Source organism: Lacticaseibacillus mingshuiensis (assembly GCF_016861785.1).
Lineage (GTDB): Bacteria > Bacillota > Bacilli > Lactobacillales > Lactobacillaceae > Lacticaseibacillus > Lacticaseibacillus mingshuiensis.
Genome location: NZ_BOLS01000018.1, coordinates 1 through 53,900, shown reverse-complemented (window position 1 = coordinate 53,900; position 53,900 = coordinate 1). Strand labels below are relative to the sequence as shown.

The following is a 53,900-nucleotide window of genomic DNA, read 5'->3' as shown; positions in this document are numbered from 1 at the left end:
TGCCGCCCTTGGTGTTTCCAATAGCTTCGTTGAAGTTCGGGACACTCAACGAACATTTGACGAGCCGAAATACCCTTTAACCACCGAACGATGTTAGTCACCGACAATTTCGGCGGTGCACTCACTAACAAGTGAACGTGGTCATCCTTACCAATCTCCATATGGTCGATACTGAACCCATATTGTGCGGCGACCTCATAGAGGATTCGCTTAAGCACGGCTTCGACGTTTCCTTTCAGAACGCGGTTTCGGTATTTAGTGCCCCAAATGATGTGGTAATTGAGATTATAGACAGAGGTTCTACCATATGTCACACGTTTAGAATCCTTCATACTAGTAATTATAACATGTCATCTTGCACCATGTGAAGCGGGCCTGGGACACAGAAAAAGGGCAATTCATCACGTCCTTGAAAGAACGTGTTTCCTTGCCCTAATTCAAAAACGCCAGCGGGACTCGCTGACGTTCGCGTTTTACTGACGTTTGGTGCTGTTTTGATTGACTTCCATGATCACCGGCAAGATCACTGGCCGGCGCTTGGTCTGGTCAAACAGGAAATGGCTGAGGTCCTCGCGCACGGATTGTTTGAGCGTGCTCCAGTCGAATTCCTTGTTGTCGAGCTGCTTTTGAACGGTCTTGGTGACGAGCTCGCCCGCTTCGGCCAACAGATCCTTTGAGGTCTTGATGTAAACGAAGCCGCGACTTGAGATCTTCGGGGTGGACACGATGCGTTTTTTCTTGCGATCGATGGTGACCACTGCGATGAAGATCCCGTCTTCAGCCAACATCTTGCGGTCGCGCAAGACGATGTTGCCGATGTCACCGACCCCGATGCCGTCGATCATGGTGTTGCCGGCATCGACATGGCCCGCGTTGTGCATCTTCCCTTTTTCATAAGAAACAATGTCGCCAGGGTTCAGGATAAAAATATTCTGCTCTGGAATGCCAACTTCTTCCGCGATCTCCTGATGCGCAGCAAGCAAGCGGTATTCGCCTTGCACCGGAATGAGGTACTCCGGCTTGAGCAAGTTGAGCATCAGCTGAAGGTCCGCCTTGTTGGCATGGCCAGATGCGTGAATGTCATCCGAGATCGCCTTGACCTCGCCGCCTGCGCGGTAGATCATGTCGCGGGTCTTCGCCGCCATGGTCTCCATCGCATGGGAGATCGAGGTGGTGATGAAAACCAGGTCGCCTTCGTGAATGTGGACCAGGCGATGGCGCGAGGTCGCCATTCGCTGCAGGGACTTGAGTGGCTCGCCCATCCGGCCTGTTTCGAGAATGACAACTTCTTCATCCTTGAGCGTCTTGAGCTCCTTCGTCGACGCCAGAATGTCCGGCTTTGGCAAGCGGATGTCCTTCAACCGAATGGCGGTGCGGACAATTTTTTCCACTTCCCGGCCGGTCAAAACAACGCGGCGGTTAGTGGCAGCGGCGGCGTCCAACACCTGCTGGATGCGCTCGATGTTGCTCGCAACGCTGGCCACGATCACGCGACCTGACTGATACTTGATGGTCTCCTCGATCTTGGTTGCGATCTCGTGCTCACTCGCATTTTGATATGGCGACTCGGCATTGGCTGAATCGGACAATAGCGCGAGCACCTTGCCATCCCCGATCTTCGCAAGGCGCGACAGGTCGGTTTGGTACATCGGGCTGGCGCTTTGATCGAACTTGAAATCACCGGTGTAAACGATCTGGCCACTCGGCGTTTCAATGTCGATGCCCAGGGACCCGGGAATGCTGTGGGTCGTGCGGAAAAACGAGACTTTGTTCTTGCCAAAATCGATCACGGAATGCTCATCAATGACATGATAGTCGTTGAATTTTTTCGCCTGCGGATTGCCGGCCGCGGCCAGCTTTGCCAGCGCGATGGTCAACTCGGAGCCAAAGACTGGAACCGGATGCTCGCCGACAAAATACGGCAAGGCCCCCACGGCATCGGCATGGCCGTGCGTGAGGAAAATACCGGCGATCTTGTCTGCATTTTCTTCCAAATAGGTGAGATCCGGAATCACGATGTCGATGCCCAGCAGTTCGTTGTCTGGGTACTTCAGGCCGAAGTCCCCGACAAAAATTTGACCGTCCACGTCGATGGCGTACATGTTTTTTCCGTTTTCGCGGACGCCACCGAGTGCGATCACTTTGATTTTGCTCATGTGAAATACACCTCAGAAAATTTTATTGAATTTTTCTCGAGACTCGCGACCGGCTTCAACGTGGGGCTTCGCCTGCCACCGCCACGGACGCGGACTCAACGATAAACTTCTGTTACCAGTGTACCACACTCCGAAATGCGTTGCGAAAAGTGGGATATTGTGTAAAAAAACGAGTAAACGCCCGGGTGGGCTCCGGCCGAAAATCGGCTGGCGACCGGAGTAGAGCGGACAAGCAACTTTGAGCCCGCGGAAAGCGCGGTCTCAAAGCTTGCTTTCGGCGTAAGCGGCATAGCCGCCAACGCCGACGAGGGGGCTTGCTCTTGGCGTTAGGCATTTATGCCTTACGCCAAGACATACGAAGTGAGCCGTTTTCGGCCGGAGCCCACCCTACATCAAGCATTATAGAAATGGCACTTTTGGCCGTCATTTCGCTGGATCGGTACGCTGTCTTTTCGCGGGTCGGAGCCGGGACGTTGTGTGTGTCGAATTGTGTTGTGCTTGCTAGATACGTCCACCTCTCCTATCGATCTCGGCGAATTGAGAAGTCCAATCATTACCAACCCTATTTTTCCTCAGAATCAAAACAGGCACCGACTATTTTGTCAGTGCCCGTTTATGTAGGTTAGTGCTTAACTGGAATTGGGATGAGGCGCCGGCTCTTTTGGTGCCAGACCACGGCGGCGGTGGTGGCTAGGACGGCGGCAGCGGCTGGGACAGTGATCAATAAGACTTTCATATAGGTCAGCTCCTTTGTTTTGATGAGTTCATCTTAACTGGGAGTTGTGCGCGGATTTTGCGCAGAAGATGAAGGTCTTGTGGTGTTTTGCTTGCGTTTTGGTTAAGCAACCGCGGGCATCCTGATCAGAGTTTGGTGACGCATTCCTAGTCAAGTTGGGCTCCGCCGAGCAGGGGTGGGACATGTAGTCGTCCCGGTCGCCTGATGGCCAAGTGCGCCATCAACCGCCCAGGCCGAGCTACCTGCCACCCCTAAGCGATCGGCTTCGCACCCTGAAGTTGGGGCTCCGGTGCGCATGGCCGAGACAGCTAGGTACGCCAAGCACTCGATGGCTGAGTGCGCCATCAAGCGCTTGGCTACCCTACCTGCACGACCATAAGCGCGCACCTTCGCACCCTGAGCCAAAAAAAGAAGCACCCGCTGCCGGATGCTTCCCATGTTTTTTCAAAATTAACGACGCAGGCCGAGGCTCTTGATCAGGTCGCGGTAGCGCTGAACGTCTGTCTTACGCAGATAGGCGAGCAGGTTACGACGATGGCCGATCTTCTTCATCTGGCCAACATAGCTATGGTGGTCCTTCTTGTTAGCCGCCATGTGATCCTGAAGGTTCAGGATGTCCGCAGTCAAAACCGCGATCTGGACCTCTGGTGAACCAGTGTCCCCTTCGTGACGTGCATACTTCTGGATGATCTCGTTCTTTTGTTCTTGTGAAATTGCCATGGTAATTTCCACCCTTCTTATAAATTGCCTGAGACTGAGCGAGGCGCGGTGAACCGCCAGACCAAGCGACAGGTTCGTAGTACTTGACTACTTTACCGGAAGGCCCGAGCAAAAGCAAGCTTTTCCCGCCTATCAAGCCATTTCCCTTTACAAGTTTTTATTGCATTGATAGAGGCGCTCCGGTATAATCGTTCCTGTTGAAACGAAATCAGTTCATCGAAAAATCCACTTTGCGGAGGTGAAATGCACATGCCACAAATCAAATCTGCGATCAAGCGCGTAAAGACCGCGACGGCTGCCCGCGAGGCAAACGTTGCCCAGACCAGCGCGATGCGTACCGCGGTCAAGAAGTTCAAGGCTGCGCAAGAATCTGGCGCGGACAACGCCCAGGACTTATTCAAGGCTGCGACCCGTTCGATCGATATGGCTGAAACCAAGGGCCTGATCACGAAGAACAAGGCTGGCCGCGACAAGAGCCGCCTGTCCGCTTTGATCAACAAATAATCAGTAACCTTAAAAATAAGCGACCTGCTTTTGCGGGTCGCTATTTTTTTGTGGAAAATTCAGCGTGGCCGACCACCATCCTCAGACTCCCGAGCTATTTTGCGGCCTAGTTCAACACAAACGCAAATACCGCATCCCCCGGCCACCAATACTGGTCATCGCAAACATACCCGCGCAGATGCAGCTGGCCCGCGACGTTGCGCAGGTAAAAGCCCCGCGGTGCGTCGAGGTCACCAGGCGTGGCAGTGGCAACGGTGACTGCAAGATCAGGCACCGCTTGGCGATGCATCTCTAGGTCTTGGCTGGCCGGCTGATCACGCCACTGAAGGCGAAGAAAAACAGCCAGCGCAAGCGGCGCCAGTTTGAGTCCCGCCCCGATCGCCGCCCGATAGATCTGAGGCAAAGTCGCTCCGCCGGTCAGCCCCAACGCGGCGATCGGCACCAGGCCGACGCGCACCTGATACGGCGGCTCTTGTGGATACAGCGGCATCATCTCCAGCAACTGGGCCGCATGCTTGTTGAGCTGAATATGGGCGGCCGCTAACTGCGCACGCAACTCGTTGCGCGTGGCGCCGCCCATTTTGATCGTGATCACCGTCATCTCTACCATCGCGCACCTCCTGCCTGCGAGCCGCCCATCTCGGTGTCAGCCGAACGCCGCCGATTTTTCACGCCTGGTCCGACTTATGACCGATGCTGCCCGCAATATTTCAAAACAAATAATTCAAAAGCCAGTTCCTTGTCGATGCGGCCGGTCTTCATGGCCGCCTCGGTGTCGACGAGCCCCAGATACGCGGCCCGCAGCGCAGCGTCTTCCACGCCGCGACTTTCGCGCATCGCCATTTCGATGCGGAACGGGGCGGCTTTCAGCGCCGCTGCGATGCCACCTTGGTCGTAGCCCTTGCGCATCAGGATCTGTACCTGTAACAAGAGCCGAAACTGGCTGAGAAGCAGGCTGTTGAGTTTGATCGGTTCCTCTTTTTGCAAAAGGAGGTCGCGATAAATGGCCAGCGCCACATCGGCCCGCCGCCGGACCACCGCGTTGACCATGTCAAAGACTCGATCCGTCAGCTGCCTCGGTACCAGTGCGCTCACCGCTTGTTCATCCAGTGCGCCGCCATTTTGAGCGTACAGTTCCAATTTTGGCAGCTCGTGCATCATCACGGAATAATTGGCGTTGGTGCGCTGGGTGAAGGCCGCCATGCCGTCACGCGTGAGCGCCAGCCCCTGTTTTTTCAGCTCACGGTTGATGGCCGCGGTGGCCTCCCCGCTTTTCATCAATTGCGCATCGACCGTCACACTATTTTTTACCAGCGCGGTCGTGAGCTTCTTGCGCCGATCGAGCTTCGGGTAAGGCGCGACAATAACCATCACCGTTGACGGGGCCGGGTCCTTGAAGTAGCGCTCGAGGCCGGCGAGGTCATGGTCGATCTTACCCGCGCCTGTTTCGCCGGTCAAAAAATAGGGCTGGGTGATCACGACTTCGCGCAGGTCCCCAAAAAACGGCTGCGAGGTGGCATCATCCAGCGCCACGCCGACCGGGGTCTGGCGCATGTCATACCTGGCCATGTTCATCGTCTGCTGGTCTTCCGGAATAAGCGCAGCCAGCGCGGCCAGGGCCTCTTGTTGAAGAGCCGTTTCTTCGCCCAGCAATAGGACGAGCGGTGGCACCTTGCCCGTTTTCAATTGTTTGGTCAGGTCCGCAACACGCATGATGGCCGCCTCCTTCTTGTGATCAGTGGCCGGCTTCTGCGCCAGTCAACTGGGTGAAAACTTGCTGGCCGCTGACCCAGATCATCCCGCGGTCGGCGGTATTCAAAACCGGCACCCCCTGCGCCGCAAACGTCTCAAGCGTCTCTTCATGAGGGTGGCCATAACGATTGTTGACGCCGGCCGAGATCAGCGCCAATTTAGGGTCGATCTGGGCGATAAACGCGGGATCACTTGAGGTGCGTGAGCCGTGATGGCCGACTTTGAGCATGTCGACCTGGCCGATCAATGGCGCGATCTTGCTCCCCACCGCCCGGTCCGCGTCCCCCGCAACAGCCAAAAATACTTATCTATCTTACCATAGAGCACCAGCGAGTCGGCGTTTTTCTCCTTGGCGTCTGCGGACTCTGGGGCGACGACTTTGAGCTTGAGCGGGCCGACGGTGAGGGTAGCCGGTGCAAGCAGTGGCGTGTGGCTGACGACCTGACCGGCTTTGGCCGCCAAAATATACCGGTGGTTCGCAGCCAGCGTGGTGGTGACCAGCCGGCGCACTGGCATCAGTTGGGTCAACAGGCCTGCATCCCCCACGTGATCCGCATCCGCATGCGTCAACACCAAAATATCAAGGTGGTTCAGCCCGCGGGCATGCAAATAATTGACGATCGCGCGCTTGGCTGGCGGCTCGCGCACCGTCCCGAACCCCCGGCCACCGGTATCCACCAGCACCGCCGCCTGTTTGAAGGGTGCCTCGATCAAAATGGCATCCCCTTGCCCCACATCAAACAGCGTGACGCGCCATTGCGGATGGACATTGGCCACAAGCCACGCCGCGACCAGCCAGCCGATGAGCCAACGTTTCTGCCGACGCGCCAAGCTCAGCAGCACGACCCCGACGCCGAGCACCGCAAGTCCCGTTGGCACCGCGCCGAAGATCACATCCCCCGGGAGTGTGGTCAACGCGTGCAGGCTCTGTTCGCCGAGCTGCAAGCCCCGTTCGAGCGGACCTGTCCATGGGCCATCGGGAAAAATCAGCGTCACCAGCACCAGCGGCATGACGGCCAATTCAAACACCGGAACCAGGAGCCAATTGAACAAGACCTGGAGCAAATGAAATCGAAATGTGTGCGCCAAGATCACGGGCAGGCCGATCAACCCGAGCTGCAAATTAAGCTTCAAGCGTGGGCCAGGCGGCAGAAGGTACAAGGCCCCGGCAAGCAAATAGGTCAATTGGCCGCCGAACGTGTGCAAGATATACGGCTGAAGCGCGAGGTTCCCCATCAGGACCAGCGAAAAGCCATCCAAGCGCGACAGGGGCAACCGCATGCGCGCCGTCACCAATCTGATCTCACTGAGCCACACCGCTCGCACAATACCGGCCCCGCCGCCCAGCAAAAGCGGCAACAGCGGTAACAGCGCGATCAACGCCCATTCCGCCGCCTCCTTGGGAATCCGCAGACGATCCGTCAGCCAGATCAGCCCCGCGAGCAGCGCAAATAAATGCAGCCCGGACACGGAAAAGAGATGGAAAATGCCCAACTGCACGAGGTCATCCCGCATGTCATCCAGTTACGCATCGACCTGCCCTAACAGCAACCCCTTCGCATACCGTCGGATCGTTTCCGGCAACTGCTGGACCCGCGCCAACAATTTTGCCCGAAGACCCGTGAGATGCTCGGTCAAGGTGCGCGGCGCAAATGGCGTGACTACCAATGGCTGACGCGGGCTCTCATAGGCCAGCCCGTCGTGGTCCCAAACATACCGGGCATAATCGAATTCATATTGATTACGCGCCGGCTGTAATCGTGTTAGGTCGCCATGCCACTGCACGACTTGCGGCAAGGTCGTGGTGCGCAGGCGGTCGGCCTCCTCTTTGGCGACCACGGCACTGCCGCTGACCGGGACGCCATTGGCAGCGATGCCGGTATAGCGCAGAAGCGTGTCCGTACCGCTCCAGTTTGTGGGCAACACGATCACCGGCCCGCTGGGTTTGGGCGGATCACGGGTGGCCGCCGCCCCGCGCCAGCCGAAGCCCATGCCCAGCACAAATAGTCCCAGCATCAATGGCCACGTCGCCCAGCGATTTTTCACCACCGCCCAGCCGACCAGCACGCCCCCGACCCACCACGGCCCCAGCCACAGATACAGCCCACCGGCGAAAAAGGCGGCGGCAAACACCCAGCGGCGCGTCATGGGGACACCGTGATGCTGCCGGCGAGCTTTTCGTAGGTCTTATCGCCGATGCCCGAGACCTTCTTCAGGTCCTCAGTCGTCTGAAAGCCGCCGTTTTGTTCGCGATACGCGATAATGTCGGCGGCTTTTTTGGCCCCGATGCCACTCAGCGTCTGAAGTTCCTCCGCCGTCGCATGATTGAGATCCACCAAGGTACCGGTAGCCGGCCCAGCGCCGGGCGCGGCGTTCGCGGTTGGATTCCCCGTACCCGCGGTTGGCCCAGCAGGCGGTGTTTCGCCGATCTTCGGGATATAAAGGCTTTCCTCGTCACTCGCGACTTTCGCCAGATTGACGGCGCTCGCATCCGCATTTTTCAACAGGCCGCCCGCGGCTTCGACCACAGCCGCCCAGCGCGTGGTGCCATCGATCGGGTACAGTCCCGGATGCGCCACCGCGCCCTTCACTTCCACAAAACCAGGCGTAGCGGTGCTTGCGGTTGAACTGGCCGCCGAATTTTCACTAGTCGAAGAGCTACCGCTTTCAGCATTGCTTGAGAATTCGGCGATCGGCACCGGTGGCGGACCACTGTTTTGCTGTTGCCACCAGAAATAGCCGGCCAGCGCGACAACCGCCAGCGGCACGAACCAAAACTGCCGAATCCATTCCTTCACCGTCTCCATCTCGCCACTCCCTTACCCTGATGTCTGGATAAAAGAGATTACGCAAAAAGGGTGCGGAGGCCGCGGAATGGTGGGTCAGCTAATTTGGCTTGGGCGGATAACGCGCTTGCCATCAGCTCCGGGCCAGTTAGATGTCCCCGCCATACGAGCCGGAGCCCCACGGTGAAAGGGTGCACGACGAAAAAAAGTGACCCGCGACTTCTCATCACGGATCACCTTCATTTTACTTTGCATGTGCCTTCAAATAATCCAGTGCATCCTGCAGCGTCTTGACCGGGACGACCTTCATCTTGGACTTGAGCTGCTTGGCTGTTTTGACGGCCACGTCGTAATTATTTTCATAAGTCGGATCGAGCTTCAGCAGGGCCTTTGTCGCAGGTTCATCCGGTGCGAAAAAGACTTTGGCGCCGCTTTTTGAACAGATGTAGACCTTTTTATCGATGCCACCGATCTGGCCGACATTCCCCTTCGCATCAATGGTGCCGGTGCCGGCGATCTTCTGGCCATTGCGCCAGTCCTGATGCGTGATCATCGTGTAGGTCTGGACCGCAAACATCAGGCCGGCGCTTGGCCCGCCGATGTCACCGGCGTCGATCGTCACCTTTGGCGTGCTGGTGACGGTAGTGTTTTCCGTCAGGCTGATGCCGATGCCGGGATGTTTTTCACCTGGCAACTTGGTCAGCTTGCCGGTCTCGGTCAGCTTCTTGCCGTTACGCAAAATGCTGAGCGTGACCGTGTCGCCGACCTTGTGCGCACCGATCGCCTTGATATACGCATCCGAGCTTGTGTAAGACTTGCCGTTGACCGCGGTGATGGTATCGCCGAGCTTCAGCTTGTCCTTGAAGGCAGAGGTGTCCATGATCGACATCACATAAATGCCCTTGAGCTTCAGGGTCACCGGCTGCTTGGCCGCCTTGAACGCCGCGACCACCGCATTGTTGGCGGCGCTGGTGATGTACCATTCCTGCAACAAGTTGTATTCGTCGCTGTCATCATCGCCCATCAGCTCTTCTTGCGTGTACGTCTCGGAGTAAGGCTGAAACTTGCCCCACAGCAGTTCCGCTGGGCTGGCTGGGCCGATGATGCCAACCGTCGTCAGCATGTACGTTCCTTTTTTGTCGTCCTTGATACCGTCGACTTTGACAAATGGTTTCAGCGAATTGGCCCCGCCAGGCACTTCAATGTAACGATTCGTGCGCATGAAAAACAGCAGGCCGATCACGACCAGTCCCACCAGCAGGGCGATCAGCCAGCGAAAAGGCCAGAGTGCGTTGTGTTTTTTCAACGGCTTAGGTTGGATCATGGCGGTCACCTCCAAAATGGGCCTTCAACGCGTCGTTCACGTTAGCCGGGACCAGCGTTGCCACATCCCCGCCAAAGCTCGCGACTTCGCGAATGAGACTCGACGACAAAAAGCGCCACTTAGGATCCGCCGGCAGGAGCACGGTCTGAATATCGCCGGCCAGCGTTTGATTCATGGCGGCGATATCATTTTCGTAATTGAGGTCGGCGGTGTTGCGTACCCCGCGGACCATATACTGCGCCCCGCTTTGCTTGGCAAACGCCACCGTCAGCATGTGCGGCTGTTCATAGACCTCGACGTTGGCAAGTTGCGCCGTGGCCGCCTCGATCATGGCCACTTTTTCCGCCCCGCTGAACACGGCATTTTTATTGGTGTTGGTCATAACGGCCACCACCACTTTGTCGAACAGCTGACTGGCTTTGGTCACCGTGTCCAAATGACCATTGGTGAACGGATCAAAGCTGCCGGGAAAAATCGCGATCTTTGTCATGCCTCGTCACCTCTTTGCAAAATCAAGACTTGCGCGACCCCATACGTCTGGTGGCGCAGCTTGGTGTAGCCGGGAATCGTCTCAGGATAATCGACATCAAGGCCAGTCTCAAGGAGCACCCGGCCGTCTGGTGCCAACAGGTCTTCAGCTAAAAATGCGGCCAGTTGGTCCATCACTTCCTGCTTCGCATAAGGTGGATCGGCCAGGATCAAGTCGAACTGTTGCCCCGCCTCGGCCAGCGTCTTGATGGCCTTATCCACCGGCATTTTTAAAACAGTGAAGCGGTCCTCGGCCTTCGTCGCCGCAACATTTTGCTTGATCGCCTGAATCGCCGGGTACGCCTTGTCGACCAGCGTCGCGTGGGCCATCCCGCGGGACACCGCCTCGATGCCCAGCGCCCCGGTACCGGCGTATAGGTCAAGCGCCGAGCCCCCAGCGAAAAATTGACCCAGCATGTTGAACATCGAGCCTTTGACCTTATCGGCTGTGGGACGCGTGTTGTTGCCAGAAACAGCGACCAATTTGCGCCCACCGAAATCACCACTAATGATGCGCATGGGACTTGCCCTCCTGCCGACTTGGCCGGCGATTGCGACTCGGTTTGGCGGCGCGGCGCGGAGAGGAGGCGCCAGACGCAGTCGGTGAGGCTGGTGCGCCAGTCGTTTCTGCGGGCTGGGGCGTTTCGGCCACACCCTCAGGCGCTGCCGCTTGTTCCTCAGTCTTGCCCTCGTCTTTGTGCTCGGTTTTGCCTTCAGTTTTTCCCGCCGTCTGCGCCAGCTCGCCTTTGCGCGCCTGGACTTCATCCAGCCGCGCTTTGATGGCGTCATCGTCTTCTTCATCATCGAGCGCTGCCCCGCTGGCTTGCCCAAATGAGGTCGCGAGCTCCGGTCGGTGCGACACCTCCACGCTTTTGACAAAGCGCAGTTTGGTCAGCTTGCCTATCGTCGCCTCGACATCTTTTGCATCCAGGTATAAATAGACATATTTCATGCGCCGCGACACGTACATGACCGTGCCATAGTGGCGCAATGCCTTGATCTGTTTGAGCGAATAGACCCAAACGACCAGGCCTTGACGTTGCGTGATCTCCATAGTTCCTCCTGAATGCTTGCTTTGTTGCGTGACTGTTCAAACTTCCGGGGTGGGCAGCGCCTCACAAAACCGTCCACGCCGAACCGCCGCGCTATTGTGCCGTCGCGCTTGGCTTCATCGTCGCAAGCAGCTCCCGCGTTTGCACCAGATCGCCCGCCGCCACATACAGATGCATGATGGTGCCGGCAAACGGTGCGTGCACGGTCGTCTCCATTTTCATCGCTTCGGTGGTGAACAGCGGATCGCCTTCCGCCACCGTGTCACCGGCCGCCACTTCAAGACTGACGATGCGGCCACCCATCGGCGCACCGATCTGATTTTTGTCCGTCGGCTCCGCCATCTTGATCGCGCTGGCAGTGTGGGCGCTCTTCGCGTCCTGGATCTGTACCTCGCGCTTTTGCCCATTGACGGTGAAGTACAACGTGCGCCGCCCCGTCGCGTCGGGTTCGCCGATCGCGTCGAGCTGCATCAGGTACATGATGCCCGGGCGCACCCGAATGTGGATGCGTTCGCCGAGGCGCATGCCTTCAAAATAGGTCGGCGAATCCAGCGTCGTCACCGGTCCATAGACCAATTGGTTGGCGCGATACTGGCGCAGGACATCCGGGTACATGATCTCCGCCAGCACCATTTCGTCGGTCGGTTCATGCACGCCGGCTTCGATCAAGGCCTGCTTGACCGCCGCGAGATCCAGCGGCTTGGCCAACGCGCCCGGGCGCGTGGTCAGCGGCTTGCGACCCTTGAGAATCTTTTCCTGCAGCACCGGCGGAAATCCGCCCACTGGCTGGCCGAGGTCGCCGGCAAAAAAGTCGACGACGCTGGCCGGAAAATCGATGGTCTCACCGTGATCCAGCACATCCTCAGGCGTCAGGTGATTTTGCAGCAAAAACAGTGCCATGTCGCCCACCACTTTGGAAGACGGTGTCACCTTCACGATATCGCCAAACAGCGTGTTGACCTGCGCGTACATGCGCTTGACCGCTTCAAAATCGGTAATGCCCATGCTTTGCGCCTGTTGCTGAAGATTGCTGTACTGGCCGCCCGGCATCTGCACCGTGTAGATATCCGTCAGCGGGCCACTCACCTTGTTGGCAAAGTCGGCGTAATACGGCCTGATCGTCTGAAAATAGCGATCGACCAGCTCCACCTTATCGATCGCCAGATCCGGCTGGCGCTTGTCGCCTTCCAGCGCATAATACAAACTCGCCATGCTCGGCTGGCTGGTGGTGCCGGAAAAACTGGATTGCGCGACATCGACCACGTCGACGCCCGCGCGCACCGCCTGCACATACGTGGCCACGCCATTGCCGGTGGTGTCATGGGTGTGCAAATGAAGCGGCACCGCCACCGCGTCTTTCAGCGTGCTGATCAGTTCATAGGCCGCTTGCGGTTTCAACAAGCCCGCCATATCCTTGATCGCCAGCACATTGGCCCCGGCATTGACCAACTCCTTGGCCAAGGCCACGTAATAAGCCAAATTATATTTCGGATGGTTCGTCCCCAAGATATCGCCCGTATAGCACATGGTTCCTTCGGCGATCTTGCCGACATTGCGCACCGCGTCGATGGAGTGCGTGAGTTGCGGCACCCAGTTCAGCGAGTCGAAAATTCGGAAGACGTCGATGCCATCGCGGGCGGCCACATTGATGAACTGCTTGAGAACATTGTCCGGGTAGTTCTGATAGCCGACCGCATTGCTGCCGCGAAACAGCATTTGCAACAGCGTGTGCGGCATCGCCTCACGCAGCGCCGCCAAGCGCTGCCACGGATCTTCGTTCAAGAAACGGTACGCCACATCAAACGTCGCACCGCCCCACATTTCCATGGAAAAGAGGTTTGGCATCGCATTGGCCATATCCGGCGCGATCGCCGTCATGTCCCGCGTCCGCATGCGCGTCGCAAACAGGCTCTGATGGGCATCGCGCAACGTGGTATCCGTCAGCAGCACTTTTCCCTGCCTGGCAAGCCACTTCGCCACCGCATCCGGCCCCTCGTCATGAAGCAGCGCCACCAGATCTGTTTTCGGCAAGGCGGTTGGCAACTGACTGCGATAATTCAGATCCGGGAAGGCCTTTTGTTCATGCCGGTCGAGCCCTGGGAAGCCGTTGACCGTGATCTCGCCAACATACGTCATCAACTGCGTGGTTTTTGACAGCAGCGGCTTGAAGGAAAATAGACTGGGGGTGGTATCTAGGAAGGTGGTTTCCGCCTGGCCCGCTTGGAACGTCGGGGCCGCCAACACATTCAGCAAAAATGGCAGATTCGTTTTAACGCCGGTGATGCGGAACTCACGCAACGCGCGCTGCATTTTCCGCACGGCCGCCATGAAACTTGCGGCATACACCGAAGTCTTCACCAGCAGGGAGTCAAAATACGGGCTGACAACCACGCCGGCGTATGCATTGCCGACATCCAGCCGCACGCCAAAGCCGCCCGGGCTCCGGTAAGTCTGAATGGTGCCGGTGTCCGGCATGAAATTATTCGCCGGATCCTCGGTGGTGATACGGCACTGAATCGCCGCCCCGCGCATCGTCAGGTCTTCCTGGTGCGGCAGATGGAGATCCTCAAACAGATCCGCGCCGGCCGCAATGCGCAGCTGGCTTTGGACGATGTCGACGTTGGTGATCAATTCCGTGATCGTGTGCTCAACTTGCACACGTGGATTGACTTCGATGAAATAGAACTGGTCGCCTTCGACCAAAAATTCGACCGTTCCCGCATTTTCATAATGCAAGCTGGCCATCAGCTGAACGGCTGCGTCGCAGATCTTCGCCCGCAACGCTTGCGGGAGGCCGACAGCTGGGGCAATCTCGATCACTTTTTGATTGCGCCGCTGGACTGAGCAATCGCGCTCAAATAGATGCAGCAGATGCCCGTGCTCGTCGCCGAGCACTTGGACCTCAATATGTTTGGCGCTTTGGATGTCTTTTTCAACATACATGCGGTCGTCGCCGAAGCTCGCCATCGCCTCGTTCACCGCATTCGGGTACACGTCGCGCAACTCCTGTTCGGAATGAACCACGCGCATCCCCTTGCCGCCGCCACCGGACGCCGCCTTGAGCATCACCGGAAAACCGTGCGTCTGGGTAAACGCAAGGATCTCGTTGAAGTCGCGCGTTGGCTCCGGCGTGCCTGGAATGACCTGAAGTCCCGCCTTGACCGCCGCCTCCTTGGCCGCCACCTTGTCGCCAAAGATCTCAAGTAGCTCCGGGCGCGGCCCAACAAACGTCAATCCGGCGGCCGCGACCTTGCGCGCAAACGTCGCATTTTCCGACAGCAAGCCGTAGCCCGGGTGAATCGCATCTGCGCCGCTTAATTTGGCGATGCGAATGATGTCGTCCATATCCAAGTACGCCGCGATCGGCGCTTTGCCGGCCCCGACCTGATAACTTTCCTGGGCCTTGAAGCGGTGAATCGATAATTCGTCCTCTTTGGCGAAAATCCCGACCGTTTGCAATCCAAGTTCTTCAGCAGCACGGAAAATGCGAATCGCGATCTCGCCGCGATTAGCGACCAACACTTTTTTCACGTCACGGACCCCCTCGATGACAAGTGACTTTACAGTTGATTGGCGATGACTTACTTCGCCGTCTGGGCGGCAACTTTCTTTTCGCTCACACGTTTTTCAGAAGCGGAGATGTTGAGCATGATACCCATCGAAATGGCAAGGACGATCATCGACGACCCGCCATACGAAATGAACGGCAACGTGACCCCGGTGACCGGAATAAGCCCAAGCACGGCGCCGACGTTGAAGAACGTCTGAATCAACATCATCGTTGCGATCCCATACGCAAGCAGTGAATGATACGGGTTACGCGAGCGCACCCCAATCAGATAGCAGCGCAGGATCAGGAAAAAGATCAGCGCGATGACAAGAATAGCGCCGATTGCCCCAAGCTCTTCGGCGATGACCGCCAGGATGAAATCGGTGTAAGGCTGGGACAGATACCCCAATTTTTGTGAGCTCATGCCCAACCCGACCCCAAAGAGGCCACCGTGGTCGATCGCGACCAGGGAATTGAACACCTGGTTGCCGTCATTCGTCCGCGTCTGAAACGGATGAAGCGAGGAGACGATCCGGCGAACCCGGTAGTTGGTGATGATGCTCTTTGGCAGGTTCACGTTATCCAAGACCCAGTACACCGCTGCGACCAGGGCACCCACCAGCGCCATCCAGCTGAAGCCATACCGCAACGAGATGCCACTTGCCGCCAACATGACGACCATGATCGCCGCAATGATCAAAAAGCCCCCAGTGTCAGGCTGGAAAAAGACCAAGATCAGGCAGATACCGACTAAGAGGATTGGTGCATATAAGTCGCGCACGTGGAAATCGGGCTGCCGCATCGCGTCTTGGCGCTGGGTAAAAATATGCGCCAGATAAATGATCACGACGAGTTTGGCAAACTCAGTTGGCTGAAGATTGAACGGGCCAATTGGAATCCAGGCACTGGCACCGTTGACAACTGAACTCGGATCAAGGCGGCCGATCAGAAACAGATAGACGAGCAATCCCAATAACGCGAGCCAAACGAACCCGATCAGTTTATGATTGCGAAAATTACTCAGTTTAAAATAGAAGAAAAAGAGGGCGACGACCAGCCCGATGACCACAAACAGAAGCTGCTTGAGCATCACTGAGTTGGAAGCTTGCCCATATTGATTTTGAATCCAAGAGGCGCTGGCGGAATAGTCCATCACAATGCCGATCGCGCAGAGCACCAAGTATGGCACGAGCAGATAATAATCCAGATAACGAAACTTCTTCAGCACAACCGTCGCCCTCTCCCGTACGTCTCACAATACTGAGAATTATAGCATAGATGGGCGCGGTGCGTAGCGTGGCGCTTAGGGCGGACGGTGACTACCGCTGACGCGAAAAGTCAGCGGGCACGCAGTCATATGACCGGCTCGCCACCTTTTCCTGTGAGGCCCCTCATTTTCCCAGATTATTTTAATGCGGTGGCTGTTGCTTCCATTGATAAAGGCGTAGACTAGCGGTTGTAGCATTTCTGGCGCCACGCGCCAACTTCAAGGAGGTCTCTTAATGTCTAATGCAATTTCGTTTGACCAGATCGATGCGTTTCGCAAAGAACTAGCCGCCAAACCAGCCAGCGATGTTGTCGCCAAGGCCGTTCAAAACGTCGGCCCCAAAGCCGCGATTCAATCCGCGCTGCACGACGAAGCCGTCACCCCTGTTTTTTCCGTTGAGCTCGACACGGGCGCCGTTGCGAACCAGAAACATAGCGGCCGCTGCTGGCTGTTTTCTGAGCTGAACACCATGCGGCATGCCGTGGCAAAGAAGATCGGGGTCAAGGACCTTGAATTTTCCCAGGCCTTCCTTGCGTTCTATGATCGCCTTGAAAAATCCAACCTGTTCCTTGAGGCCATCTTGAGCAGCGCGGACAAGCCGCTGGACGATCGTGCACTGAGCGATCTGTTGAGCCAGCCAAACGGCGATGGCGGGCAGTTCGACAACGCGCCGGCGCTGATCGCCAAATACGGCATCGTGCCAAAGTCCGTGATGCCGGAAACGTACAACAGCGAAAACACCACCGAACTCAACTCGGTCCTCAATCTTAAATTACGCAAAGACGCCAGCGACTTGCGCACCGCATTTGCGGCAGGCGCCTCAGCCGATACCCTGGCGGCGACGAAACAAGCGATGCTCAGCGACATCTACCGCATCCTGGCCTATGCGTATGGGACCGTCCCGGCAACATTTGATTTCGAATATCGCGACGACAAGAAAGAATATCACATCGATCGTGATCTGACTCCGAAGTCTTTTTATGAAAAATATGTCGGCTGGGATCTCGCCGAGTTCGTCACCCTTGTTTCCACGCCGGAAGCCGGGAAAAACTATTATCAGGCTTATACGATTCCATCACAAAATACCGTAGTCGGCGGCCGGCCGATCATCTTCGTCAACGTGCCGGAAGCGGATCTCAAGGCAGCGGCCATTGCGCAGCTCCAAGGCGGCGAAGCGGTCTGGTTCGGCAATGATGTCTTGCAGGACATGGAGCGCAAGTCCGGTGCCCTCAAAGGCGGCCTGTATGATTTCGGCCAGCTGTTCGACCTTGATCTGACCATGGACAAGGCGACGCGTTTTGCCACTGGCGAAGCCGAAGTCTCCCATGCGATGACCCTCACCGGGGTCGACTTGGTCGATGGCCAGCCGCGCCGCTGGAAGGTCGAGAATTCCTGGGGCAAAGAAAACGGTAACGACGGCTATTATGTCGCCGATGCTAAGTGGTTCGATGATTATGTTTATGAAGCGGCTATCAACAAGGACTATCTGTCCGAGAAGATCTTGGCCGCCGCGGCAACCACGCCGATCGAGTTGCCGAGCTGGGACAGCCTGCACTAATCGCGATCTAGCTACCGGTTGGGTCAGCCCCGAAGAAGTCATTCATCTGCGAAGGTGGATGGCTTTTTTGCTTCGCTGAAACTGGGAACTGACCCCTCTGCCACAATGAGGCAACGCGCTGTGGTTCCCGCCCCCTGTCGAACTAAAGAATCGCGCTATTTTCCAGAGGCAACTACCCGAGCTGGATGCAAAAAAAGGCCACCACAGAATTTTTCCTGCGGTGGCCTTCGTTGGCTTTCAATTAGTCGTTCGTGGACATCTTCTTGCGTTTGTCGAACTTGCCACGCTCGTTGGTGTTCAAGATCTTCTTGCGCAGACGGACGCTCTGTGGTGTTACTTCGCAAAGTTCGTCTTCGTTCAGGAACTCGAGGGACTCTTCAAGGGTCAGATCACGTGGGGTCTTGATGGCCGCGGCGTGGTCCTTACCAGAAGCACGGGTGTTGGTCAGGTTCTTCCCCTTGGTCGCGTTGACGGCAATATCGTTTTCACGATTGTTTTCGCCGACGATCATGCCTTCGTAAACTTCAACGCCGGCATTGATGAACAGCGTGCCGCGATCCTCGATGCTTTGAAGGGAGTACAGGGTCGCCGCGCCGGTGTTGATGGAGACCAACGCACCGGTGTTACGGCCTGGCTGCCAGTTGCGGATAACTGGCAAGTATTTTTCGAAGGTGTGGTTCATGATGCCGTAGCCGCCAGTGGAGGAAAGGAACTCGGTCGAATAGCCGATCAAGCCGCGAGACGGGGCAAGGAAGATCAGACGGGTCTGACCGTTGCCTTCGTTTTGCATGTCCTTCATTTCCGCTTTGCGCTGAGACATCGCGTCGATGATCGAGCCGGTGTATTGTTCTGGCGTGTCGATCTGGACCTCTTCAAACGGTTCGCAGAGCTGGCCGTCGATCTCGCGGTAGATAACTTCTGGACGACCGAGTTGCAGTTCAAAGCCTTCGCGACGCATCTCTTCGATCAAGATCGACAGATGCAGCTCGCCACGACCGGAAACCATCCAGGCCCCGGCCTGGTCGGTGTCTTCAACACGCAGGGAAACATCGGTCTGAAGCTGCGCCTTGAGTCGGTCTTCCAACTTGCGCGCGGTGACCTTGTCGCCTTCGCGACCGGCAAATGGGCTGTCGTTTTGCATGAACATCATCTGCAATGTCGGCGGATCGATCCGCAAGATCGGCAATGCTTCAGGGGTGTCCGCAGCCGCCACGGTCTCGCCGACGTAAATGTCGTCCATCCCGGAAACGGCAATCAGATCGCCAGCCTTGGCCGTCTGAACTTCCACCCGCTTCAAACCAAAGAAGCCGAAGATCTTGGTGACGCGGAAGTTTTTCTTCGAGCCGTCAAGCTTCAAAACAGAAACTTGGTCGCCGACAGAGATCGTGCCACGGAACACGCGGCCGATCCCGATACGGCCAACATAGTCGTTGTAATCGAGCATCGCGACTTGGAACTGAAGCGGCTCGTCGGAGTTGTCGATCGGCGCCGGAATCGTCTTCACGATCGTATCAAACAGCGGCACCATCGTATGTTCCTGCTTTGCGGGATCCGAGTCATAGCTGGACGTCCCGTTGACCGCACTGGTGTAAACGATCGGGAATTCAAGCTGATCGTCATCCGCACCCAATTCGATGAAAAGAGAAAGGACTTCGTCGACAACTTCTTCCGGACGTGCGCCTGGGCGGTCGATCTTGTTGATGACAACAACCGGGGTCAGATGCTGCTCGAGCGCTTTTTTCAAAACAAAGCGCGTCTGCGGCATGGTGCCTTCGAACGCATCAACGACCAGCAAAACGCCATCGACCATCTTCATGATTCGTTCTACTTCGCCGCCGAAATCGGCATGCCCTGGGGTGTCCACGATGTTGATCGTCGTGTCGCCGTATTTGACCGCCGTGTTCTTCGACAAGATAGTGATCCCGCGTTCCTTTTCGATCGCGTTGGAATCGAGGGCACGGTCCCCAATCTGCATGTGTTCCGCCAAAGTATCGGATTGCTTCAGCATTTCGTTGACCAGCGTGGTCTTACCGTGGTCAACATGGGCAATGATCGCAATGTTGCGAATATCGTCGCGAGTTGTCAAGTATTCTACTCCCTTTCAAACGTGCACTTGGATGCGTAAACTGGTGACCGCCTGGCCAAAAATGGCTCTGCTTCTGGGAACACCGATGGCAATGCATTCGCACGATGCGTTTGCACTGCAACAACGGCTGTTGACCAAGGCGCGTCCCGCGCCATTGTGGTTCCGTGGTTTGACGGCTCATCGCCATCAAACGGCTTGTAACCGCAATGGCGGTTACGGACAATTCCGCGCTTCCTGAAAGAAATCGTGAATTGTCTTCATTAAAAAAGCGTGTCCTGCGACACAGTATCCGAATTAAAATTATAGCACACCAGCAAGCGTCTGTCTCGTTTTTCTGAAAAGTGCGCAGGTGGCGAAAAGAATGCCCTTTCATCGTGCGCCCAATGCGCAAGAAGAAACGCAATCTGCCGGTGTCGGGTCGTCGCTGACGAGGCTTTTTGCGCCCTGTCGGAAATAATGTGATGGCATCACACAAGGTATCACGCCACCCAAAACAAATGTCGCCCCATCACACGAAGATGACCGCCGTTTCCCAGATGACTCAAATTCCGCCTAGGCGCATTTAACGCTCGGTTTGGGATCAGAAGCACGATAACTGGTCGAAGTCGACCTTCTAGCGCGCCTCTGAGACAGCCCGTGACACCCCGAAAACGCCCATCCGACGCGGGTTTGGCCACCAGCGACCCCATTGCTCCCTAACCGTGCCCGCCCAAACCAGCTAAAATGCCGGTCTATCAACTTTCTGTGAAGCGTCTTTCACCGCGCACAAATCAAAAAAGCCAGACCCAAAACAACGGTCTGACCCCGACACAAACGGCCACCTAGTGTGTAATGGCATCACTTTGCTTCCCTACCAAGCGCGAGACTCACCGCGCACTTCGCCGTATTTTTCCTTAATCGACCACGATCAACTGGCGTATCTCCCGGTAGGCACTTGGCAGCGCGGCGACCACGAACCCGGGCTCGAGCATGTTGATCGCCTTGCCGTCCGGGCGCGTGACCTGGAGGCCGAAATGCGCGCCGATCGCCATCCCCGCCGCCACGTCCCATGGCTGGAGGTAGGAGATGTAGCCGATCTGCTGGCCTTCGATGATCGCCTTGAACTCCATGCCGGCGCTGCCCGTGATACGCGTGCCGGAGCTTGCCTCGTTGATCGCCTGCACGTTTAGCTTATTGTGAATCAGCAACGGGCCGCTGGCGCCCATCAGTCCGTCTTTCAGCTCGTGATCCTTGGGCAGCGGCAGGCGGCGACCATTGCGTTTCGGTGCCACGGTCGGTCCACCAGTCAGGACCTCATTGCGCATGACGTCGAGAATCGCCCCGAACCGCGGCGCGCCATTTTCATAGACACCGATCATCACGGCAAAATTCGCATGTTGCTTGACGAAATTCATCGTGCCATCGATCGGGTCGAGGAAAAACACGATGCCAGCCAGGTCGTGGACTTTGTCACCGGTGCCCTCTTCGCCTTCAATGCGCGCGTCGGGATAAGCGGCCAGAATCTTGCCGGTCAAAAATCGCTGGTTGGCTTTATCGACATTGGTGACCAGATCGTTGCGACCAGATTTCACGTCCACATGCAGCGGGGTGTTCATGGCGTCCAAAATGCGGACCCGCGACTCGCCCAGCCAAGCCATCAATTCATTTTCCAGTCGTTTCAGATCAAGCATCATGTCACCCCACTTTTACTTTGATATGTTTCTCCGACCCATTTTTCGCCAGCTGGACGACCGCGTAAAGCGAGTAACCGGATGCCGCCTCGAATTGTTTATCGAGCTGCTTTTCCGTGCTCTTGTCCGGCACCACGGTTTTGAAGCCGCGATACGCCGCCAGCAAATTGTTGCGGTCGGCGCCTTTTTCATAGGCATCTTCAACCAGGGAATAAAATGTGGTGACTTTGACCATTTCGTCGGTGGTCCAGTCGATGTCCAGTGGGTATTGATAATTAGGCTTCATTTGAATCTCCTTTTTCGATCGCGGTGAGCTGCTCGGACACCGCGGCCAGCACCTCTGACAGCGCCGCTTCCTCGGCTTCCGAACCCAGCAGGTCACTGAGCCGGCGCACCCCATCGGCATCGCAGACTAAGGGCCGAGCCGCGGCCACTGGCTCGTCACTATTTTCCGGCACGGCCATCAGCGAGGTCAACAGCGACTCGCCGGCAAAAGCAGCCAACACGCGCTCGACCAACAGAGGCCGCACCGCGGCTTGGTCGGCTTTGGCAAAGGCATCGCAGGCGGTTTGGACCTCTGCCATCAACGGGCTTTGGGTGCCGTCCGCATTCCGCAGCAAACTCAAGACCGGCGTCGCCCCGACATAGGCGCGGCTCCACATCAGGACAAAATCCGTCGCGGTGCCGACTGCATAGGCGGTCACGCTGGTGCGCGGCACCGCAAGCGAGGTCGCGACTGTGTTTTCAAACGTCCGGGTCAAGCCGAATGTGCCGAGCCCCACCACCGCTTTTTTCGCCAGGCCCGAGAAGCGCTGGGCAAAATAGGTCAGGATCTCATCCTGAGGCGCAGCGATGAGAATTTTCCCCGTAAAGCCCTTGTCCATCGCCTCGTTGATCACTTGGCGCATGCCGGCAAGCTGTGTCGCCAGCCAATCTGCGTTTTCGGCAACCGGATATGCCGTGATGATGAGAACCGCCACTTGCGGCCAAGCCTTCGCGGATAAAGGCACAACGGTATTGGTCGTCACGGCAGCCGCGGCGGCCAGCGCCTCTTCCGGATGCGACACGGCGATCGCCAAAGACACGCGACTTGTCAGTAAGGACTGCGCAAGTGCGGTCACGTTTTCTGGCGCCCCGCTGATCACGATCTGTTGCATGGCACATACCTCCCCCAAACTCTTAACATAATTTTACCTATTTAATTGTAGGAAGACAAAAAAATGCGACATTTCGCGTGAAATGTCGCACAACTGTAATACTGCGGTCAAATATTCACTGGCATGCCGAGCGCGAGTTCCGCGTCGTCCATGATCGCCTCACCCAACGTTGGATGCGGGTGAATGGTCAAGGCCAGGTCTTCAGCGGACAGGCCGCTTTCAACGGCGACGGTCAGCTCGGAGATCAGATCCGAGGCGCCGGGGCCCGCGACTTGGGCGCCGATCACGGTGCCGTCCGCGTTGGTCACGAGGCGCACGAACCCATCTGTTTGCGCCAAACTGATGGCGCGGCCGTTTGCGGCGAATGGGAACTTCGCAGCCTTGGCGTCGATGCCCTTGTCCTTGGCCTCTTTCAGGGTCAGACCGGTCGTTGCGAGTTCCGGATCCGTGAAGCACACAGCCGGCATCGCCTTGTAATCGACCGCACTGGCCTTGCCACTAATGGCCTCAGCCGCGATCTTACCTTCGTAACTCGCCTTGTGGGCAAGCGCCGCGCCGGCCACCACATCCCCGATCGCGAAGATCGTCGGGATGTTGGTACGGCCCTGTTGATCGACTTCGATCAAGCCGCGGTCCGTGGTCTTCACGCCCACGATGTCCAGGCCCATATCCGCCGTGTTGGGGCGCCGGCCAACGGTGACCATCACATAATCGGCGTCGATCGTTTGGTCCTTGCCGTCTGCGGTGTAAGTCACCTTCACGCCATTTTTGGTCTCCTCAGCATTTTTCGCCATCGCCTTGGTGATGACGGTCACGCCGCGATCTGAAAATGACTTGAGGACCAATTGCACCATGTCTTTTTCAAAATTCGGCAGGATGGAATCAGTGCCTTCCAGAATCGTGACATGGGCGCCGAGATTCGCATACGCGCTGGCAAGCTCGGAGCCGACATAACCGCCGCCGATGACCACAAATTCTTTCGGCACTTCCGGCAGGCTGAGGCCGCCTGTGGAATCCACGATGCGGTTGCCAAACTTGAAGCCAGGAATCTCGATTGGATGGCTCCCAGTGGCGATGATCAGATGCTTGAAGGTATACGTTTGCGCGGAGTCTTTTTGCATCACGCGCAGGCTGTGATCATCCTTCAAAAAGGCGGTGCCCCAGACCGTGTCGATCTTGTGCTTTTTAAACAGCATCGATACGCCGCCGGTCAAGCGCTCCACGACCTTGTGCTGTTTCCAGTCCTGGGTGGTCGCCCAGTCCAGTGTCGCGCCTTTGCTTTGGACGCCAAAGACGCTGCCACCTTTTGCCTCCTGCAGCGCGTGGCCGGCATTGATCAGCGCCTTGGACGGAATGCAGCCGACGTTCAAGCAGACCCCGCCGATGAAGGTATTTTCAATGACCGTCACCTTCTGGCCCATTTGCGCCGCCCGAATCGCCGCGACGTATCCGCCGGGGCCGGAGCCAATCACAACTGTGTCCAGATCGATCGCAAAATCACCTACTACCATAGTCTCACCCTTCCATTAGCAGCAGATCAGGATCTGCCAGCAGTGTCTTCAGTTCATTCAGCGCCCGTTGTGCCAGGGCCCCATCGATCAGGCGGTGGTCATAGCTCATCGAGAGCTTGAGCATGTTACCGACCACGATTTCGCCGTCCTCGTTGACGTAAGGCTCCTTGGCGATCTTGCCGACCCCTAGGATCGCGACTTCCGGCTGGTTGATGACTGGGGTGAACCAGCCCCCACCGATCGAGCCGACATTGGAGATCGTCATCGATCCGCCTGTCATTTCCTTGGCCGAAAGTTTGCTGTCCTGCGCCTTTTGCGCGTTGTCCGAGATCTCCTTGGCGATCTCAAACATCGACTTGGCATTGGCATCCTTGATCACGGGCACGTACAAACCGTGCGGGGTATCCGTGGCGATGCCGATGTTGAAGTAATGCTTATAAACGATCTCGTCGGTGCTGTTATCGATCGAGGCGTTTAGTTCTGGGAAGTCGCGCAAAACAGTGACGAGCGCCTTGACCACGTACGGCAAGAAGGTCAGCTTGATGCCTTTGGCTGCAGCCACTTCCTTGTAACGCTTGCGGTGCGCCATGAGCTTGGAGACTTCCACATCATCAAAGCTCGTGACATGCGGACTGGTGGCCTTACTGTTGAGCATGGCCTTGGCGATTGCCTTGCGCGTCGGGCTCATCTTTTCGCGCGTCTCAAGGGCGGCGACGCTGGCATCCGGCACATAAGGCTTGACCGCCGTGGCTTTCGGCGCAGCAGGCGTAGCGGCTGTGGTGGCCGGAGTTTGGGTTGCGGCGGCCGGGGCGGCGACGGCTGCAGTTTGCGGCTGGACGCCGCCTGCCTTGGCCGCGTCCACATCTTGGCGCGTGATGCGGCCGCGTTTGCCACTGCCGCTGACCTGCGAGATGTCCACGCCTTGTTCGCGCGCATATTGACGCACGGATGGCATGGCCAGAATCTCCCGGTTTGGATCGGCGACAGCTGGAATCGCCGTTGTCGGCTGAGCACCGGCTGGGGCTTGGGCCGAGCTGGGGTTCCCAGCGGCCGCGGGTGTCGGTGCGGCGTCCGGGGCTGCACTTGCCGCACTGTTATGGCCAGGCGCATCCAATTCGATCAGGACTTGGCCCACCGTCGCTGTTTCGCCCTCTTGCACCAAAATATGCAAAACGGTGCCATCGACCGGCGATGGAATCTCTTCAACGGATTTGTCGTTTTGCACTTCCAGCAAGGTGTCGTCTTCTTTGATGGCGTCGCCTTCCTTGACGTGCCACTTCACGATTTCACCTTCCGCGATGCCTTCGCCGATATCCGGCAGTTTGAACTGATAAACACCGCCGGCTGCGGGGCTTGGCGCAGAGGCAGGCGTCGCGGCAGGTGTTGGGGTCGCCGGTTTGATCGATTCGACCGCCGCCGCATTTTGCACAGGGCCACTGCCGTCATCGATCTCGACGAGGCTTTGGCCGACCGTCGCCGTTTCGCCTTCCTGAACTAGGATCTTCGTGACCTTCCCAGTAACAGGCGATGGAATCTCTTCGACCGACTTATCGTTTTGCACTTCCAGTAAAGTATCGTCTTCCTTGATCTCGTCGCCTGGCTGAACGTGCCACTTGACGATCTCACCTTCCGCGATGCCTTCACCAATGTCTGGTAGTTTGAATTCGTAAGCCATACTTTGGCATCCTTTCTATTGATCGATTCGCAGATTAAAAATCGAGGGTCGCTTTGACTTTTTCCTCAATGTCCTTCGCATTTGGCAGCCAGATGCTTTCGGCCTCGCCAAATGGGAATGGCGTGTCCGGCGCCGCCACGCGACCGATCGGGGCCTCAAGTGACAAAATGGCGCGCTCGGAGATCTCACTGATCACGCTGCTGGCGACACCGCCCATGCGCTGGGCCTCCTGAACAACGACGGCGCGGTGCGTCTTTTCAACGGAGGCGATGATCGTCTCCACATCAAGCGGCGCGATTGTGCGCAGATCGATGACCTCGGCGGAAATATTTTCCTTGGCCAAGTCATCGGCGGCCTTGAGCGCCTCACGAACCATCGCCCCATACGTGATGATGGAGACATCGCTGCCTTCGCGACTCACCGCGGCCTTGTCCAGCGGCACCTCGTAACTTTCATCCGGCACCTCACCGCGGAACGACCGGTACAGTTTCATGTGTTCCAAAAACAGGACCGGGTCATTGCTGCGAATCGAGGCGATCAACAGGCCTTTTGCATCATACGGATTGCTCGGCACGACCACGCGCATCCCAGGAAACTGGGCAACGAGGCCTTCAAAATTATCCGAGTGCATTTCCGGGGTGTGGACGCCCCCACCAAACGGCGCGCGAATGGTGATCGGCATATTGCGCGTGTTACCCATGCGGTAGCGCATACGCGACATTTGCCCGCCGATGCTGTCCATCACTTCAAAAATGAAGCCGTAGAACTGAATCTCCGGAATTGGCCGCCAGCCTGTGAGCGCAAGACCGATCGAGAGGCCCCCGATGCCAGACTCCGCCAGTGGCGTATCGAACACGCGGTCTTCCCCGTGTTTTGCCTGTAAGCCATCGGTGGCGCGGAATACCCCGCCGTTTTTCCCGACGTCCTCGCCAAATACCAGCGTCTTCGGGTCGGCTGCAAGTTCCAGATCAAGGGCGTTGGTGATCGCCTGAATCATTGTTTTTTGAGCCATCCTACTTCGCCTCCTTCGCTTGATACTGCGCGAGCTGTTCGGCCACGTTTTGCGGCTGAACCTCGTAGGTGTCTTTCAGGAACCGCGAGACCGTCTGCTTACCGACTTGATCCGCCTGGGTGATCGCGGCCTTAATCTCATCCTTGGTCTTTTCGATCAACGCGTCTTCTTGCTCCTGGGACCAAAGCCCCTTGTCGGTCAAAAAGTTGCGCATCCGGACGAGCGGATCGCGTTTTTGCCAAAGGTCATCGGTCTCCTTGCTCCGGTAGCGGGTCGGATCATCACCCGACAACGTGTGCGGGCCGTAACGATAGGTCAACGTCTCGATCAAAACAGGGCCGTTGCCCGCGGCGGCATACGCGCGCGCCTCTTTCATGACTTCATAAACTGCCAGCGCGTCCATCCCATCGACTTGAATGCCTGGGATGCCGGCTGCGACGGCTTTTTGCGCCAAGGTCTTGGCCGCGGTCTGTTTTTCACGCGGCACGGAGATCGCAAAGCCGTTGTTTTGCACCACGAAGATCGCCGGGGCCTTGAACGCCCCTGCAAAGTTGACGCCTTCGTAAAAATCACCCTGGGACGTCCCACCATCACCGGTGTAAGTCCACGCCACCTCATCGCTGCCATTTTTCTTCAGGCCAAGCGCGATGCCGGCGGTCTGCACATATTGCGCGCCGATGATGATCTGGGGCGGCAGTGCGTGCAGGTCCTCGGGATATTCGTTACCCACAACATGCCCACGCGACCACAGAAACGCCTTGTAAAGCGGCAGGCCATACTGGATCAGCTCGGGCACATCACGATACCCGGGCAAGAGCCAGTCTGTTTTCTTCATCGCAAAGGTGGTGGCGAGCTGCGACGCCTCTTCCCCGGCTGTCGGGGCGTAAAAGCCAAGGCGCCCCTGCCGATTAAGGGCGGTCGAGCGCTGATCGAGCACGCGCGACCAAACCATCTGGGACATCAGGGCAACCAGTTCGTCATCTGTTAGGGTCGGCATGATATCGCCATTGACGACCTGCCCGACCTCATCGAGGATCTGAATCATTGGAAAATCCGCTGTTTGACCCGATACCAACTGATCAAAATCAACTGCTGGATGTAATGCCATCTTCAGGACTCCTTTTGTTGGGCTGTGTTTAAATTCGGTTTGAACTGTATCAATTCAAACCTCTACAATAAGACTCTACCATCATGGCGAAACCATTGCAAGCGCTTTACATTGCGGTTATCGTAAAATAAAACCCGTCGTATCAACCGTGAACCTTTTCACGGAAAACCTGATACAGCACAAAATCAAAAATGGTACAAAAAAATAGCACTGTCCTTCACAAGGACAGTGCTTATTGGTTTTTGAATCAGCCCAAGGCCCACGAGACTGGGTCCTGGTTGTAACGGAATGCGGCTTCTTTCAACTGATGCCGCGTGTGACCAACCAGGGTCATGTTTGCCATGAAGGCAGCGAGTGCAGTCATTGCACCCTTTCCATTTGTGTTCTTTGTCACTTGCACCTGGATGCGCTTAAGGCCGATTGATACAGCCTGCACACCCGCGTTCAGCGCCCGGCCGACGAGCGCCAAAATCAGCTGCGCCAGTGCCTTAACTGAAACGCGGCGGTTGTCCGTGGTGCCCAGCAGCGTGTCTGCCATTTGGGCGGCGAAAACGTCGCACCCAGTGGCGGACACTTCCAGCTGCCCGTCAGCCAGCGCGATCGCGCCTGCCGGCAAAACAGTGGCGTTGCCATCAACCATCGTCAGCAGCTTCAGCCAGACGTTACGCCGAACGGCCATGTCGCCAAGACCATCGACCGGCAACACATCGCCTGCCGTGATCTGCAGCACGTCACCGACAACCAGTTCCTGAACCGTGATCGCCCGAAGCAGGCCGTCCCGCACAACTAAAACGGTGCGATCCGTTTGCTTGAGTCCCGCGAACCAACGGGTAAATGCCACATGGGACGCACCCATGCCGATCAGAACCATCATCACCAGAGCCAACGCGACCAATGGCTGGTCGAAAAGCCCCATGCAGATCAGCCCGATGCCCAGTCCCATCATCAGGATGGAGCGGCGCTGCTGCTGCAGGGTGATCGCTGTGTTGGCTTGGCGCAAGTCGTACTTTGCTTTTTGAACCTGATAACGCGTCAGGCCACTTTGTACTTGCATCAACATCGTGATCTCCTCTCTTCCCCGGAGAGGTTTGCGATGCGCCTATTACTTATTTGAAGTGAATTTCACTTGAAGTGGCGGCACAATAACAAACCTTCGGGGATCGCCATTGTCGCTACTATTACCATCAATCGCATTTGTCATTCTACCCACCACCTTTCATTCACTTTCCGGAGGCACGTTTTCGTTGCTGGCGCTAGCTTCCAACAAAAAAACGCGCACACCAATTGAGTATGCACGCGATACTTGCATCCCAATCGTTTAGTTTTAGCACTATACGCCTAGAAGTGAACTTCAGCGGCATTAGCACAAGCCTTTATGGGCAAGCGCTGCTGACTCATTGGCATCTCTGGATGTTTCTGAGCAGTCGCATTGTTCGTATAGGAGCCTCACCTAACGGAAAGCACTGGATTTAATTTCAACTAACATATTATCAGTGAATGCACGCAATGTCAAGGATGAGTCCTTTCCGCTTTGGTGAAAAATCCTGTGTCTGTGTCAACCCACGGGGGTGCTCCGGGCAGAAATTGGCTGGAGCCCACCCGGGCGTTTGCGCCAATTTACGAGTCTGTTTTCGTTAAAACCGCATGGGAAACTGGTTTGACAAGCCTCATTGTTGCGCGCATCATTTACATTAGTATTCTCACAAGGAGGCTGCTTATGCGCCATCAACTCAGCTTTGAGATCTCTCGGCTGATCCATTCGAAAACCACCCGCGTCCTGGCCCTGATATTGGTATTGCTCCCGAGCCTATTTTGGTTCTGGGCCCGCTATCAAAACGTCGACAACGCGCGGACAGCTGCCTCGCATGCGGAAGTGTCGATCAACGCCAACCTCAGTCGCTACAACGACCAGACAATGAAGTTGCCTGAAAACAAGGCGATGTACAACAACCTGATCGCCCAGTGGAACGCCGCGACTGGCATCCCCACCGGCATTCAGTTTGGGGCCGCGGATATTTTGACCGAAAGCACTTTGGAGCTGGCCGAGTTGCAACAAAAGGCGTATTCGCTGAATCGAAGCGGCACCGAGGATCTGGTGCTCCCAAGCAAAATTCAGTTGGCCGATACGCTGCTGGTCACGCGCACTGTCCTGAAACAGCATAAACACCTTCAAACCAGCGTTCAGGACGCATCGAGCCTGCTCAAGACCGCGATGAAATACGGTGGCTCGATTCTTTTCTTCCTTATATTACTGTTTGCGATGACACTTGGCATGGACCGCTGGCGGCACCCGAGTTTGTTGCGCGATCTGCCAGTGCCCCCGCTGAACCGCCTACTGGGAAAATTGCTCGGCATGCTGCTGGTCGTGCTCGTGCCGCTGACGACCGGGCTGGGGCTGGCGACGTTGTGGATCGGCCTCGTCGATGGGTTCGGCGATCTCACCTACCCGCTGACGTTTAACGTTGGCCACCTCACCACCCTGCCGCTGATCGGCTACCTCGCACTCTTTTTGCTGGCGGCCGCGGTGCTGACGATCTTCACCGCGCTGCTGGCGATGCTGCTCAACCGCCTCACGAAAAGCGTTTATCTCACGCTGTTCATCGGCCTGCTTGGCGGCGCGATCGGCCAGCTCTGGACGCCTGGAAAATTGGGCGCCTGGTTGCCATTTTCGGCGCTTGATCTGACCAAACTCTTGGCGCAGCCCACCGCAACAGCCGGCGTGCCGTGGTGGGGCAGCTTGCTCATCCTGCTTGGTTGGAGCCTGGTGATGACCCTCATCGTTGGAAGGGAGGACAGTGATCAATGACATTTCGTGCCTATTTTTCCCTGCAGTGGCAACGATTGTGGCATGCGCCAAAAACGATCGCGCTGACCGTCATTGCGCTGGTCGCCTCGCTATTTTTCGCCATTCATGTGGCGCCGCAGTTTGTGCCGACCCAGGCGGTGGATTCGGCGGCCATTCAGACTAGCAAGCAAAAACATATGCTCTACATTGATCATTACAAGGAAAACGTGACCACCAAGCCGATGTATGCGGCCCTGATGAGCGGCCCGGCCAAAACCTATGAGGCCTTTGTCAAACAGGAAAATGCCTCGCTGCAGGCGATCAAGGCCGGCGACTTTGCCAAATACGCTGGGGCGCAGCAAAAATGGCTCGCGCTGCTCGACCAGGAGATCTGGGTGATCGGTGACGACCGCTCCTACTCCTATCCGCCAGTGTATTATGCGGACGGCGTCGATTTTCCAAAAATTCCGGGGCACTACTGGAACAACGAGACCCAGGCCCGCTTCAAGGTGCTGGCGACGCGCAAGCACGTGAGCAAGGCGGAGGTCGAAACGCGCACCGCAACGCAAACGCTGCAGCGCGGGCTGACCAGTGGCCTTGCGTTGTTGTTGCTGGCGTTTCTGGTCCTGCTGGGCAATGACGTGATCAGCCGCGATCATCGGCATCATACCGTGTTGGCCGCGATTCCGCTGACGGCCGGCCAAGCCCTAATGGCCAAGGCGTTGGTACTTTTGGCAAGTTATCTGCTGATCGTGCTGTCGTGCGGGCCGATCTGCTTTGGCATCATCGCCGCGCGCGATGGCACAGGCTGGCAAACCCCACTCGCGATTTTCACCGGCACCCACACCGTCAGCATGCGCACCAGCAACATCTTCACCACGATGCCGGGGTGGCAGTTCACGCTTGAAGCGCTCGTCTTGTTGGTCGTGGCCGCGTGGCTGTTCATTCGGCTGATCGAATTACTCGGCGCGTTCAGCCGCAGCGAATATGTGGCGCTGGCCGGGGGCTTAGGCTTACTGGTCATCGAGCAGGCGTATTGGCAACAAGACATTGGCGCCATCCACCACTGGCTGGCGTGGCTGCCGACCGGATTTTTCGACTTCGGCGCGATCTTGTCCGGCTACCAGAATTTCCGGTATGGCACCGAGAATTTCACCTTTGGCACTGCGCTTTTGATGCTGGTGGCATGCTGGCTTGTCGTCGAAGTGCTGCTGTTTGCCCTGACCCACCGCAAGAATTACCAGCTGGTCCGCTGAGGAGGCGTGGAAAAATATGCTGACATTAAATGATATCTCGCTGGATTTTCCAACAAAAAAACAAGTGATCGATCATCTGTCGCTGGCGCTTGACGGCGGCCAAATCGTCGGCCTGGTCGCCCCCAACGGTACCGGGAAGACGACGCTGCTACGCGTGATCTTGAATGAGCTACAGCCCAAAGAAGGTAGCGTCACGATCGACGGGCTGCAATACACCAGCCAGGCCAACGCGCGCCGCATCCATCGCAAGCTCTGCTCGTTTCCGGTGCAAGATGACCTGTTCAACGACCTCTCCGGCCTCGCCCATCTGCGCTACTACTGCGATTCTTGGGGCGCCGACCGAGCCAAGTTGCCCGCGTTGATCGAGGAGCTCCAAATGACGAATTATGTAAAAAACCCGGTGCACACCTATTCACTTGGGATGCGCCAACGGCTGTGTTTTGCCATGGTCGTCGCGTCGGATGCGCCGATCATGTTGCTGGATGAATTGATGAACGGCCTGGATCCCGTGAATGTCGAGCTGGTCTCCAAGGTCCTCCTGCGGCTCAAGGGCCAGGACAAGCTGTTGCTGATGGTGTCGCATCTGTTGCCAAACTTGGAAGCTTACGCCGATCAAGTGCTGTTCATGCAAGATGGCCGCTTTGCGCTGACTGTTTTGCCTAAGGACGCCCGGCCCCAGTTTCTGCGCGTGGCCACCGGCGTGCTCGACGAGGCCAATGAAGCGAAGTTGCGGGCACTCGGCGCAACTGAGATCGGCGGCGCGCTGTTCATCGACAGTGCGCGCGTAGACGAAGCCGCCCCCTTGTTGAAAAAGGCGGACGGGTCGCTGTTGCCATTTGCAATCGGCCCGCAGTCGCTGGTCGACCACTACCATGTTGTCTACGGCGAAGGTTGAGGCCGCGTTCAGTCTCGATTTTTCCTGACAGTCCCCTGCGAGCTGACGCTGATCGATTCTCGCAGCTGCCTGCGAGCTGACGCTATTTTTCGTGACACCATGACCAAATTGCCCGGCGCGCGCGGACGTGTTAGTGTAATATAGATGTGAATGTATTTTGTCCAAATGGAGGTCACAGTTGTGTATTTAATGAAAGATATCACCCGCGACGGCGATCCGGTGCTTCGCCAGGAAGCCAAGACTGTCACGTTCCCGCTGTCCGAAGAAGACAAGCAGCTCGCCCATGACTTGATGGAATATCTGATCATCAGCCAGGACGAGGCGGAAAATGAAAAATACAAGTTGCGTCCAGGCGTCGGGCTGGCCGCACCACAAGTCGGCGTGTCGGAAATGATGGCCGCTGTGCTGGTGCCGGGCCCGAATGACGAGATTCTGTTCAAAGAAGTGCTCATCAACCCACGCATCGTTTCTCACAGTGTGCAAGACGCCGCGCTTTCTGAAGGCGAAGGCTGCCTGAGTGTCGATAAGGACGTGCAAGGCTACGTGCCGCGCCACGACCGCATCACCCTCACCTACCAAAATGTCGATGGCGAAAAGAAAAAGGTGCGCCTCAAGAATTATCCGGCGATCGTTTGCCAGCATGAGATCGATCACCTCCATGGCATCCTATTTTACGACCACATCAACAAAGAAAAACCGTTCACCCTCGACCCAAACGCCGTGGTGATCGAATAACTGACTATTTTGACTCGGGCAGCTGGCGTGGCGACCCGGGTCTTTTTTGGCCACTTTTTTGCGCCGCGCCGCTGGACTTTTCCGTCTTCTCCGTTATAATTTAGGTGTACCTAAACAAAGCTGCGAACCAACGATCGAAGGAGGATCTATATGCTGAGTTTGAAATCTGTGACCTCGATGCCTGATCGTCAGGCGTGTCTTGATGTTTACCGGCAATCACTGGACTACTATCAGGCGGCCAACCTGCCCTTTCCTGATCGGAGCACCGTGCAGTCAGATCGCACCACCGCACCGGACGGAATCCTGCCCAGTCGGATGCAATACCAATTGATCATGCTGGACAACAAACCAGTCGGCGTGGTGAAAGTCGTTCGCGACTACCCCGTGCCTCATGCCGTCACCTTGTCCCTGTTATTGATCAAACAGCACTATCGGCGGCAGGGCATCGGCAGCGCCATCGTCCATCAACTGGCCTCGCACTATTCCGAAAATGGGTATGCGGAACTCCAAGCGACCGTCCTTGCCCCGACAGAGGCGCGGCTGGCTTTCTGGCGCAGTCAAGGCTTCGACATCCTGGATGCACGTCGCCTGATGTTGGCATCCGGCGACATCCGATCCCAGGTGCTGCTGGTGCGGCCATTGTCGGACCTAGTGACTGTTTGAGAGTTTGATTTATTATAAATAGGCCGGCCGAGATATTGTCTCAGCCAGCCTTTTTTTGGGTCGCATTAATGGGGTGTGATACGGACACATTATTCTTGGGGACACCTCCGATTTTAGTCCAACAAAAACGGCCGCCACATTTCTGTGACGACCGCTCTGACTGAATCTATTCGACTAATCGAACAAGCGTCTGAAGCACCTGCTCGGCCAACCATACATGCACCAATCGTGACGACACTCGACGTTTGACTTGAACGCCCGTTTAGCGAGCCACCCGAGTCAAAGCGGCGAGTGGCGACCGGCGCAGCGCAAGACTCAGATCATGACTTGGTAAATTGCACGTGGTGACCACCCCCTTTACTTTAAGATGGGGTCATTTTGCCACACTTTTTAGAAAAATGCAAGCGCTAACAATCGACGACTATTCCTGGTTCACACGCTCGACATCCTCGACGTATTCGATCGTGGCCGCGTTGGTCACAAAGGCGACGTCAAAGTGGATTTCGCCTGAACGGACCCAAAAATCACTGACAACGAAGGCCGGGAACCGCGGATCGGACGACACGATAGTTTCATCGGCGGCCAGCTGGGCAAGCTCCTGATCGAGCAGTTTGCGGCTGACGCCAAAATCCGGGGTGGGCGCCGCATATTCAAACGCCATGATGCCATGGCCCCAGACATCCGCAACCGGGGTGCCAGCTAGGGGCTCGGGCGTCTCCCATTTCAAGGCGACCAGCATCCGTTGCACGATGTGGTCAGAAAGTTGGCGACTGCGAAGCAGGAAAATTCGCATCGCGCGTTTGCGGTTTGCGACTCGCCACCAAACAAACCCGCCGACTGCCAGAACAATGATGATCAAAACCACCAACCAAACCATCTGGTCACCTCCTTTGTCTTCAGTATACGCACCCCTAGAAGTGAAAGGCAATCAGTCGAACTGCCGATTTTGCACATTGCCGACACGCCCCTGACGCTTTTTTCCAAAAAACGACCGGATGTCCACTTATCCGCGCGGTTCCCTGAGCTTCCGCTTCCCGTGGCGCTTGCCCTGTAGTTATGCTACACTATTGATAACTGTTGATGTAGTCAACATTTGACCGGCTAATGTGCAAAGGATCCGCGTGATGCGGTTGTTTTGTGCGGCGCAAAACTAAATGAAAGGTGTTTTACGTATGATCTATAAAGTTCTTTACCAATCGGATAAGGTCCGCGACCCTCGCCGCGAGACCACCGAGACGCTCTATATCGAGGCGGCCAGCGCCGTCGACGCACGCGCGAAAGTTGAAGCCAATACCCCCTACAACATCGAGCTCGTGCAGGAACTATCTGGCAACTTCTTGGATTACGAGAAGCAGGAGCCAACTTTTAAATTGACGGAGTTCCCTGCTAAATGAAACTGAATATCAAATCTAACGAGACAGCCGTTTTTGCAATCGGCGGCCTCGGCGAGATCGGGAAAAACATGTACGGGGTTCAATACCACGACGAGATCATCGTTATCGATGCCGGGATCAAGTTTCCGGAAGATGATCTGTTGGGTATCGATTACGTGATTTCCGACTATTCGTATCTCGTTCAAAACCAAGACAAGATCAAAGCCCTTGTCATCACACACGGACATGAAGACCATATCGGCGGGATCCCCTACTTTTTGAAGCAGGTCCCAAACGTACCGGTCTATGCCCCACCGCTGGCCGCCGCGCTCATTCGCGGAAAGCTGGAGGAACACGGCCTCACCCGCACCACCAAGATGTTTGAGCTCAAAGAAGACAGCGTGCTAAAATTTGGGCCGATCACCGTCGACTTTTTCCGCACGACCCACAGTATTCCAGATACGCTGGGCGTTGCGGTGCACACCCCTCAAGGCGTCATCGTTGAAACTGGGGATTACAAGTTCGACTTGACCCCTGTTGGCGATCAGCCGGCGCCAAACTTGCAGAAAATGGCGAAGCTTGGCGAAGAAGGCGTGCTGCTGTTGATGAGCGACTCGACCAACGCCGAGATTCCGAACTTCACGAAGTCTGAGCGCTTTGTGGGCCACAGCATCCGCCACATTTTCGATGGCATCGAAGGCCGCATTATTTTCGCGACATTCGCCTCTAACATCTCACGGATGGCGCAGGCAATCTCCGCCGCACGCGAACATGGCCGCAAGATCGCCGTGTTCGGGCGGTCCATGGAAACAGCGATGATCAACGGCCGCGAGCTTGGCTACCTCGATGTTACCGACGATGAGCTGATCGACCCGCATGAGCTCAACCACCTGCCGGCCAACGAGGTCATGATCTTGTGTACCGGCTCGCAAGGTGAACCAATGGCGGCCCTGTCGCGTATCGCAAACGGCACCCACCGTCAGATCTCCATTCAACCTGGCGACACTGTCATCTTCTCGTCGAACCCGATTCCCGGCAACACCGTTTCGGTCAACCACGTGATCAACGAGCTGGAAGAAGCCGGCGCCGAAGTCATTCACGGCAAGGTCAACAACGTGCACACTTCTGGTCATGGCGGCCAGGAGGAACAGAAGTTGATGCTCCGCCTGATGAAGCCGAAGTTCTTCATGCCGATTCACGGCGAGTACCGGATGTTGAAAATTCACACCGAGCTTGCGCAAGAGTGCCACGTCCCTGCTGAAAATTGCTTCATCATGGACAACGGCGATGTGCTGGCCCTGACCAAGGACCACGCCCGCCGCGCTGGCCATTTTCCTTCCGGTGATGTCTACATCGACGGCTCCGGCATTGGCGACATCGGCAACGCGGTCATCCGCGATCGCCGGATGTTGTCCGAAGAAGGTCTGGTCGTGGTCGTGGCCACGATCAACATGCAAAAACAGGCAGTACTGGCCGGCCCGGATCTGCTTTCCCGCGGATTCATCTACATGCGTGAAAGCGGCGAGCTGATCAATCAAGCCCAGCGTCGCGTATACCGGACGATCAAAAACACGTTCCAGCAAAACGAAAAAGTCACAGAAGGCATGTTAAAGGATGCGATCACGTCCAATCTACAGGAATTCCTGTTTGATAAGACCGAGCGCCACCCCGTGATCTTGCCGATGCTGATTCTGTTATAACAATCAGCCGCGAAGCGAGTGGACCGCCACTTGCCCAGCGGCTTTTTGAATGCGAAAAAATTGCTTCACACCCTGCTCTGTTATTGTGTTTGCCAGGTTCAGCCGGTATAATCAAGGCTAGTGATTCTGAAAGGGGCATCGAGATGGGCGCGGCGTTTTTCTATATAATTTTCAATCCGGCAGCAAGCTCAGGGATGTCCGTCAATATTTTCAAAAAGGTGCGTGCGCGCCTGGACAATGAGCACATTCCATACGAGATCAAAGTTTCGCGGTACGCAGGCCACGCGGTTCAACTGGCGCGGCAGATCGGGAGTTTTGGCAAACAGGAAAATGCGGTGCTGATGGTCATCGGCGGCGACGGGACGCTCAATCAGGCGATCTGCGGACTGCGGAAGACAAGGCAAAAAGACATGCCGGTCGCCTATATTCCGGCGGGTTCCGGGAACGATTTTGCCCGCGGTATCAAAATGGCGCAGGACCCGATGAAGGCGCTGGACCAAGTGCTTGCGGCGGACAAACCGCTGCGCCTGGATATTGGGCAATACACGGAAGCGACCCGCGACGAAAGCGGCATTTTCGTCAACAACATCGGCGTTGGCTTTGATGGCTCCGTGATCGCGGCCACGAACCGCAGTCGCTATAAGCGCGTGTTGAACCGGGTGCATCTCGGCTCGCTCTCTTATGTGGCCGGCGTGGTCCGCGTCTTTTTCTCACGGAAACCATTCCCGGTCGCAGTTACTGTCGATGGTCAGCGCACGCTCATCCAGCGCGCGTTTCTCGTCACGACGACCAACCATCCCTATTTTGGCGGCGGCATCAAGATCTTACCCATCGCCACCCCAGATGACGGCAAGCTCGACTTGATCGTTGTTGAGCAGCTGAACATCCCCTACTTCTTCTTTTTGCTGGTGCAAATGCTGCGCAACAAGCACTTCAAGTACAAAGCCGTGCACCACTTCGCCAGCCCGCACATCCACCTCGAGACCACAAGCCTCGAGTTTGGCCAAATGGACGGCGAGGAAATGGGCAGCCGCCCATTTGAACTCGACTTCACCGTCACCCAACAAAACTTCTGGATAAAAAGAGAAATGGACAAATAAGGGTGCGGAGGTGCGCGAATATGGTCGAGCAGGTAGGCTAGCCCGGCGCTTGATGGCGCTCTTAGCCATCGAGTGCTGGGCGTACCTAGCTGTCTCGACCATGCGCACCGAAGCCCGACTATGAAAGGGTGCGGAGCCGAGCGTTCAGGGGCGAGCAGCTAGTTTGGCCCAGGCGCTTGGGGTGGATCTTAGCCCCGAGTGACTGGGTCAACTAGATGCCTCGCCCCTGCTCGGCGGAGCCCAACTATGTAAGGGTGCGGAGGTGCGCGCTTATGGTGGGGCAGCTAACTTGGCTCGCGTGCTTGATGGCGCTCTTAGCCATCGAGTGCACGAGACAGTTAGATGTCCCCACCATGCGCACCGGAGCCCGACTATGTAAGGGTGCGAAGCGCGGCGTCCAGGTCTGAGCAGCTAACAGGGTCTGGTGCTTGGGGCCGCCCTTAGCCCCGAGTGCCGGACCCAGTTAGCTGCCTCAGACCTGCTCGGCGGAGCCCAACTATGTAAGGGTGCGGCGCCGAGCGTTCAGGGGGCAAGCAGCTAGTGCGACGACTCCTTCTTTTCTCCAAACTTCCAAAGAACGTAAAAAAAGCCGGCTCCCGCGATTTCAATACTCGCAGGGGCCGGCTATTTCAATGGCACAAACCGTGTTTCTTCTATTATCTAGCCGCAACTCAGAAGTAATCCGAGAAGTAAGGCTCATCCATTGGAATGACGTTCTCAAGAATCTTCAACGCCTTCTTCGACGCGGTCAAGCGCTCGATCGTGGCTAAGTAGGACGGCCGCCGGTAACTCATCAGCATGGTCGTCAGCGTTTGAATATCTAGCTCGACCGCCTCGCCGACCGGCCGCCGCGTGACATGCGGACTGCCGTCGGGATTCCAGTAAAGGCCAAAGATGCCGTTGTTCCATTCCGCCAGCGGATCGGACACGATGAAATGCACGGGCTCGCCGGGCTCCGCAAATGGATAGCGTTTCAGGAACTCGGCGACATCCACGATACGCGCCATATAATACGGGTGAATCGTCTGGTAAATATCACCATCCTCAAGCAGAAAATGAAGCGGCTCATTTTTATAAATATTGCCTTTGACATGCTCGACCATGGAAAAATGAGCCGCAATAAAATTCCACAATCCCAGCCGGGCTTCCTGCGTGATGTACACCATTTCCTTGACGTGAAAGACCTCATCGGCGATCCAGTACAGCACAAAGCCTTGGGGCACATCGTTTGCATCGTAATAGACGCCCGCGGTGCGCTCCTCTTCATTTTCCCAGCGCCAGTATTCGTCCCAGTTGAGCTGGTTGCGAATCATCGCGCCATGGGTGTGGACGGCAAAGCGGTCATAGATTTCGATCACATCCGCATCATCGGAATCGAGGCGCTCGACATGGCCGGGCACTTCGATTGCCTTGGGCAGCTGGGTGTCTTTGACATCGAAGGTCAGATGATCGGACATGATCTCCCAACCTTTTTTCCGGTAAAACGGGATGCTGTATGGATAAAGATACGAGATCCACTGGTGATGTTCCCGCATGTGATCCAGTCCCAGCTTGACGAGGTCGTGCATCAGGCCATTGCCGGCGTACTCGGGATACGTTCCAACGCCGGTCAGCCCAGCCATATCAAAAACGGTGCCGTGAATATTCACGCGACACGGGTAGATCGCCAGCTGCGAGATCAATTCATCGCCATGAAACCAGCCGATTACATCAGATTTTTCAAGAACTGGGCGCTTGGCGCGTTCCAGTTCGCCATCTTCGTAGCCGCTTTCCTCAACTTCTTTGGCGGTCACTTGAAAAACATACGCGAGCAGGTCGTTGAACTGCTCAAGATCATCCGTCGTCACCCGTCTGATCTCAAGGTCATCGCGGATATTGGACATGTTATGACTCACTTTCCTTTTCTGGGCGAATGCCCTGCATGCCGATCATCGGATCGATCGATTGCGCGCGCACCAAGTCCGGCGTCAGGCGCCAATCGGTCGGCATCCCCTCATCCTCGACTGGGGCGGGTTCTGAATCCGCGACTGGCGCAGGATCTGTCGCTCCGGCAGTTGCGGGCCCTGCAGCATCGGGTCCCGCAATCGTCGCCTCATCATGAGGACGCGCTGAATCTGCGCTTGGGGCCGCTCCTGATTTTGCCACCGGTTCGTCATGCGTTTCTTCTTTATTATCCGGAGCTGGTTTGGCCTTGTCAACCGCGACCCGCCCTGGCATGGTCTCCTGAAGTCGGGCAATGAGACTGGTATGGCGATTATCGGCCACTTCCTGGACCGCCAATTCAAACGCGCGCGGGTCGCCCATCAGAATCAAAAAGTTGCGGGCGCGCGTCACCGCGGTATACAACAGGTTTCGCCGCAACATTCGCCGACTCTGCAGGGTCAGCGGCAAGACGACCACATCAAATTCGCTCCCTTGGGCTTTATGAATCGACGTCGCATAAGCCAGCGTGATCTTCGTCCAGTCACTGCGTTTATATTGTAATTCGTTGCCGTCAAAATCAATGGTCAGCTCATCGGTCTTGCTATCAGTATATTTTCCTTCCATGATGCCTTGAATGATCCCAATCTCGCCATTGAAGACATTATTTTCCGGATCATTGACCAGCTGGAGCACTTTGTCGCCAATGCGATAGCGGACGTTGCCGAAAACAACTTCCTTGGCCCGGGCATCACGCAGCGGATTCAAAATTTCCTGAATCATCGGGTTCAGTTCATCGATGCCGGCCACGCCGCGGTACATCGGCGCCAGTACCTGAATGCCCGTGTGATCGAATTTTCCCCCGGCCTTCGCGACAACTTGGCCGACCGCTTTAGGCAGTTGGTTCGGCGGACACAAAATGAAACTACGATCGGCGGCAGGCCGCTGCCAATCCGCTGGCAGCTTGCCCTCATTGATCGCATGGGCGAACGTAATGATCGAGCTCGTCGCATCCTGGCGGTGAATGTGGGTCAGTTCCATCGCGGGCAAAACGCCGGCACGAAGCAGATCCGCAAAAACCTGGCCTGGTCCGACGCTTGGCAGCTGATCCTTATCCCCCACCAAGATCAATTTGATGCCGGGATGAATCGCGGCCAAAAGCGTGCGGAAAAGATAGGTATCGACCATCGACATTTCATCGATGATCAACAGGCCATCCGGCAGGTCCTTGGGTTCATATTGCGTGCTGTCTACTGCCAGTCCCAGCAGGCGGTGAATGGTGCCGGCTGGCAAATTCGTGGTCTCGGCGATGCGCTTGGCGGCGCGGCCAGTCGGTGCCGCCAACATGATTGGGAACGTCTCGTCCTGGTAGCTGTTCACATCAAGGCTCAAGTCATTGAGCGCGGCATAGGTGTGGACAATGCCGTTGATGACCGTGGTCTTACCTGTCCCGGGTCCCCCGGTGAGCAGAAAAACAGGCGCGGCCATCGCGCTTTTGATCGCCGTTTCCTGCGACTCATCATAAGTGACCCCGCTGGCTTTGGCGGCGGCGCGCAACGCTTTTTTCAAGCTGGCGGCCTTGACCTTCTTGGTGTCGCCTTCGGTCATCTGGCGCAGCCGCGTCGCGATCTCCCATTCCGCGTCGAACAAGCGCTTGGGATAGACCTTGTCGCCATCTGCCACGACCTTGTTGGCATTGGCGAGGGCCAACACCGCATCGGCCACGGCTTTGGGCGCGATCTCGACGTTACGCGCACTTTCAAGCAGCCCGATACTTTGATCCAGCAGTGGTTTGAGCGCCACATACGTATCCCCTTCGCCATCGGTCAAGCTGGACAGCGTGTCGAAAACAGCGCCTTGCAGCCGGGTCGGGTCGTCGGGCGCAATATCCAGGCGCGCCGCAATGGCATCCGCGCGCTTGAAGCCGATGCCTTCGATGTCGGCGATCAGCTGGTACGGATTTTCCTTGATTACTTCCAGCGCGTCGGTGTCATAGGTCTGATAGATCTTCGCGGCCATGTTTGAGGTGAAGCCAAAATCATTCAGGCCAATGATCACCTGCTCCATTCCCAGATTGGCCTGAAGCGTATCGATCAGCGTTTTGCGCCGGTCCGCCTTGGGCACCAGTGGCACGAGGACAGCTGGGTCCTTCATGATCTGATCGATCGCGGTGACACCGAGCGCCTCGACAATGCGCTCGGCCGTTTTGGTACCGATGCCCGGAAATTTATCCGAACTCAAATAATTGACCAGCCCCTGTTTGCTGGTCGGGCGGTCGGCGTGATAATTGTCCGCGGCAAATTGCGGCCCGTATTTCGGGTGATTGACAAGCTTGCCCGTGAACGTGTAGGCCTCGTCTTCTTTGATGTCGCCAAACGAGCCGGTGACCACGATGGTCGGTTCCGCCCAGGTGAAACTCGCGGTGCCGACTGCGACTTCCATGATCTTAAAGAAGTTCGCCGCATTTTCAAAGTAAATACTCTTGACCCGGCCAGACAACGTCGCCTCGTCCTCAGTCATCGCTGTCTCCCTGCGCCTTTAAAAATCCTGCGATATCGCGGACATGCCCGGCGTCTTGATCATAGCCGGCCGGATCCAGTTGTTTCGCCTCATCGAGCCACTGACTGCCATCCATGCCTTGCGCCGCCTGACTCATCCCATAGGTGAACAAGACGCGGGCATTTTTTCGAGCCAAAAGCGGCGCCAGCACCTCATCCGCCTGGGTGAAGGCACCGACTGCCAGCATCAACTGCGCGCACAACAGCGCGGCATCGACCTTGTGCGGCGCGGCCTCATGGGCGGTGAGCGCAAACGCCAGTGCCTTGGCCGGCTGCCCCGCGCGCTGATAGGCCAGCGCCGTCATGTATTGCGCGTCTTCGCCAAGCGTCCCCTTCGCGCCGGTGACCTGTTGAAAATAGGAAAGCGCCAGCTGGTCATTGCCCTGCGTGTATGCGAGCACGCCAAAATCGTACAGAAGCTCCGGGTCGTTTGGAAAAAGCCCCAGCGCTTGGACCAGCAATTCCCGCGCCTCATCATCGGCGGAGATGCTGATCAACATCATCGCCAGCGTCGCATAATTTTTTGGGTCATGCGGGTGGTCATCGATTGCCTGGACCGCGCGATGAATCGCCTCATCGTGGTCCCCGCGTTGAAATTGTTTGACGAGATCGTTGGTCATCTCGCGCCTCCTAGATCGTGTCTGTCGCTTCAAGCGGCTTGGTCAAAAATTCGGTGTCGTTCCATTTAAGTAACGTGAATGGCAAATTCGGGCCATGTGCCTCCAAAATGGTGACACTGCTGTTGGTCAACCCGCCGTCCTTGCGCATGTCCTTGATCGGCGTGCCAAGCAGACTTTGAATAAGGGCCACAAGCGCGGCGCCATGGCTGACAAATAAAAGATTCGCAGTGCCGGTCGCATCTGCCCGGACCGCATCTAAGACGACCGGCTGCATCCGCTTGATCAAGGCCTCAAAGGATTCGCCTGCCACCTCTTCGGCGTGATACTCGCCCGGCGCGTGACGAAACGCGTGCAAGGCATCCGGATACTTTTCGGCGACCTCGGTGAATTTGAGGCCTTCCATTTTGCCCAGATCAAACTCCCGCATGCCCACCGTGACGGTCACGGGAATGGGCTGTTCGAGATCTTTGAGCAGCACATCGGCCGTCGTTTTCGCCCGCGGCAAGGGACTGACATAGGCATGCGCAAACGGCACGTTTTTCAAATACTGGGCGAGCTGATGAATCTGATCATAGCTCTCGGGCAACAGCGGACTGTCCCCATTTACCCCTTGATAGCGGCCCTCCATATTCCATTGGGTCTTTCCGTGGCGCACAAAATATAACCGAGTCAAAGCATGTCCTCCCGCGGCCGCACTGCGGCTGTATATCTTCCTATTATGGTGAAACAACGGCGGGATTTCAAGGCGCGGCCGGGGATCGGTCGTCAACGAATTGGCTACCAAGGTTGCGTTTCACTCGCTTTGGCGCTCAGGTCGGTTCCTTTCTTGTTGACAAAAACAACTTGCCGGCGCGGCGTGCTACGATAGCGACAGGAAGTGATGACATGGGACTATTCTTATTGATCGCGATCGGCGGTGGGGCACTGACCGCAGGCGCCGGCTGGCTGGCCGTCCGCCGCGACAGCCAGTGGTTCGGAGCGCTGACAGGCTACCTCGCTTTTTGCACGCTGATCAACGCCTCGATTGCCGGACTCGATGTGAAAATGCTGCCAGGGGCGCTGGCCATCAGTGGCTTGGCTGGTGTGTTGTTTTTTGCCTGGTTAGGCGTCAGGGTGCTATGGCAGAGGCGAAAATGAGTAGGGTGTGAAGGTGCGCGGAGATGGTCGAGCAGGTAGGCTAGCCTGGCGCTTGGGGCCGTCCTTAGCCCCGAGTGCTAGGCGTACCTAGCTGTCTCAACCATGCGCACCGTAACCCGACTGACGGTGTGAAACGGCGCGGTTAAGGTCGCCCACCGCGCAAAAAAAGAGGTCAGACATTTTTTCGTCCAACCTCTTTTTGTTTGCTCGCTCAGACCAAATCAGACGTACTGCAGCACGCGCGCGTCGTTGTAAGCCACATCGATGGTGCCCCCACCGAGGCACTCCTCGCCATCGTACAGGACAACGGCCTGACCCGGCGTGATCGCCCGGACCGGCTCATCGAACTCGATGGTGGCCTGATCGCCATCCAGATGAACGGTGACGCCGGTGTCTTTTTGCCGATACCGGAACTTGGCCGTGCAGTGAAAATCCTGCGCCGGCGCCGCGCCGGTGAAGAAATTCATGCCGGACGCATCAAGGCTGGTCGCCATCAGCGCGGGGTTATTGTAACCCTGGCCGACATACAGCACATTGGCCTCGAGATCCTTGCCGATGACAAACCACGGCTCAGAATTTTCCGAATTACCGCCAATACCGAGGCCGGAGCGCTGGCCGATGGTGTAATACATCAGGCCATCATGCGTGCCCTTTTCCTCGCCGTCCACCGTCATCATCTTGCCAGGCTGAGCCGGCAGATAGGTCGACAGGAACTGCTTGAAGTTGCGCTCGCCGATAAAGCAGATGCCCGTGCTGTCCTTTTTGTGCGCGGTGGCCAGGCCGTACTGCTCAGCCAAGGCGCGAACGGCAGGCTTTTGCATGCCGCCGATCGGGAACATCGACTTGGCGAGCTGGGCCTGAGACAGCTGACTGAGAAAATAGGTCTGATCCTTGTTGGCATCGGCGCCGCGCAACATGTGGCGCACTCCATTTTCGTCGGTGGTCAGCTGCGCATAGTGCCCCATTGCGATATAGTCGGCATCAAGCTCCTCGGCATAATCCAAGAACGCCTTGAACTTGATCTCCTTGTTGCACATCACATCAGGGTTCGGTGTGCGTCCAGCCTTGTACTCAGCCAAGAAATACTGGAAAACGCGGTCCCAGTATTCCTTTTCAAAATTGATCGCGTAATACGGAATGCCGATCTCGGCTGCAACTTTCGCCACGTCCTCGTAATCGGTGGTCGCCGTACAGACGCCATTTTCATCGGTGTCGTCCCAGTTCTTCATGAAAACACCGACAACATCGTACCCTTGTTGCTTGAGCAGAAGCGCGGTCACCGAGGAATCGACGCCGCCCGACATGCCCACGACAACGCGGGTCTTGGAATTGTCCAAAACTATCACCATCATTTCGTGTAGAATCTGAAAATATTCGATTTGAAGGTCGAAATTCCAGTACGACTCATTATACCAGTGCGGGCCAAAATCACAATGCTTGGCAAAAGTAAGCGCCAATCCTTTTCTTCCTGAATCCTAAAAAACACTGTAAACGCCCGGGTGGGCTCCGGCCGAAAATTGGCTGGAACGCTCCCAAGTGACTTTAAGCCCGCAAAGAACGCGGTCTTAAAGCTCACTTTCGGTGTAAGCGGCACAGCCGCTTACACCGACGAGGGGGCTGAGCCATTTTCAGCCGGAGCCCACCCTCACATCCCACTCTGTTTATGGTGCTGTAGAAGAGCCTACCGACTATTCAGTATCATTTGGATTTCTCAACACTTGTATTGAATCGTGCCTGGTAGATAAAAGCCCATTGCTGAGTGAGTCTTACCAAATTCGTCATTGCCCCTTCTTTCCCGGCTCTACCAAGTGGCTTCAACATCCGAATTGTCTTTTTATGTCGCTTATCTCTCTCCTGAGTTCTAGCCATGTCTGCCCTTCCCCCAACCCCCGCGAATCAAAATAGCGACCCGCCTCCATTTGCCGCAGAGGTGGGTCGCTTGCATGTTGATCAGTGTTGGGTCTTGTTGCCTGGTTGTTGCGGAAGGGCGTTCAGGGTCGCCATGTCTGCGTCGCTGATCTCGAAGTCCAGGTTGGTGTTGGCTTCGATGTGAGCGGTGCTGGAGGCTTTTGGCAGTGGCAGGGTGCCGTTTTGCAGGCAGAAGCGCAGGGCCAGTTGGGCGACGGAGACGTTGTTTTTATCCGCGATGCGCGTGATGGTCGGGTCGTCGAGCAGGCCGCCTGTGGCTAGCGGTGAGTAGGCCTCGACCAGCATCCCCGCTTTTTCTGCGGCAGCGGTGTTCTTCGGCTGGGTGAAGCCCGCGAAGTAACGAATCTGATCGACGGCCGGCACAACATCGGTATTGGCGATCAGATTGGCGATGTCGTGATCGTTGAAGTTGGAGATGCCGATCGCGCGGATCTTGCCGGCCTTGTACAGCTTGACCATTTCTGCCCACACGGCGATGTTGTCCTTGTCGTGATTATCGCCAATGCGGTTCCATGGCCACGGCGCATGGATCAGCCACAGGTCGAGATAATCGACACCCAGGTTTTGGATGGTCTGGTTAAAATAGCCTTCGACCTTCTTGGCGTCTTTGACCTCAGCCGGCAGCTTGGAGGTGATGAACACATCCTTGCGCGCTAGGCCGCTGTCCTTGATCGCCGCACCAACGCTTTCCTCATTGCCGTATGCAAACGCGGTGTCGATGTGGCGATAGCCGGCACGCAGCGCATCCGCCACGGCGTCATACGCTTTTTGGCCGTTTGGAATCTGCCAGGTCCCAAAGCCGACCTTTGGAATCTCAACGCCATTATTCAAGGTGTAAGTCTCTGTCAAAATAGTCATCAAATTCGCTCCTTTCGTTAAGTCCTCTTTATGATACCGTTTTCGCCAAAAAGATGATAGCAGGGCTGCTTATTCTGGTCGTTTTTCCCGCGGGTAGCTGGGACCTTGTTTACCTGGCGCCACGACGTCTGTCATACGCTCGGGTGGCCGCGCCGCCCCGCCCGTCTGCTTTCCCAGCCCATACAAAATACCCCGCCGCGGCCGCATTTCGGCGCCACAACGAGGCATCATTCTGATCTATTTTTTCAACTCAAAGACACCGCGATCGATCAGGTTGTCCATGAGGTACTCGTATTGCTCGACGTTGTCTTTCGTCGCGTCGTGTTTGAAAATGTCGACAGCCTTCATGCCATTGCCTGTGGTCGCGGAGATCTGGAACTTGTCGAGATCCTTGCTGACGGTGATCTTGAGCTTGTTGGCGGCGGTGTAAGGCGAATTTGGATCCAGCGAACGCTCGAGCTGGAAGTTGCCGTTATTCGTCTTGATGAAGCCAACATCCATCAAGGTGTAGCGTTTGATCTGTGGGCTGATCTGATAGGTGTTCTGATCACCCAACGCGGCCCCTGTTGTGCTTAATGCCATATGAGACACCCCTTACCTGCGACGCTGCCGCAATTGTTTACCTTTTCATTGTACCATGACGACTGGTCAGCCGGCATGTTTGGCGAGCAAGCGGGTCGAGATTTTTGCGATCGCGGTGGCCAGCTTGGAAATATCCAAGGCCGTGGTGTCCTTGCCAAACGAAATGCGCAGCGACTCGCCAATGCGCGGGCTCTCCTTGCCGAACATCGCGGTCAACACGTGCGACGGCTCGAGGCTGCCGGCGGTGCAGGCGGACCCGCCAGAAACGGCAAAGCCGGCGAGGTCGAGGTTCGTCTGCATGGCATAGGTCGAGCAGCCCGGCAGCCAAATGTTGAAGACGTGATTCAAGTTGTCCAGTGCGACCTGGCCATTGACTTTGAAATCGACCCCACTGATGGCCAGATCCTGCATCAACTGCTGTTTGAGGCCATAATATTTGGCCTGCCGATCCGCTTTTTCCTGCGGGGTGATCAACTTGACGGCCGCCGCAAACCCGGCGATCGCGGGAATATTTTCCGTGCCGGCGCGCCGCTTCATTTCCTGTTCCCCGCCTTTCAAAAATGGTGGGAAGTTGAGGCCCTCTCGCCGGTATAAAAAGCCGATTCCTTTAGGCCCATTCAGCTTGTGCGCCGAAACGGACAAGAGGTCGATACCCAGCGCGTGGACGTCGAATTCGAGCAATCCATACGCCTGGGTCGCGTCGACATGGAGCCAGGCTTGGTGGTCGGCCAAGCGTTCGGCGATCGCCGCGATCGGCATGACCGAGCCGACTTCATTGTTGCCCATCATGATTGTGACAAGAATCGTTTGATCATCCAGCGCCGCGTCGAAATCGGCGAGGCTGATCACGCCATTTTCATCGACCGGCAGATAGGTGACGGTGAAGCCCTCTTGTTCAAGGGCCGCCAGCGGTTTGAGCACGCTGGGATGTTCGATGGCGGTGGTGATGATGTGCTTGCCAAGCGCCGCCCGGGCGTGTGCCGTCTGGGTGATCGCGGTGTTGTTGGCCTCCGTTGCCCCTGAGGTGAAAACAATTTCGGTTGGCTTGGCATGAATACTGTTTGCCATCACTTGGTGGGCGTCGTCCAAGACCGTATGCGCTTGCCGGCCAAACCAGTGGGTCGAGCTCGCATTGCCAAAATCTTCGGCCATCTGCGTGGTCATGGCGTCAATGACAGGCTTGGCCATCGGGGTGGTGGCGGCGTTGTCGAGATAAATGTGTTCCAAAAATGCCACTTCCTTAGTTGATTTGGGCTTCGGTGCGCATGGTGGGGACATCTAAATGTCTCGTGCACTCGGTGGCTAAGTGCGCCACAAAGCACCCGAGCCAAGTTAGCTGCCCCACCATCCCGCGCACCTCTGCACCCTTACAGTTGGGCTCCGCGCGGCAGGTCTGAGACATCTAGTTGACCCCGTCACTCGGGGCTAAGACCAGCCCCAAGCGTCTGGGCCAAACTAGCTGCTCAGACCTAAACGCCGCGCTCCGCACCCTTAGTGTTGCTTGAGATACGCCAGCAGCATTTGGGCGCTTTGCTTGCCGGCATCGATGATAAAATCGTCAAAATTGACAGAGGCGCTTTCGTCGCCGACATCACTCATCGCGCGAATGATGACAAACGGCACGCCGAATTGATGCGCCACTTGCCCGATCGCGGCGCCTTCCATTTCACTGGCCAAGGCGTCTGGGTAGATCGCCAAGATCTTTGCAATGGCGTCCTTGCTGGCAATGAACTGATCGCCCGAAACGATCAGGCCAACATGGGTCGTCAGTGCGACGTCTCGCGCGGCCTCGACGATCGCCGAAACGGCTGCAGCATCTGCCTCGAATTTTTGCGGCTGCTGGGGCAGCTGGCCTGGCAGATAGCCAAAAGCCGTGGCGTCGACGTCGTGGTACGCGACTGCCTCGGAGATCACGACATCGCCGATTGCAAGACCTTCGCCGATTCCGCCGGCGCTACCTGTGTTGATCAGGAGGTCTGGTTTGAACACTTCCAGCAACACGGCTGCGGTGAGCGCGGCTTGCACTTTGCCGATACCCGATTCGACCAGGGCGACCTCGTGTCCGGCCAGCCGTCCAGAATAAAAGCGCTGACCGGCCACCAGCGTTTCCTGCCGGTCGGTCAGCTGGTTGACCAGCGTGCGGATCTCTTCTTCCATGGCGCAGATAATACCGAGTTTCATGAGTTGACTTCCTTCTATTATAAGATGAGCATGACGGCATACGTGATGATGATCAGGACCACCACGATGCCGATCGCCCAGTTCAGTTTTTTCTTGAGTGCGTTGACCTTATGAAAACTTGGGTCCAGGCGCTGGTCGCCGGCACCCGCAAGCACCGTTTCACGTTCGGCCTCGCGCTGTTGCTTGGCATAGTCGCGTTCGACCTCCTGCCGTTTTTCATCGCGCGCGGCAGCTTGGCGTTGCGCGTTTTTTTGCTGCTGGCGGTACTCTTTGCGCGTCAATTCAGCCATGCGCGTGCCCTGCTTTCTGTTCCAATTCCCACAGGGCGAGCCCCAGGGTCGATTTGGCGTCACACAGCCGCCCGTCTTGTTGGGCCGCTTGCGCCTGCGCCAACGTCAACCACTGCACCTGCACGAATTCGCCGGGATCCATCGCGCGTTTGCGCAAGGCCGGCGTCAGGCCCGTTGCGAGAAACAACGTGGTCTTGGCATCGGAGAAACCCGCGCTTTGAAAAAAGCTGGTGAGCGGCCGCCAAGTGCCAGCCTCAAGCCCCGCCTCTTCGTTCAGCTCGCGTTTCGCGGCATCCAGCGGGGTTTCTTTTGGCTCGATCTTACCCGCCACGAGCTCCAGTGTCTCGCGGTTCAGCGGGGTGCGCCATTGCCGCACAAACAGGGCCTTGTCGCCATTAAGCGCCAAGATCGCCGCCGCGCCAGTGGTTCGCACAATTTCGCGCGTCGCCGTCGTGCCGTCTTGAAGCAACACGGTGGCCTGACTCAACGTGAGAATCTGGCCCCGGTACAACGTTTTTTCCGAACGAATGACTTCTTTTGCCATGCTGCCACGTTCCTTTCCTTCCTATCATACCAATGCGCGGCGTTTTCGCAAATCCGCTAATAAATTCTTAATGAAACTCAATCTAGAGGCGGAGCCAGACCCCCATTTTATATGCTAAAATTGAGTCACAACAACCTAGGAAGTGAACGGAATGAAAAGCGGACAAAAACAGATCCGGTGGTGGCGTGTGGGCGTGTGGGCGCTGGCCGGCCTCGCGCTTGGGGCCCTCTCCGGCCGCCTGTGGTTGGCAATTTTCACCCTGCTCGTATTCGGCGGGGCCAGGTTGATCGGCGAATTGTCGCGGCCTAAACCGCAGCCGACCGAGCCCGAGACCCCGCCGCTGTCAGATCAAATGGCCAAGCATTATGAGCAATCAGGGCTGGCCGGCAACGACGTCAAGGTTTTTCGTGACACGATGGACACCGCCAGCGATCAAATTCAGGCTTTTGAAGCGGTCACCCAGCGCGTGCCGAAGTTGCGGGCGATTGCGACCAATGCCGATCTGAGCACCATTTTGCATGCGTATTTCAAGGCGATCGTGGCCAATCCCAAGAAACTGAGCGCGGCCGGCCATTTCATTTACGAAATGTTGCCGAACTTGCTGAGCATCGCGCAAAAATACGAGACAATCAGCCATCACGAGGTCAAAACGGATGACACATTTGCCGTCCTGACCACTGCGGGCAACACCATCAGTGATCTGGCCGGGAAAATTCGCATCGACTATGCGAATTTTGTGGAGACCGATCTCGATGACCTCGAAGCCGATATCGATCTCGCCAAGAAGCAAGCCGCTGAAATTCCGGAAAGCACCCAGCCCCTCAATCGTCGTGTCAATCTCACCGATCCGATCAAAGAAGAAATGGAGCATCCACATGACTGAAGAAAATAAACAACCTGTTGAACCGCTGCAGCCAGCTGCCGAGCAAAACACCTCGAGCCAGACCCAGACCGTCGAGCAATCCCAACTGGTCAATGACTTATTGCGCCAGCCGTTTGCCAACACGCAACCGCTGACCACCGCCACCGCCCAGGAGCCTGCCCAGCAAGACGGCCGACCGCGCCTGACCCCTGAACAGGAAGCACAGGCTAAGGACCTCGCCAGCCAGATCGACGTGCGAAATACTGACTCGGTCCTGAACTATGGCGCAAGCGCGCAAAAGCAACTGGGTCAATTTTCCCAGACCATGCTGGATCAGGTGCAAAGCCAGGACACTGGTGCGGTCGGCGACGCCCTCACCTCCTTGATGGCGCGTCTCAACGAAGCCAACCCGGACGAATTGCGGGCCGAAGACAACAATATTTTCAAAAAGATCTTCGGCAAGGTCCGCCGCTCGATCTTCGAGATCACCGCGAAGTATCAAAAGATCGGCGCGCAGATCGACGGCATCGCCAACCGCCTCGACAAAGAGCAAAAAGGCCTGCTGACGGACAATAAGATGCTGGACGAATTATACGCCCAGAACAAGGCGTATTTTGACGCCCTGAACATTTACATCGGCGCCGCGAAGATGAAGCTCGACGAACTGGAAACGACCACCATTCCGGCCGCGATGAAAGAGGCGCAGGACTCCGGCGACCAGATGAAGGTCCAGGAAGTCAACGACCTCAAGGAATTCCAGTCTCGCCTTGAAAAGCGGACCTATGACCTTGAGCTCGCCCGTCAGATCACCTTGCAGCAAGCCCCACAGATCCGCCTGATTCAAAACACCAACCAGGCGCTGGCGGAAAAGATCCAGGCCAGCATCAACACCGCGATTCCGCTGTGGAAAAATCAGGTCGCCATCGCCCTCACCTTGCTGCGGCAAAAGGATGCGGTCACGGCCCAGCGCGAAGTGTCCGAGACCACCAACGACCTGCTGAAGAAAAACAGCGCGATGCTGAAGATCTCCGCAGTCGAAACGGCGAAGGAAAACGAACGTGGCGTTGTCGACATCGAGACCTTAACCCAGACGCAAAACGACTTGGTCGACACCCTGAAGCAGACCCTGCAGATTCAACAAGACGGCCGGGTCAAGCGCCAAGCCGCCGAACAGGAACTCACCAAGATGGAAAACGACCTCAAGAATCACCTGCTGGACTATACTTCTGGCAAAATGGGCGGCACGACCCCGCAATAAAGCGGGCGGCAACCAGTTCAGCAAGATCCGTAAGAGGCGCGATGGCGAAAGCTGTGGCGCCTCTTTTTTTGCGAGTTTTCGACCCACAGGAAAGTTATTTAAAATAAATATATCCGACGCTGACAAGACATCGACACGAACGCCTTTTCCACGCGGTTCTAAGCATTTTACTTGTCGTCAAATAAAGTTGACAAAAGCGTTTTCTGGGTGCTATATTAATTGACAGCAGAAGGGGCTTCTGGTGTGGCCACACGGAACGATCTCCCCCGAGGCAGGCGGACCCAGTGCGGGGGATACCGTACGCAAACCTAGAGTGGCTGCTATGAAGGGCATCCGAGTCAGTGGTGTCATAAATTAGGCGAGTGGGTGTTTCACAGATCCATCGTTCTACCAGTATTACCAGCGCTACGGTTCCTCAGTAGCCTCGTTGTCCGGCAGTAAGCATCGAGCCTTGATCACGCTGTCGCCGTTGAAATCTGATCGCGCCAAGCCCCACAAGCAA

Annotated in this window: 49 protein-coding genes, 1 pseudogene and 1 riboswitch; of the genes and pseudogenes, 14 read left to right on the top strand and 36 right to left on the bottom strand. The window is 56.6% G+C overall.

The window, feature by feature from the left end; all coding sequences use genetic code 11:
- The 3 genes from tnpA to rpsO all read right to left on the bottom strand — a co-directional run.
- Nucleotides 1–332 (bottom strand): IS200/IS605 family transposase (tnpA, locus tag JUE67_RS10730; RefSeq protein WP_203637153.1); only part of this gene is annotated, 332 nt, incomplete at its 3' end.
- A gap of 141 nt (nucleotides 333–473) precedes the next feature.
- Nucleotides 474–2,156, bottom strand: coding sequence for a ribonuclease J (locus JUE67_RS10725; protein WP_203627746.1), 1,683 nt, complete (start codon nucleotides 2,154–2,156; stop codon nucleotides 474–476).
- Nucleotides 2,157–3,342: 1,186 nt separating this feature from the next.
- Nucleotides 3,343–3,612, bottom strand: coding sequence for a 30S ribosomal protein S15 (rpsO, locus tag JUE67_RS10720; RefSeq protein WP_125696198.1), 270 nt, complete (start codon nucleotides 3,610–3,612; stop codon nucleotides 3,343–3,345).
- 249 nt (nucleotides 3,613–3,861) lie between these two features.
- On the opposite strand from rpsO, the gene rpsT reads away from it, so the two are divergent.
- Nucleotides 3,862–4,116 carry a 30S ribosomal protein S20 gene (gene rpsT, locus JUE67_RS10715; protein WP_125696199.1) on the top strand — a complete coding sequence of 85 codons (255 nt, stop codon included), beginning with the start codon at nucleotides 3,862–3,864 and terminating at the stop codon, nucleotides 4,114–4,116.
- A gap of 106 nt (nucleotides 4,117–4,222) precedes the next feature.
- Here rpsT and JUE67_RS12740 read toward each other — a convergent pair whose 3' ends face one another.
- The 12 genes and pseudogenes from JUE67_RS12740 to JUE67_RS10655 all read right to left on the bottom strand — a co-directional run bounded on the left by JUE67_RS12740 (nucleotide 4,223) and on the right by JUE67_RS10655 (nucleotide 16,336).
- Nucleotides 4,223–4,726, bottom strand: a complete 504-nt coding sequence (locus JUE67_RS12740) for a hypothetical protein (RefSeq protein WP_225877936.1) — start codon at nucleotides 4,724–4,726, stop codon at nucleotides 4,223–4,225.
- A 74-nt stretch (nucleotides 4,727–4,800) separates the two neighbouring features.
- Entirely contained in the window at nucleotides 4,801–5,829 is a 1,029-nt protein-coding gene (gene holA, locus JUE67_RS10705; RefSeq protein ID WP_203627747.1) for a DNA polymerase III subunit delta, read from the bottom strand.
- A gap of 22 nt (nucleotides 5,830–5,851) precedes the next feature.
- Complete coding sequence (locus JUE67_RS10700; protein WP_203627749.1) at nucleotides 5,852–6,136, bottom strand: ComEC/Rec2 family competence protein; 285 nt, start codon at nucleotides 6,134–6,136, stop codon at nucleotides 5,852–5,854.
- Nucleotides 6,112–7,383, bottom strand: a complete 1,272-nt coding sequence (locus JUE67_RS10695) for a ComEC/Rec2 family competence protein (protein WP_203627759.1) — start codon at nucleotides 7,381–7,383, stop codon at nucleotides 6,112–6,114. Before JUE67_RS10695 ends, JUE67_RS10700 begins: the two co-directional genes overlap by 25 nt.
- A 9-nt stretch (nucleotides 7,384–7,392) precedes the next feature.
- Nucleotides 7,393–8,016 carry a hypothetical protein gene (locus JUE67_RS10690; protein WP_203627761.1) on the bottom strand — a complete coding sequence of 208 codons (624 nt, stop codon included), beginning with the start codon at nucleotides 8,014–8,016 and terminating at the stop codon, nucleotides 7,393–7,395.
- Nucleotides 8,013–8,675: a helix-hairpin-helix domain-containing protein gene (locus JUE67_RS10685; RefSeq protein ID WP_203627768.1), complete on the bottom strand. Its 663-nt coding sequence runs from the start codon at nucleotides 8,673–8,675 to the stop codon at nucleotides 8,013–8,015. Before JUE67_RS10685 ends, JUE67_RS10690 begins: the two co-directional genes overlap by 4 nt.
- A gap of 223 nt (nucleotides 8,676–8,898) precedes the next feature.
- A complete protein-coding gene (locus JUE67_RS10680; RefSeq protein ID WP_203627770.1) occupies nucleotides 8,899–9,978 on the bottom strand; it encodes a SepM family pheromone-processing serine protease in 1,080 nt (359 codons plus the stop codon).
- The gene (coaD, locus tag JUE67_RS10675; protein ID WP_203627772.1) at nucleotides 9,965–10,468 is read right to left on the bottom strand and encodes a pantetheine-phosphate adenylyltransferase; all 504 of its coding nucleotides are present in this window, start codon (nucleotides 10,466–10,468) and stop codon (nucleotides 9,965–9,967) included. The genes JUE67_RS10680 and coaD overlap by 14 nt, the downstream gene beginning before the upstream one ends.
- On the bottom strand, nucleotides 10,465–11,025 hold the full coding sequence (gene rsmD, locus JUE67_RS10670) for a 16S rRNA (guanine(966)-N(2))-methyltransferase RsmD (RefSeq protein WP_203627774.1): 561 nt from the start codon (nucleotides 11,023–11,025) through the stop codon (nucleotides 10,465–10,467). Before rsmD ends, coaD begins: the two co-directional genes overlap by 4 nt.
- A gap of 271 nt (nucleotides 11,026–11,296) precedes the next feature.
- Nucleotides 11,297–11,560: pseudogene (locus tag JUE67_RS12735) on the bottom strand (YlbG family protein); the annotation flags it as partial.
- A gap of 91 nt (nucleotides 11,561–11,651) precedes the next feature.
- A complete protein-coding gene (locus JUE67_RS10660) occupies nucleotides 11,652–15,089 on the bottom strand; it encodes a pyruvate carboxylase (protein ID WP_203627778.1) in 3,438 nt (1,145 codons plus the stop codon).
- Nucleotides 15,090–15,139: 50 nt separating this feature from the next.
- A complete protein-coding gene (locus JUE67_RS10655) occupies nucleotides 15,140–16,336 on the bottom strand; it encodes an FtsW/RodA/SpoVE family cell cycle protein (protein WP_225877937.1) in 1,197 nt (398 codons plus the stop codon).
- Nucleotides 16,337–16,610: 274 nt separating this feature from the next.
- Here JUE67_RS10655 and JUE67_RS10650 point away from each other — a divergent pair, with 274 nt between their 5' ends.
- Entirely contained in the window at nucleotides 16,611–17,933 is a 1,323-nt protein-coding gene (locus JUE67_RS10650) for a C1 family peptidase (protein ID WP_203627780.1), read from the top strand.
- A gap of 241 nt (nucleotides 17,934–18,174) precedes the next feature.
- On the opposite strand, the gene typA is transcribed toward JUE67_RS10650, so the two are convergent.
- On the bottom strand, nucleotides 18,175–20,019 hold the full coding sequence (gene typA / locus JUE67_RS10645) for a translational GTPase TypA (protein ID WP_203627782.1): 1,845 nt from the start codon (nucleotides 20,017–20,019) through the stop codon (nucleotides 18,175–18,177).
- A 31-nt stretch (nucleotides 20,020–20,050) separates the two neighbouring features.
- Between typA and JUE67_RS10640 the strand changes: the two genes are divergently transcribed.
- Nucleotides 20,051–20,257 carry a hypothetical protein gene (locus tag JUE67_RS10640; RefSeq protein WP_203637152.1) on the top strand — a complete coding sequence of 69 codons (207 nt, stop codon included), beginning with the start codon at nucleotides 20,051–20,053 and terminating at the stop codon, nucleotides 20,255–20,257.
- A 655-nt stretch (nucleotides 20,258–20,912) separates the two neighbouring features.
- On the opposite strand, the gene JUE67_RS10635 is transcribed toward JUE67_RS10640, so the two are convergent.
- From JUE67_RS10635 to JUE67_RS10600, 8 genes are all read right to left on the bottom strand, one after another.
- Nucleotides 20,913–21,692 (bottom strand): inositol monophosphatase family protein, encoded by a 780-nt coding sequence (locus tag JUE67_RS10635; RefSeq protein WP_203627784.1) that lies wholly within the window; start codon nucleotides 21,690–21,692, stop codon nucleotides 20,913–20,915.
- 1 nt (nucleotide 21,693) lies between these two features.
- The gene (locus JUE67_RS10630; protein WP_203627786.1) at nucleotides 21,694–21,975 is read right to left on the bottom strand and encodes a UPF0223 family protein; all 282 of its coding nucleotides are present in this window, start codon (nucleotides 21,973–21,975) and stop codon (nucleotides 21,694–21,696) included.
- On the bottom strand, nucleotides 21,965–22,846 hold the full coding sequence (locus JUE67_RS10625) for a Rossmann-fold NAD(P)-binding domain-containing protein (protein WP_203627788.1): 882 nt from the start codon (nucleotides 22,844–22,846) through the stop codon (nucleotides 21,965–21,967). Before JUE67_RS10625 ends, JUE67_RS10630 begins: the two co-directional genes overlap by 11 nt.
- A gap of 107 nt (nucleotides 22,847–22,953) precedes the next feature.
- A complete protein-coding gene (lpdA, locus tag JUE67_RS10620) occupies nucleotides 22,954–24,357 on the bottom strand; it encodes a dihydrolipoyl dehydrogenase (RefSeq protein WP_203627790.1) in 1,404 nt (467 codons plus the stop codon).
- A gap of 4 nt (nucleotides 24,358–24,361) precedes the next feature.
- Nucleotides 24,362–26,032 carry a dihydrolipoyllysine-residue acetyltransferase gene (locus tag JUE67_RS10615; protein WP_203627792.1) on the bottom strand — a complete coding sequence of 557 codons (1,671 nt, stop codon included), beginning with the start codon at nucleotides 26,030–26,032 and terminating at the stop codon, nucleotides 24,362–24,364.
- A gap of 34 nt (nucleotides 26,033–26,066) precedes the next feature.
- Nucleotides 26,067–27,044 (bottom strand): alpha-ketoacid dehydrogenase subunit beta, encoded by a 978-nt coding sequence (locus JUE67_RS10610; RefSeq protein WP_125696216.1) that lies wholly within the window; start codon nucleotides 27,042–27,044, stop codon nucleotides 26,067–26,069.
- A 1-nt stretch (nucleotide 27,045) separates the two neighbouring features.
- The gene (gene pdhA / locus JUE67_RS10605) at nucleotides 27,046–28,152 is read right to left on the bottom strand and encodes a pyruvate dehydrogenase (acetyl-transferring) E1 component subunit alpha (RefSeq protein WP_203637151.1); all 1,107 of its coding nucleotides are present in this window, start codon (nucleotides 28,150–28,152) and stop codon (nucleotides 27,046–27,048) included.
- Nucleotides 28,153–28,399: 247 nt separating this feature from the next.
- Nucleotides 28,400–29,212 (bottom strand): P-type ATPase actuator domain-containing protein, encoded by an 813-nt coding sequence (locus JUE67_RS10600; protein ID WP_203627796.1) that lies wholly within the window; start codon nucleotides 29,210–29,212, stop codon nucleotides 28,400–28,402.
- Nucleotides 29,213–29,454: 242 nt separating this feature from the next.
- A riboswitch (M-box (ykoK) riboswitch) is annotated at nucleotides 29,455–29,617 on the bottom strand.
- Nucleotides 29,618–29,869: 252 nt separating this feature from the next.
- On the opposite strand from JUE67_RS10600, the gene JUE67_RS10595 reads away from it, so the two are divergent.
- The 5 genes from JUE67_RS10595 (at nucleotide 29,870) to JUE67_RS10575 (ending at nucleotide 34,486) form a co-directional block, all read left to right on the top strand.
- Nucleotides 29,870–30,958 (top strand): hypothetical protein, encoded by a 1,089-nt coding sequence (locus JUE67_RS10595; protein WP_203627798.1) that lies wholly within the window; start codon nucleotides 29,870–29,872, stop codon nucleotides 30,956–30,958.
- Complete coding sequence (locus JUE67_RS10590; RefSeq protein WP_203627800.1) at nucleotides 30,955–32,193, top strand: hypothetical protein; 1,239 nt, start codon at nucleotides 30,955–30,957, stop codon at nucleotides 32,191–32,193. Before JUE67_RS10595 ends, JUE67_RS10590 begins: the two co-directional genes overlap by 4 nt.
- A 16-nt stretch (nucleotides 32,194–32,209) precedes the next feature.
- Complete coding sequence (locus JUE67_RS10585) at nucleotides 32,210–33,088, top strand: ATP-binding cassette domain-containing protein (RefSeq protein WP_203627802.1); 879 nt, start codon at nucleotides 32,210–32,212, stop codon at nucleotides 33,086–33,088.
- A 180-nt stretch (nucleotides 33,089–33,268) separates the two neighbouring features.
- The gene (gene def, locus JUE67_RS10580; protein ID WP_125696222.1) at nucleotides 33,269–33,823 is read left to right on the top strand and encodes a peptide deformylase; all 555 of its coding nucleotides are present in this window, start codon (nucleotides 33,269–33,271) and stop codon (nucleotides 33,821–33,823) included.
- Between the two features lie 150 nt (nucleotides 33,824–33,973).
- Complete coding sequence (locus JUE67_RS10575) at nucleotides 33,974–34,486, top strand: GNAT family N-acetyltransferase (protein WP_203627804.1); 513 nt, start codon at nucleotides 33,974–33,976, stop codon at nucleotides 34,484–34,486.
- A gap of 421 nt (nucleotides 34,487–34,907) precedes the next feature.
- Here JUE67_RS10575 and JUE67_RS10570 read toward each other — a convergent pair whose 3' ends face one another.
- A complete protein-coding gene (locus JUE67_RS10570; RefSeq protein ID WP_203627806.1) occupies nucleotides 34,908–35,363 on the bottom strand; it encodes a hypothetical protein in 456 nt (151 codons plus the stop codon).
- Nucleotides 35,364–35,658: 295 nt separating this feature from the next.
- Here JUE67_RS10570 and JUE67_RS10565 point away from each other — a divergent pair, with 295 nt between their 5' ends.
- The 3 genes from JUE67_RS10565 (at nucleotide 35,659) to JUE67_RS10555 (ending at nucleotide 38,659) form a co-directional block, all read left to right on the top strand.
- Complete coding sequence (locus tag JUE67_RS10565) at nucleotides 35,659–35,880, top strand: DNA-dependent RNA polymerase subunit epsilon (RefSeq protein ID WP_203627808.1); 222 nt, start codon at nucleotides 35,659–35,661, stop codon at nucleotides 35,878–35,880.
- A complete protein-coding gene (rnjA, locus tag JUE67_RS10560; RefSeq protein WP_203627810.1) occupies nucleotides 35,877–37,559 on the top strand; it encodes a ribonuclease J1 in 1,683 nt (560 codons plus the stop codon). Before JUE67_RS10565 ends, rnjA begins: the two co-directional genes overlap by 4 nt.
- A 143-nt stretch (nucleotides 37,560–37,702) precedes the next feature.
- Complete coding sequence (locus tag JUE67_RS10555; protein WP_203627812.1) at nucleotides 37,703–38,659, top strand: diacylglycerol/lipid kinase family protein; 957 nt, start codon at nucleotides 37,703–37,705, stop codon at nucleotides 38,657–38,659.
- Nucleotides 38,660–39,330: 671 nt separating this feature from the next.
- Here the strand turns inward: JUE67_RS10555 and JUE67_RS10550 are convergent.
- The 4 genes from JUE67_RS10550 to JUE67_RS10535 are packed head-to-tail and all read right to left on the bottom strand — an operon-like array spanning nucleotide 39,331 to nucleotide 44,430.
- Nucleotides 39,331–40,542 (bottom strand): GNAT family N-acetyltransferase, encoded by a 1,212-nt coding sequence (locus JUE67_RS10550; protein WP_125696228.1) that lies wholly within the window; start codon nucleotides 40,540–40,542, stop codon nucleotides 39,331–39,333.
- 1 nt (nucleotide 40,543) lies between these two features.
- Nucleotides 40,544–43,099, bottom strand: a complete 2,556-nt coding sequence (gene recD2, locus JUE67_RS10545; RefSeq protein ID WP_203627814.1) for an SF1B family DNA helicase RecD2 — start codon at nucleotides 43,097–43,099, stop codon at nucleotides 40,544–40,546.
- A complete protein-coding gene (locus JUE67_RS10540) occupies nucleotides 43,092–43,757 on the bottom strand; it encodes a tetratricopeptide repeat protein (RefSeq protein ID WP_203627816.1) in 666 nt (221 codons plus the stop codon). The genes recD2 and JUE67_RS10540 overlap by 8 nt, the downstream gene beginning before the upstream one ends.
- A 10-nt stretch (nucleotides 43,758–43,767) precedes the next feature.
- On the bottom strand, nucleotides 43,768–44,430 hold the full coding sequence (locus tag JUE67_RS10535) for a histidine phosphatase family protein (RefSeq protein ID WP_203627818.1): 663 nt from the start codon (nucleotides 44,428–44,430) through the stop codon (nucleotides 43,768–43,770).
- 212 nt (nucleotides 44,431–44,642) lie between these two features.
- Here JUE67_RS10535 and JUE67_RS10530 point away from each other — a divergent pair, with 212 nt between their 5' ends.
- Entirely contained in the window at nucleotides 44,643–44,894 is a 252-nt protein-coding gene (locus tag JUE67_RS10530) for a hypothetical protein (RefSeq protein ID WP_203627820.1), read from the top strand.
- Nucleotides 44,895–45,115: 221 nt separating this feature from the next.
- On the opposite strand, the gene mnmA is transcribed toward JUE67_RS10530, so the two are convergent.
- From mnmA to JUE67_RS10495, 7 genes are all read right to left on the bottom strand, one after another.
- Entirely contained in the window at nucleotides 45,116–46,246 is a 1,131-nt protein-coding gene (gene mnmA, locus JUE67_RS10525) for a tRNA 2-thiouridine(34) synthase MnmA (RefSeq protein ID WP_203627912.1), read from the bottom strand.
- 598 nt (nucleotides 46,247–46,844) lie between these two features.
- Entirely contained in the window at nucleotides 46,845–47,681 is an 837-nt protein-coding gene (locus tag JUE67_RS10520) for an aldo/keto reductase (RefSeq protein WP_125696234.1), read from the bottom strand.
- 237 nt (nucleotides 47,682–47,918) lie between these two features.
- Nucleotides 47,919–48,263, bottom strand: coding sequence for a DUF1831 domain-containing protein (locus tag JUE67_RS10515; RefSeq protein ID WP_125696235.1), 345 nt, complete (start codon nucleotides 48,261–48,263; stop codon nucleotides 47,919–47,921).
- A 66-nt stretch (nucleotides 48,264–48,329) separates the two neighbouring features.
- Nucleotides 48,330–49,490 (bottom strand): cysteine desulfurase family protein, encoded by a 1,161-nt coding sequence (locus JUE67_RS10510; RefSeq protein ID WP_203627822.1) that lies wholly within the window; start codon nucleotides 49,488–49,490, stop codon nucleotides 48,330–48,332.
- Between the two features lie 264 nt (nucleotides 49,491–49,754).
- Nucleotides 49,755–50,444 carry a 5'-methylthioadenosine/adenosylhomocysteine nucleosidase gene (locus tag JUE67_RS10505; RefSeq protein WP_203627824.1) on the bottom strand — a complete coding sequence of 230 codons (690 nt, stop codon included), beginning with the start codon at nucleotides 50,442–50,444 and terminating at the stop codon, nucleotides 49,755–49,757.
- A gap of 17 nt (nucleotides 50,445–50,461) precedes the next feature.
- Nucleotides 50,462–50,734, bottom strand: coding sequence for a hypothetical protein (locus JUE67_RS10500; RefSeq protein WP_203627826.1), 273 nt, complete (start codon nucleotides 50,732–50,734; stop codon nucleotides 50,462–50,464).
- Nucleotides 50,727–51,278, bottom strand: coding sequence for an NUDIX hydrolase (locus tag JUE67_RS10495; protein ID WP_203637150.1), 552 nt, complete (start codon nucleotides 51,276–51,278; stop codon nucleotides 50,727–50,729). The genes JUE67_RS10500 and JUE67_RS10495 overlap by 8 nt, the downstream gene beginning before the upstream one ends.
- A 151-nt stretch (nucleotides 51,279–51,429) precedes the next feature.
- Between JUE67_RS10495 and JUE67_RS10490 the strand changes: the two genes are divergently transcribed.
- A complete protein-coding gene (locus tag JUE67_RS10490) occupies nucleotides 51,430–52,161 on the top strand; it encodes a 5-bromo-4-chloroindolyl phosphate hydrolysis family protein (protein WP_203627830.1) in 732 nt (243 codons plus the stop codon).
- Nucleotides 52,154–53,398 (top strand): toxic anion resistance protein, encoded by a 1,245-nt coding sequence (locus JUE67_RS10485; protein ID WP_203627832.1) that lies wholly within the window; start codon nucleotides 52,154–52,156, stop codon nucleotides 53,396–53,398. The genes JUE67_RS10490 and JUE67_RS10485 overlap by 8 nt, the downstream gene beginning before the upstream one ends.
- Nucleotides 53,399–53,900: the final 502 nt, after the last annotated feature.

Excerpts from the sequence above, each read along its gene's own strand:
- JUE67_RS10695 (WP_203627759.1), bottom strand. The coding sequence starts at position 7,383 with ATGCGGGATGACCTCGTGCAGTTGGGCATTTTCCATCTCTTTTCCGTG.
- JUE67_RS10630 (WP_203627786.1), bottom strand. The coding sequence starts at position 21,975 with ATGAAGCCTAATTATCAATACCCACTGGACATCGACTGGACCACCGAC.
- JUE67_RS10590 (WP_203627800.1), top strand. The coding sequence starts at position 30,955 with ATGACATTTCGTGCCTATTTTTCCCTGCAGTGGCAACGATTGTGGCAT.
- mnmA (WP_203627912.1), bottom strand. The coding sequence starts at position 46,246 with ATGATGGTGATAGTTTTGGACAATTCCAAGACCCGCGTTGTCGTGGGC.
- JUE67_RS10540 (WP_203627816.1), bottom strand. The coding sequence starts at position 43,757 with ATGACCAACGATCTCGTCAAACAATTTCAACGCGGGGACCACGATGAG.
- JUE67_RS10495 (WP_203637150.1), bottom strand. The coding sequence starts at position 51,278 with ATGGCAAAAGAAGTCATTCGTTCGGAAAAAACGTTGTACCGGGGCCAG.
- JUE67_RS10600 (WP_203627796.1), bottom strand. The coding sequence starts at position 29,212 with ATGTTGATGCAAGTACAAAGTGGCCTGACGCGTTATCAGGTTCAAAAA.
- JUE67_RS10725 (WP_203627746.1), bottom strand. The coding sequence starts at position 2,156 with ATGAGCAAAATCAAAGTGATCGCACTCGGTGGCGTCCGCGAAAACGGA.
- JUE67_RS10640 (WP_203637152.1), top strand. The coding sequence starts at position 20,051 with ATGCGTAAACTGGTGACCGCCTGGCCAAAAATGGCTCTGCTTCTGGGA.
- JUE67_RS10515 (WP_125696235.1), bottom strand. The coding sequence starts at position 48,263 with ATGGCATTAAGCACAACAGGGGCCGCGTTGGGTGATCAGAACACCTAT.
- JUE67_RS10500 (WP_203627826.1), bottom strand. The coding sequence starts at position 50,734 with ATGGCTGAATTGACGCGCAAAGAGTACCGCCAGCAGCAAAAAAACGCG.
- pdhA (WP_203637151.1), bottom strand. The coding sequence starts at position 28,152 with ATGGCATTACATCCAGCAGTTGATTTTGATCAGTTGGTATCGGGTCAA.
- recD2 (WP_203627814.1), bottom strand. The coding sequence starts at position 43,099 with ATGACTGAGGACGAGGCGACGTTGTCTGGCCGGGTCAAGAGTATTTAC.
- JUE67_RS10610 (WP_125696216.1), bottom strand. The coding sequence starts at position 27,044 with ATGGCTCAAAAAACAATGATTCAGGCGATCACCAACGCCCTTGATCTG.
- JUE67_RS10595 (WP_203627798.1), top strand. The coding sequence starts at position 29,870 with ATGCGCCATCAACTCAGCTTTGAGATCTCTCGGCTGATCCATTCGAAA.
- JUE67_RS10680 (WP_203627770.1), bottom strand. The coding sequence starts at position 9,978 with ATGATCCAACCTAAGCCGTTGAAAAAACACAACGCACTCTGGCCTTTT.
- JUE67_RS10550 (WP_125696228.1), bottom strand. The coding sequence starts at position 40,542 with ATGTCCAATATCCGCGATGACCTTGAGATCAGACGGGTGACGACGGAT.
- JUE67_RS10685 (WP_203627768.1), bottom strand. The coding sequence starts at position 8,675 with ATGGAGACGGTGAAGGAATGGATTCGGCAGTTTTGGTTCGTGCCGCTG.
- JUE67_RS10635 (WP_203627784.1), bottom strand. The coding sequence starts at position 21,692 with ATGATGCTTGATCTGAAACGACTGGAAAATGAATTGATGGCTTGGCTG.
- JUE67_RS10505 (WP_203627824.1), bottom strand. The coding sequence starts at position 50,444 with ATGAAACTCGGTATTATCTGCGCCATGGAAGAAGAGATCCGCACGCTG.
- JUE67_RS10520 (WP_125696234.1), bottom strand. The coding sequence starts at position 47,681 with ATGACTATTTTGACAGAGACTTACACCTTGAATAATGGCGTTGAGATT.
- JUE67_RS10485 (WP_203627832.1), top strand. The coding sequence starts at position 52,154 with ATGACTGAAGAAAATAAACAACCTGTTGAACCGCTGCAGCCAGCTGCC.
- JUE67_RS10690 (WP_203627761.1), bottom strand. The coding sequence starts at position 8,016 with ATGACGCGCCGCTGGGTGTTTGCCGCCGCCTTTTTCGCCGGTGGGCTG.
- rpsT (WP_125696199.1), top strand. The coding sequence starts at position 3,862 with ATGCCACAAATCAAATCTGCGATCAAGCGCGTAAAGACCGCGACGGCT.
- JUE67_RS12740 (WP_225877936.1), bottom strand. The coding sequence starts at position 4,726 with ATGGTAGAGATGACGGTGATCACGATCAAAATGGGCGGCGCCACGCGC.
- JUE67_RS10555 (WP_203627812.1), top strand. The coding sequence starts at position 37,703 with ATGGGCGCGGCGTTTTTCTATATAATTTTCAATCCGGCAGCAAGCTCA.
- JUE67_RS10585 (WP_203627802.1), top strand. The coding sequence starts at position 32,210 with ATGCTGACATTAAATGATATCTCGCTGGATTTTCCAACAAAAAAACAA.
- JUE67_RS10490 (WP_203627830.1), top strand. The coding sequence starts at position 51,430 with ATGAAAAGCGGACAAAAACAGATCCGGTGGTGGCGTGTGGGCGTGTGG.
- rpsO (WP_125696198.1), bottom strand. The coding sequence starts at position 3,612 with ATGGCAATTTCACAAGAACAAAAGAACGAGATCATCCAGAAGTATGCA.
- coaD (WP_203627772.1), bottom strand. The coding sequence starts at position 10,468 with ATGACAAAGATCGCGATTTTTCCCGGCAGCTTTGATCCGTTCACCAAT.
- JUE67_RS10650 (WP_203627780.1), top strand. The coding sequence starts at position 16,611 with ATGTCTAATGCAATTTCGTTTGACCAGATCGATGCGTTTCGCAAAGAA.
- JUE67_RS10625 (WP_203627788.1), bottom strand. The coding sequence starts at position 22,846 with ATGCAACAGATCGTGATCAGCGGGGCGCCAGAAAACGTGACCGCACTT.
- JUE67_RS10615 (WP_203627792.1), bottom strand. The coding sequence starts at position 26,032 with ATGGCTTACGAATTCAAACTACCAGACATTGGTGAAGGCATCGCGGAA.
- lpdA (WP_203627790.1), bottom strand. The coding sequence starts at position 24,357 with ATGGTAGTAGGTGATTTTGCGATCGATCTGGACACAGTTGTGATTGGC.
- rsmD (WP_203627774.1), bottom strand. The coding sequence starts at position 11,025 with ATGCGCATCATTAGTGGTGATTTCGGTGGGCGCAAATTGGTCGCTGTT.
- holA (WP_203627747.1), bottom strand. The coding sequence starts at position 5,829 with ATGCGTGTTGCGGACCTGACCAAACAATTGAAAACGGGCAAGGTGCCA.
- rnjA (WP_203627810.1), top strand. The coding sequence starts at position 35,877 with ATGAAACTGAATATCAAATCTAACGAGACAGCCGTTTTTGCAATCGGC.
- JUE67_RS10565 (WP_203627808.1), top strand. The coding sequence starts at position 35,659 with ATGATCTATAAAGTTCTTTACCAATCGGATAAGGTCCGCGACCCTCGC.
- JUE67_RS10530 (WP_203627820.1), top strand. The coding sequence starts at position 44,643 with ATGGGACTATTCTTATTGATCGCGATCGGCGGTGGGGCACTGACCGCA.
- JUE67_RS10570 (WP_203627806.1), bottom strand. The coding sequence starts at position 35,363 with ATGGTTTGGTTGGTGGTTTTGATCATCATTGTTCTGGCAGTCGGCGGG.
- JUE67_RS10575 (WP_203627804.1), top strand. The coding sequence starts at position 33,974 with ATGCTGAGTTTGAAATCTGTGACCTCGATGCCTGATCGTCAGGCGTGT.